At 35.7% G+C, this 57,671-nt stretch carries 52 protein-coding genes and 1 tRNA gene (1 of these 53 running past the window's edge); 49 read left to right on the top strand and 4 right to left on the bottom strand.

The features are described from left to right. On the bottom strand, positions 1 to 201 hold a 201-nt coding region (locus tag UGRO018_RS08915; RefSeq protein WP_416326136.1), incomplete at its 3' end, for a hypothetical protein. A 341-nt stretch (positions 202 to 542) separates the two neighbouring features. Here UGRO018_RS08915 and UGRO018_RS08920 point away from each other — a divergent pair. The 16 genes from UGRO018_RS08920 (at position 543) to UGRO018_RS08995 (ending at position 15,454) form a co-directional block, all read left to right on the top strand. Continuing rightward, positions 543 to 1,040 (top strand): phage tail tube protein, encoded by a 498-nt coding sequence (locus UGRO018_RS08920; RefSeq protein ID WP_416326137.1) that lies wholly within the window; start codon positions 543 to 545, stop codon positions 1,038 to 1,040. A gap of 18 nt (positions 1,041 to 1,058) precedes the next feature. Beyond that, positions 1,059 to 1,424 carry a hypothetical protein gene (locus tag UGRO018_RS08925; RefSeq protein ID WP_416326138.1) on the top strand — a complete coding sequence of 122 codons (366 nt, stop codon included), beginning with the start codon at positions 1,059 to 1,061 and terminating at the stop codon, positions 1,422 to 1,424. After that, entirely contained in the window at positions 1,417 to 1,998 is a 582-nt protein-coding gene (locus tag UGRO018_RS08930; RefSeq protein ID WP_416326139.1) for a Gp15 family bacteriophage protein, read from the top strand. Before UGRO018_RS08925 ends, UGRO018_RS08930 begins: the two co-directional genes overlap by 8 nt. 42 nt (positions 1,999 to 2,040) lie before the next feature. Next, a complete protein-coding gene (locus tag UGRO018_RS08935; protein ID WP_416326140.1) occupies positions 2,041 to 4,188 on the top strand; it encodes a hypothetical protein in 2,148 nt (715 codons plus the stop codon). A gap of 4 nt (positions 4,189 to 4,192) precedes the next feature. After that, complete coding sequence (locus tag UGRO018_RS08940; protein ID WP_416326141.1) at positions 4,193 to 4,852, top strand: hypothetical protein; 660 nt, start codon at positions 4,193 to 4,195, stop codon at positions 4,850 to 4,852. A gap of 11 nt (positions 4,853 to 4,863) precedes the next feature. Further along, a complete protein-coding gene (locus tag UGRO018_RS08945; RefSeq protein WP_416326142.1) occupies positions 4,864 to 9,510 on the top strand; it encodes a hypothetical protein in 4,647 nt (1,548 codons plus the stop codon). 10 nt (positions 9,511 to 9,520) lie between these two features. Then, positions 9,521 to 10,432: a DUF859 family phage minor structural protein gene (locus UGRO018_RS08950; protein ID WP_416326143.1), complete on the top strand. Its 912-nt coding sequence runs from the start codon at positions 9,521 to 9,523 to the stop codon at positions 10,430 to 10,432. 37 nt (positions 10,433 to 10,469) lie between these two features. After that, entirely contained in the window at positions 10,470 to 11,639 is a 1,170-nt protein-coding gene (locus UGRO018_RS08955) for a pyocin knob domain-containing protein (protein WP_416326144.1), read from the top strand. Positions 11,640 to 11,704: 65 nt separating this feature from the next. Beyond that, on the top strand, positions 11,705 to 12,103 hold the full coding sequence (locus UGRO018_RS08960) for a hypothetical protein (protein WP_416326145.1): 399 nt from the start codon (positions 11,705 to 11,707) through the stop codon (positions 12,101 to 12,103). A gap of 3 nt (positions 12,104 to 12,106) precedes the next feature. Beyond that, positions 12,107 to 12,334 carry a hypothetical protein gene (locus UGRO018_RS08965; RefSeq protein ID WP_416326146.1) on the top strand — a complete coding sequence of 76 codons (228 nt, stop codon included), beginning with the start codon at positions 12,107 to 12,109 and terminating at the stop codon, positions 12,332 to 12,334. 17 nt (positions 12,335 to 12,351) lie between these two features. Next, positions 12,352 to 13,152 (top strand): M23 family metallopeptidase, encoded by an 801-nt coding sequence (locus UGRO018_RS08970; protein WP_416326147.1) that lies wholly within the window; start codon positions 12,352 to 12,354, stop codon positions 13,150 to 13,152. A gap of 140 nt (positions 13,153 to 13,292) precedes the next feature. Further along, entirely contained in the window at positions 13,293 to 13,655 is a 363-nt protein-coding gene (locus UGRO018_RS08975; protein ID WP_416326148.1) for a sporulation initiation factor Spo0A C-terminal domain-containing protein, read from the top strand. A 620-nt stretch (positions 13,656 to 14,275) separates the two neighbouring features. Next, on the top strand, positions 14,276 to 14,473 hold the full coding sequence (locus tag UGRO018_RS08980; RefSeq protein ID WP_416326149.1) for a hypothetical protein: 198 nt from the start codon (positions 14,276 to 14,278) through the stop codon (positions 14,471 to 14,473). Between the two features lie 212 nt (positions 14,474 to 14,685). After that, positions 14,686 to 14,761: transfer RNA gene (locus UGRO018_RS08985), tRNA-Thr, on the top strand. A gap of 167 nt (positions 14,762 to 14,928) precedes the next feature. Beyond that, positions 14,929 to 15,198 (top strand): hypothetical protein, encoded by a 270-nt coding sequence (locus tag UGRO018_RS08990; RefSeq protein ID WP_416326150.1) that lies wholly within the window; start codon positions 14,929 to 14,931, stop codon positions 15,196 to 15,198. 16 nt (positions 15,199 to 15,214) lie between these two features. Further along, positions 15,215 to 15,454 carry a hypothetical protein gene (locus tag UGRO018_RS08995; RefSeq protein WP_416326151.1) on the top strand — a complete coding sequence of 80 codons (240 nt, stop codon included), beginning with the start codon at positions 15,215 to 15,217 and terminating at the stop codon, positions 15,452 to 15,454. 25 nt (positions 15,455 to 15,479) lie between these two features. On the opposite strand, the gene UGRO018_RS09000 is transcribed toward UGRO018_RS08995, so the two are convergent. Both UGRO018_RS09000 and UGRO018_RS09005 read right to left on the bottom strand, forming a co-directional pair. Then, the gene (locus tag UGRO018_RS09000; protein WP_416326152.1) at positions 15,480 to 15,809 is read right to left on the bottom strand and encodes a TfoX/Sxy family protein; all 330 of its coding nucleotides are present in this window, start codon (positions 15,807 to 15,809) and stop codon (positions 15,480 to 15,482) included. A 28-nt stretch (positions 15,810 to 15,837) separates the two neighbouring features. Continuing rightward, positions 15,838 to 16,638 (bottom strand): helix-turn-helix domain-containing protein, encoded by an 801-nt coding sequence (locus tag UGRO018_RS09005; protein ID WP_416326153.1) that lies wholly within the window; start codon positions 16,636 to 16,638, stop codon positions 15,838 to 15,840. Between the two features lie 107 nt (positions 16,639 to 16,745). Between UGRO018_RS09005 and UGRO018_RS09010 the strand changes: the two genes are divergently transcribed. After that, positions 16,746 to 17,567: an SDR family NAD(P)-dependent oxidoreductase gene (locus UGRO018_RS09010; protein ID WP_416326154.1), complete on the top strand. Its 822-nt coding sequence runs from the start codon at positions 16,746 to 16,748 to the stop codon at positions 17,565 to 17,567. Between the two features lie 63 nt (positions 17,568 to 17,630). Here the strand turns inward: UGRO018_RS09010 and pta are convergent, their stop codons facing one another. After that, a complete protein-coding gene (gene pta, locus UGRO018_RS09015; RefSeq protein WP_416326155.1) occupies positions 17,631 to 18,623 on the bottom strand; it encodes a phosphate acetyltransferase in 993 nt (330 codons plus the stop codon). A gap of 130 nt (positions 18,624 to 18,753) precedes the next feature. On the opposite strand from pta, the gene UGRO018_RS09020 reads away from it, so the two are divergent. The 32 genes from UGRO018_RS09020 to UGRO018_RS09175 all read left to right on the top strand — a co-directional run. Continuing rightward, the gene (locus tag UGRO018_RS09020) at positions 18,754 to 18,951 is read left to right on the top strand and encodes a DUF378 domain-containing protein (protein ID WP_416326156.1); all 198 of its coding nucleotides are present in this window, start codon (positions 18,754 to 18,756) and stop codon (positions 18,949 to 18,951) included. A 94-nt stretch (positions 18,952 to 19,045) separates the two neighbouring features. Further along, positions 19,046 to 19,513: a PTS sugar transporter subunit IIA gene (locus UGRO018_RS09025; RefSeq protein ID WP_416326157.1), complete on the top strand. Its 468-nt coding sequence runs from the start codon at positions 19,046 to 19,048 to the stop codon at positions 19,511 to 19,513. A 113-nt stretch (positions 19,514 to 19,626) separates the two neighbouring features. Then, a complete protein-coding gene (treR, locus tag UGRO018_RS09030) occupies positions 19,627 to 20,343 on the top strand; it encodes a trehalose operon repressor (protein ID WP_416326158.1) in 717 nt (238 codons plus the stop codon). Positions 20,344 to 20,638: 295 nt separating this feature from the next. Then, positions 20,639 to 21,238 (top strand): KpsF/GutQ family sugar-phosphate isomerase, encoded by a 600-nt coding sequence (locus tag UGRO018_RS09035; RefSeq protein WP_416326159.1) that lies wholly within the window; start codon positions 20,639 to 20,641, stop codon positions 21,236 to 21,238. Next, positions 21,231 to 22,163: a ribokinase gene (rbsK, locus tag UGRO018_RS09040; RefSeq protein WP_416326160.1), complete on the top strand. Its 933-nt coding sequence runs from the start codon at positions 21,231 to 21,233 to the stop codon at positions 22,161 to 22,163. Before UGRO018_RS09035 ends, rbsK begins: the two co-directional genes overlap by 8 nt. Position 22,164: 1 nt before the next feature. After that, on the top strand, positions 22,165 to 23,256 hold the full coding sequence (locus UGRO018_RS09045; RefSeq protein ID WP_416326161.1) for an ABC transporter ATP-binding protein: 1,092 nt from the start codon (positions 22,165 to 22,167) through the stop codon (positions 23,254 to 23,256). Positions 23,257 to 23,506: 250 nt separating this feature from the next. After that, positions 23,507 to 24,382, top strand: a complete 876-nt coding sequence (locus tag UGRO018_RS09050) for a helix-turn-helix transcriptional regulator (RefSeq protein ID WP_416326162.1) — start codon at positions 23,507 to 23,509, stop codon at positions 24,380 to 24,382. 212 nt (positions 24,383 to 24,594) lie between these two features. Continuing rightward, positions 24,595 to 25,542 (top strand): ABC transporter permease, encoded by a 948-nt coding sequence (locus tag UGRO018_RS09055; RefSeq protein ID WP_416326163.1) that lies wholly within the window; start codon positions 24,595 to 24,597, stop codon positions 25,540 to 25,542. Positions 25,543 to 25,557: 15 nt separating this feature from the next. Next, positions 25,558 to 26,469: a carbohydrate ABC transporter permease gene (locus UGRO018_RS09060; RefSeq protein ID WP_416326164.1), complete on the top strand. Its 912-nt coding sequence runs from the start codon at positions 25,558 to 25,560 to the stop codon at positions 26,467 to 26,469. A gap of 19 nt (positions 26,470 to 26,488) precedes the next feature. Further along, the gene (locus UGRO018_RS09065; protein ID WP_416326165.1) at positions 26,489 to 28,024 is read left to right on the top strand and encodes a type 2 periplasmic-binding domain-containing protein; all 1,536 of its coding nucleotides are present in this window, start codon (positions 26,489 to 26,491) and stop codon (positions 28,022 to 28,024) included. Between the two features lie 53 nt (positions 28,025 to 28,077). Next, the gene (locus tag UGRO018_RS09070) at positions 28,078 to 31,350 is read left to right on the top strand and encodes a NosD domain-containing protein (RefSeq protein ID WP_416326166.1); all 3,273 of its coding nucleotides are present in this window, start codon (positions 28,078 to 28,080) and stop codon (positions 31,348 to 31,350) included. Further along, the gene (locus tag UGRO018_RS09075) at positions 31,337 to 33,247 is read left to right on the top strand and encodes a beta-L-arabinofuranosidase domain-containing protein (RefSeq protein ID WP_416326167.1); all 1,911 of its coding nucleotides are present in this window, start codon (positions 31,337 to 31,339) and stop codon (positions 33,245 to 33,247) included. Before UGRO018_RS09070 ends, UGRO018_RS09075 begins: the two co-directional genes overlap by 14 nt. Before the next feature lie 60 nt (positions 33,248 to 33,307). Continuing rightward, the gene (locus UGRO018_RS09080; RefSeq protein ID WP_416326168.1) at positions 33,308 to 34,849 is read left to right on the top strand and encodes a type 2 periplasmic-binding domain-containing protein; all 1,542 of its coding nucleotides are present in this window, start codon (positions 33,308 to 33,310) and stop codon (positions 34,847 to 34,849) included. 1 nt (position 34,850) lies between these two features. Next, complete coding sequence (locus tag UGRO018_RS09085; RefSeq protein ID WP_416326169.1) at positions 34,851 to 37,466, top strand: glycosyl hydrolase 2 galactose-binding domain-containing protein; 2,616 nt, start codon at positions 34,851 to 34,853, stop codon at positions 37,464 to 37,466. Further along, positions 37,463 to 39,583: a glycosyl hydrolase family 65 domain-containing protein gene (locus tag UGRO018_RS09090; protein ID WP_416326170.1), complete on the top strand. Its 2,121-nt coding sequence runs from the start codon at positions 37,463 to 37,465 to the stop codon at positions 39,581 to 39,583. The genes UGRO018_RS09085 and UGRO018_RS09090 overlap by 4 nt, the downstream gene beginning before the upstream one ends. Continuing rightward, on the top strand, positions 39,576 to 40,619 hold the full coding sequence (locus UGRO018_RS09095) for a glycoside hydrolase family 172 protein (protein ID WP_416326171.1): 1,044 nt from the start codon (positions 39,576 to 39,578) through the stop codon (positions 40,617 to 40,619). The genes UGRO018_RS09090 and UGRO018_RS09095 overlap by 8 nt, the downstream gene beginning before the upstream one ends. 8 nt (positions 40,620 to 40,627) lie before the next feature. Further along, a complete protein-coding gene (locus UGRO018_RS09100) occupies positions 40,628 to 41,128 on the top strand; it encodes a hypothetical protein (protein WP_416326172.1) in 501 nt (166 codons plus the stop codon). Next, entirely contained in the window at positions 41,121 to 41,789 is a 669-nt protein-coding gene (gene pgmB / locus UGRO018_RS09105) for a beta-phosphoglucomutase (protein ID WP_416326173.1), read from the top strand. The genes UGRO018_RS09100 and pgmB overlap by 8 nt, the downstream gene beginning before the upstream one ends. Beyond that, positions 41,786 to 42,145, top strand: coding sequence for a hypothetical protein (locus UGRO018_RS09110; protein ID WP_416326174.1), 360 nt, complete (start codon positions 41,786 to 41,788; stop codon positions 42,143 to 42,145). The genes pgmB and UGRO018_RS09110 overlap by 4 nt, the downstream gene beginning before the upstream one ends. Continuing rightward, positions 42,142 to 44,178: a beta-galactosidase gene (locus UGRO018_RS09115; RefSeq protein WP_416326175.1), complete on the top strand. Its 2,037-nt coding sequence runs from the start codon at positions 42,142 to 42,144 to the stop codon at positions 44,176 to 44,178. Before UGRO018_RS09110 ends, UGRO018_RS09115 begins: the two co-directional genes overlap by 4 nt. Then, entirely contained in the window at positions 44,175 to 44,567 is a 393-nt protein-coding gene (rbsD, locus tag UGRO018_RS09120; protein ID WP_416326176.1) for a D-ribose pyranase, read from the top strand. Before UGRO018_RS09115 ends, rbsD begins: the two co-directional genes overlap by 4 nt. An 8-nt stretch (positions 44,568 to 44,575) precedes the next feature. Continuing rightward, positions 44,576 to 46,933: a glycoside hydrolase family 38 N-terminal domain-containing protein gene (locus tag UGRO018_RS09125; RefSeq protein ID WP_416326177.1), complete on the top strand. Its 2,358-nt coding sequence runs from the start codon at positions 44,576 to 44,578 to the stop codon at positions 46,931 to 46,933. Continuing rightward, positions 46,926 to 47,471 carry a hypothetical protein gene (locus UGRO018_RS09130; protein ID WP_416326178.1) on the top strand — a complete coding sequence of 182 codons (546 nt, stop codon included), beginning with the start codon at positions 46,926 to 46,928 and terminating at the stop codon, positions 47,469 to 47,471. The genes UGRO018_RS09125 and UGRO018_RS09130 overlap by 8 nt, the downstream gene beginning before the upstream one ends. 56 nt (positions 47,472 to 47,527) lie before the next feature. After that, a complete protein-coding gene (locus tag UGRO018_RS09135; protein ID WP_416326179.1) occupies positions 47,528 to 47,926 on the top strand; it encodes a hypothetical protein in 399 nt (132 codons plus the stop codon). Then, on the top strand, positions 47,913 to 49,109 hold the full coding sequence (locus UGRO018_RS09140) for an MFS transporter (protein ID WP_416326180.1): 1,197 nt from the start codon (positions 47,913 to 47,915) through the stop codon (positions 49,107 to 49,109). Before UGRO018_RS09135 ends, UGRO018_RS09140 begins: the two co-directional genes overlap by 14 nt. 16 nt (positions 49,110 to 49,125) lie before the next feature. Then, positions 49,126 to 50,163 carry a LacI family DNA-binding transcriptional regulator gene (locus UGRO018_RS09145; RefSeq protein ID WP_416326181.1) on the top strand — a complete coding sequence of 346 codons (1,038 nt, stop codon included), beginning with the start codon at positions 49,126 to 49,128 and terminating at the stop codon, positions 50,161 to 50,163. A 169-nt stretch (positions 50,164 to 50,332) separates the two neighbouring features. Next, positions 50,333 to 52,225 (top strand): PTS system trehalose-specific EIIBC component, encoded by a 1,893-nt coding sequence (gene treP, locus UGRO018_RS09150; RefSeq protein ID WP_416326182.1) that lies wholly within the window; start codon positions 50,333 to 50,335, stop codon positions 52,223 to 52,225. Positions 52,226 to 52,245: 20 nt separating this feature from the next. After that, complete coding sequence (treC, locus tag UGRO018_RS09155; RefSeq protein WP_416326183.1) at positions 52,246 to 53,880, top strand: alpha,alpha-phosphotrehalase; 1,635 nt, start codon at positions 52,246 to 52,248, stop codon at positions 53,878 to 53,880. Positions 53,881 to 54,029: 149 nt separating this feature from the next. Then, positions 54,030 to 55,748 carry a diguanylate cyclase domain-containing protein gene (locus UGRO018_RS09160; RefSeq protein ID WP_416326184.1) on the top strand — a complete coding sequence of 573 codons (1,719 nt, stop codon included), beginning with the start codon at positions 54,030 to 54,032 and terminating at the stop codon, positions 55,746 to 55,748. A gap of 139 nt (positions 55,749 to 55,887) precedes the next feature. Further along, positions 55,888 to 56,412 carry a nitroreductase gene (locus tag UGRO018_RS09165; RefSeq protein ID WP_416326185.1) on the top strand — a complete coding sequence of 175 codons (525 nt, stop codon included), beginning with the start codon at positions 55,888 to 55,890 and terminating at the stop codon, positions 56,410 to 56,412. Between the two features lie 150 nt (positions 56,413 to 56,562). Continuing rightward, the gene (locus UGRO018_RS09170) at positions 56,563 to 56,994 is read left to right on the top strand and encodes a hypothetical protein (RefSeq protein ID WP_416326186.1); all 432 of its coding nucleotides are present in this window, start codon (positions 56,563 to 56,565) and stop codon (positions 56,992 to 56,994) included. Between the two features lie 97 nt (positions 56,995 to 57,091). Then, a protein-coding gene (locus UGRO018_RS09175) for a helix-turn-helix domain-containing protein (RefSeq protein ID WP_416326187.1) crosses the window boundary here: on the top strand, positions 57,092 to 57,671 show its 5' portion. The gene runs 68 nt beyond the window's last position; 580 of the gene's 648 nt are visible here — the first part of the coding sequence; its start codon is at positions 57,092 to 57,094; the stop codon falls past the right edge of the window.

A 57,671-nucleotide genomic window follows, 5' to 3' on the forward strand; every position in this document is an offset into this window, starting at 1 on the left:
TGTACCACAAGATATCATCTTTTCGACTTCCTGAATAACAATAGGGCGTAAGCCTCTGCGAATAACTTCAGGGTCACGTAAAAAGCTATCCCAGTGATCAAGAAATACTTTTTGAATCGTAATCTTTTTGGGATGATACATTTTAGAAAATGATTTTGAAGCAACTTTAGAAAGTTGCTTAGCAAGATTATCAGATATCAAAAAAGATCAGCCCACTTAATTATAACGTGAACTGATTGTGTTTATATATATTCAGTTTTTAAATGATGAAGTGTTTTTCTTCATCACTTTTTTATGAAAAATAAAATGGACACTATTTGCATAAAGAAAAAGATTAATATATAGATGTGGTCAAGAAGGAGCACTTACCACTAATTAAACCTAATAAGGTTAGGTATGCCTTAAGGATACTCTGCAGAGATCTATACAAATGCTCAAATGATAATATTATAAGTTAAACAAAGTAAGCTGAGACTTAAAAAGATAGGTATTTAAACCTTTAGCTTAATATTATTAAAACCAAATTTTAAGGAGGAAAAATTATGTCAACTACAATTGGTATTGCTACACGTGAAGAATTATTATCTTATTTAAATACTGGAACAGAAGCAGAACCAGTATGGAGCCTTATAGGCGCAGGATTTAGTGATTTAACAGAAGCTCTTAATGCTACAACAAAGGATAGTCACTATATCCATCAAAAAACTGGAACATCTTCAGTTATTGGATATGCTCCAACATTTACCTTTGCAGCAGAATTAGATAAAGGAGATCCGGCAGCTACATTTATTGCTAATATTGGTCGTGAACGCAAAATCGGAGCGGATTGTGAAACTGATATCGTTAATGTATATTCTTGGATGAAAGGGACTACAGAGGATTCAGTAGTTGCTTATAAACAGCATGTCGCTATCAAAGTAGATAATAGTGGCTCAGGTGTTGGAGGTGATGTTCTTTCATTGGCTGGTGCCTTTATGTATAAGGGTGATGCAGTTAAAGGAGAATGGGATACAAAAACAAATACTTTTAAAGAAATTTAATAGGGAGATAATTATAAAATGAATAAATTTACGTTTGACAAGAAAGAGCAAAAGCTATTACAGATTCAGATTAACAATAAACTATTCACTTTGAATCCATATACATTAGCAGTGAAAAAAGCTACTGAAAAATTCGTAAAATGTCAACAACCACTTATCGAAAAAATGAGTGCAAAGCCAACAGCAGCAGAATTAGATCGTATACTTATTCAATCTTGTTCTTTAATTAAAGAGACTATTAACCAAATTCTGGGTAAGGGGGCTTATGAAAAAATATTTTCAGGAAGAACTTTAGACTTCAGTGAGCATCAGAAATTGATTGAATTTCTATTTCATGAAATTACAGAATTCTGTCAAAATAATCCTATCTTGAAAAATGATTAATCTACTGCTTGATGGGGTGCCTGATCACATTATCATATGTGATCAGGCATATGATATAAAAACAGATTTTCGTGAATGGATTCAATTTGAAAATATCATGATCAAAGAAAAAAATGATTATATAAAATTAAAGAAGATAGTTAGTCTTTTTATTGATGAAATACCTGAAGATATAGCTTTTGTGGAAAAAATTTTATGGTTTTATCGTTGTGGTTCTAATATGAAAGATTCTAATATGAAATCAACATCAATGAGTTCACGTGTATATGATTTTGAATATGATCAATATTTAATTTATACAGCTTTTAGGCAATATTACGGAATTGATCTAATGAAAGAAAATATGCATTGGTGGATTTTTAAACAAATGTTTATAGAGCTTCCAGAAGAATCCAAAATGAAAAAAGTAATGTCATATAGAGCAATTAAATTAAACTCCAATATGACAAAAGAACAAAGACAATTTTATGCAGAAATGAAGCATCTATATGCTTTGCCTGACAATCGAACGAATTCAGAAAAAGCAAAGTGTTTTGGTGCAATATTAGCAAATGGTATGCATATTAAGGAATAAGAACACGGTATAATTCATCAGAAAAATAAGGAAGGTGAATATATGTCAAATAATAATGAAGTGATAAGAGTCAAGACAGAATTAGATGATACTGCATTTATAAAAAGTCTACAAGAAATGAAGGATTATGCATCGAATATGGTAACTTCCATTAATACAACATTAAAATCTATTAATTCTTTGAGTACAGATTTAAGTAAATCTTTAGCTGATACTGTACAACAATCGAACCTATTGACGTCAGCATTTGAAAGCTTAAAAATAGGATCTTCAGTATTCCAATTTGCAAACGAGAGTATTGTACCTTTTGTAAAGAGTTTTGAAACTGCTAAATTACAGGTGTCATTATTCTCTATGGAAAATGATATGGCAATAATGACAGGGGAGCAATTAAGTAAATCATTATCATTAGGAGAACTTGCTGTTAGCTTATTAACTGGTAAAGTAGAACTAGCTACTGCAGCTCATGCAGCATGGAATGTTGTCAAATCAATAGATCCAATTATGTTAGTAGTTGCCGGTGTAAGTGCATTAGCAGCAGGGTTAGCTTTCTTATGTTCAAATATGGATGCTTCTATCGATGAACATAAAGAGCTTATGAATAAAATTGAAGATGAAAAGCAAGCTTATGCTGAGTTAAATGAAAAGCAACAAGCTCAAATGAATACAAATCTTTCTGAAATAGGTAATATTCAATCTCTTAATAATGAATTAAGCGTATTAGTAGATGTCAATGGAAAAGTAAAAGAAGGTTATGAGGATCGAGCTGCCTTCATCGTCGGAGAATTAAATAAAACATGCGATTTAAACCTAGAAATAATAGATGGAGAAATCCAAGGTTACTCAGATGTATCTTCTAGTATTGATGACATGATCGAGAAAAAAAGAGCAGAAATAATTTTGGAAGCAGAATTACCGCTTTACAAAGAAGCAGTTTTAAAATCTACTGAGGCTCAAATTGAGGCTAATAGATTGCAAAGTGAATTATCTGATTTAAATCAAGAGAAAATGAAAGCAGAAGCTGAATTAGTTGCACAGTATGGTGAGAACTGGATGAATGAAAAAGAAAAGATTTCTTTTTCAAGATTGCAAGAGTGGACACAATTATCATATGATACTAAGCTAAAAGAAGAAGAATTTAGTGCACAAAATGAGATTGTGAAAAACTATTATGATGATATTAATAAGTATGAAACAGATGCAGCTCTTGTAGCCAGTGGAAATGCAGAAAATTATAAAAAGGTTCAAACAGAATCATTAGCATGTGCTCAAGAGACTATGAGTGGTAAAATTGGTGCTATATCTGAAGAAATAGATGCCGAAAAAAGCAAGCTTCAATATCTTAAAGAAGAGTATGCTACGGAGATGGATGAATTTCATAAAGGGCAATTAGAAGCAAAAATCAAAGGGGTAGAAAACTCTATTAAGTTAAAAGAAGAAGAGATGGATGGACTAAGCTCTGTTATTCGAAATAAGGGTCCTGAATATGATGCTGAAGTTAGACAGATGTCATTGAATGCATTAAATGAATTAAAGGGAGATAGTGAAAAATATTTCGGTGTAGCAAAAGAAAATGTATTGAATATGGTTGAAGGCCTTAATAGTAACGATGATAAAGTAAAGAAAGCTGCTACAGAAAAAGCAAACACTATGTTAAAAAAGCTGAGAGAAAAAGATGATGAGTTTTCTCAACAAGGTGCCAACATCATAGATGGAATTCTAAATGGTGCAGATTCAAGGCAAAATAATTTGATTGATGCTATGTCTAATCTTGGTTTTAATATGTTGAGAAGTTTTAAAAACTCTCTTGATATAGCATCTCCATCAAAGAAATTCAAAAAGCTTGCAAAGTTTATTCCAGAAGGAATACAAGCTGGTATTTTAGAAGGAAAAGATAAGGCAATAAATGAAATTCATGGTCTATCTAATGAATTGATCTCAGCATTTGATGATAATTTAGCTGATAAAATTAACATGTCTATCTTTTCTGAACAATTAAAAATGGCTTCAGTAGTACAAAGTGAAGCTAAAGTTGAACTATTAAAAATGAATGTAATAAAAGCCGAAAATCAAGAAATTCAAGGGAAATTAGATGCAGTTATTGAAAATCATATAGATCTTGATGGTAGGGAATTAGCTGTTACACTAGCTCCTATGATCAGTGAAGAATTAGCATTTCAATGGAGGTAAAATTTTGAAAATAAATAATAAAAATATAAATAATTTTAATGCATCAATCAAAAGTTTTGATATGAGTACTTTAGGTATTGACAATAATATAATGTTACTTGATTCGGGCTATCTTCCTATCTTAAGAGAGCAAAAATTGTCTGCACAAGAAAGAACATTGATTTTAGATTTTACTCATGAAGATGATATCAGTAATTTCACTGCAGAATGCAGTCGTGAAAGTATTTTAAATTTAGACGATGGATATGAATATTTATGTTATCTGAAAGCTACACCTACTATACAGACTGAAGGTATAGCTGCGTATACTGTAGAATATCCTATGTATGTTATAAAGCGAAAGCCAATGATAATGACACAAATAAGAGAATTCATTTTTATTGAAGGAAATGTAAACACTTCTTGTATTTTTGAAATTACAGCGGCTACTGATTTAAAAACATATCAAATTAATAATTTCACTATAAATAATTTAAAAGCAAATGAAACCTTTTATTTAGATGGTATTCATAAATTGATTTATCGATCATCAACGCCTGATCAATCAGCATTTGATGATGTAACATTGTCTTCATTTCCAATGTTGAAGCCAGGGAATCAATATTTTAATACATCTGATGATACTGTTAAGGTAATATTAAAATATTATCCAACTTATATGTAAGGAGTGATTTAATGCTTTATATGAAAACAGATAAGGGTTATATCCTTTTAGATAATGTTGAGAATTTATCTATTGTATATGATTATGAAGGGGAGCAAGAATTATCATTTGATATATCACCATTCGATAAGCAGTATCAAATACTAGAGGAACGTTCGAAGTTTATTTATAAGGATAATCGCTTTCGAGTAATTAAAATTAATAAAAGAAGAGAAGTCGCTACAATTACAGCTATACTTGATTTAAATGAATGGAAAAATGTGATTTATCAAAATTATCATGTGGAAAGTAAATCACTTTCCATGGTGATGAATGAGATATGTCCAGAAGGGTGGACTATTGTAAATGCTTTTGTCAGTGACATAAAGTGTTCTTTTGATTTGGTAGGGTGTACAGCTTATGATATTTTACAAAAATGTAAGGAACTATATAATATAGTTTATGAATATCATATCTTGGATAAATATATTAAGGTGATCAATCCTTTGAGTGTCCAACAACGTGGACTTTATATGAGTGATGAGTTAAATCTTGATAGCGTAGAATATAAAAGTGAATATTCAAAACATGCAAATCGCTTGTATGCATATGGTAAAAAAACAGAAATTGAGAATGAAGATGGTACTAAAACTATTTCCTATGTTTCCTTCGCTTCTATTCATGATGGTAAAGATTATGTCGATTGTCTTGATTATGTTTCTGATGAGATTGTTTGTGCATACTGGCAAGATGATAAGTATGAGGATGCAGAGAAATTACTTTCAGATGCTATTGAAAAGGTGAGTGTATTAGCATATCCTGAACAAAGCTGGAGTTGTAACTTATATGATTTATCTCGCATAAATGAAAAATACAAAATGTTAGATTTTAAATTATATGACAAACCTACTTTGTTAATTAATGGTTCAAAAATTGTTCATCAAATTGTTCAATATACTGATTTTCCAAATAGTCCTAGTAAAAATAAAGTTATTTTGAGTACAGCTTTTAAAAAAATACAAGGAGAAATTCAATCAGTAAAAACAGAAATTGATAAGATTGATACAGATCTTAAAATAACAGAGAATTTAATCAATAAGATACAAAGAGAAGTGGATAAAAACACTCTTTTAATCAAAGATACATATCAAAAGGCAGATATTGATGTTTTTAAAGAAACATTGATACAACAAACAAAAGATCAAGTTCAATTATCTGTTAGTGAAACGAATAAGAGAATAGAAACTATCGAAAAAGCAAAAAGGTATAGGATAGAATTAAACTCATCTAATGGTACTGCATTTCGTAATTCTGACATCGAAACGACTTTATCTGTGAAAATCTATTCTTGGGATGATGATATCAGTGCAGTAGTATCGGATAGCGCAGTAACGTGGTCAAGAGTTTCTTCTGATGTAAATGGTGATAAGGCATGGAATCGGATAGGAAAGAACATCAACATTACATCCGCTGATCTATCTGATTGTGCAACTTTTATCGTGAAATGGAATATTTTTGAAGAAAGGATCTCTTTGGTCAATGTTTATGATGGGGAAAGCGGATTACCTGGCAAGGATGGAAAAGATGGCACAGATGGAAAGACAACCTATTTCCATGTGAAGTATGCGCCAGTATCTAATCCAACAGATGCCCAGATGACTGAAACACCTGACAAATACATTGGTACCTATGTGGACTATATCTCAACAGACAGTACTTTGACAGAATCTTATACTTGGTCTAAATTTATGGGTGATGATGGTACGGATGGAATACCAGGCAAAAATGGAACCAATGGACAGACATCTTATCTGCATATCAGATACTCCAACGATGGTGGAAAGACGTTTACGGGAAACAGTGGGAAGACACCAGGTGACTATTTGGGCCAGTATACAGACTTTATACAAGTTGATAGTACGGAGATTGCAAAGTATGTCTGGACGAGAGTCAAGGGTGAAAAAGGTGAACAAGGGATACCTGGAACGAAGGGTGAAGACGGTAAACAACTGTTTACATGGTTGAAATATGCGGATACTCCAACATCAGGTATGTCTGATTTACCTACAAATAAGGCTTATATTGGATTAGCCTATAATAAAGAGTCTGCAACGGAAAGCTCCAATTACGCTGACTATACATGGTCTTTGGTGAAAGGCGAAAAAGGCGATCAAGGTGTAGCTGGTGCTAAGGGCGCTGATGGTAAGCAATTGTATACTTGGGTGAAATATGCTACAGATGACAAGGGTACAGGAATGTCAGATGATCCAATAGGAAAGCTTTATATTGGATTGGCATATAATAAAGCTACTCAAGCAGAAAGTACAGTAGCAAGCGATTACACATGGGCTTTGATCAAGGGTGATAAAGGCGAAAAAGGTGAAACTGGTCCTCGTGGTCTTCAGGGCGTGCAAGGCCCTAAAGGTGAACAAGGTATCAAAGGTGATCCTGGATCTGATGGAAAAAGCTCATATTTTCATATTAAGTATAGTACTGTTTCAAATCCAACGGCCGCTCAAATGACAGAAATACCAAGCACTTATATTGGAACATATGTGGATTATATTGTGACAGACTCTATTGATCCTGCTAAGTATACATGGGCGAGGTTCCAAGGTCTTCAAGGCGCACAAGGAACACAAGGAATACCTGGAACGAATGGAGCAAATGGCAAGACTTCTTACTTGCACATCAAATACTCAAATGATGGAGGAAAAACCTTTACAGGTAACAGTGGTGAAGACGTTGGGAGTTATATCGGTACTTGTGTAGATTATACATCTGCTGATCCCACAACTGTTTCATCCTATACATGGGCCTTGATCAAAGGCGAAAAGGGTGATAAAGGTGATACCGGATCTACAGGAAAAGGTATCAAATCTATTACAAATTATTATCTTGCTACAGCAAGTGACAGTGGTATAACTATATCGACATCAGGATGGACAACGACTGTACAATCTGTATCGGTATCTAAAAAGTATCTTTGGAATTATGAAGTATTGACCTATACAGATAACAGCACATCATCTACAGCCCCATGCATTATCGGAGTTTATGGCGATAAAGGAGCAACAGGGAATACTGGAGCTATTGGAAATGGGATAGCTGCCATCGTTGAACATTATGCCGTATCTTCATCTGGAACTACTGCACCGACGACTTGGTTAGACACCGTACAGACCATGACAGCCACTAATAAATATCTTTGGAACTATGAAACGATTACCTATACAAATGGATCAACTAAAGATACGCAAAAGCGTGTCATAGGTGTCTATGGAGACAAAGGACAAACTGGTGCTACAGGAGCTACAGGTGTCAGCATAACTAAGGTTGAGGTGTATTATTATCTCTCTACATCTAATACAACGCAGGCAGGAGGTAGCTGGGACACAACAGTACCGACTTGGTCAGAAGGTAAATATATGTGGTCTAAGACAAAAACTACATTGTCTAATGGAACTGCTACTGAAACTTCCCCAGTGTGTATTACAGGAGCAAAAGGAAACACTGGAGCAACAGGAGTAGGTATCAAAACAACAGAAATCACTTATCAAGCAAGTACATCTGGAACAACGGTGCCAACAGGAACATGGACTACGGAAATACCAAGTGTTGCAGCTAATCAATATCTTTGGACACGTACAGTAATTACCTATACAAACAATACATCTAGTACAGCTTATTCTATAGGTAAGATAGGTGCACAAGGTGCACAAGGACCTCAAGGAGCTACTGGATCAGCCGGAAAGGGAATCAAGGGTACTACAGTTACTTATCAAGCATCAGCAAGTGGAACGACAACACCTACAGGAACATGGGCTACAACGATACCAACAGTAGCAGCTAACCAGTATCTGTGGACAAAGACGACCATTACATATACTGATAATACAACGACAACAAGCTATAGTATAGGAAAGATGGGAGCAAATGGAGCAACAGGGCCTCAAGGAGCAACAGGAGCTACTGGTAAAGGTGTGTCTAGCATTACAGCAGAGTATTATCTATCAACATCCAAAACAGCACAAGAAGGAGGAAGTTGGGCAACAACAGCACCAGCATGGTCAACTGGTAAATATATGTGGACGAGATCAAAGATCGTTTACACCAATCCTGCAAGTACATCTTATACGGCTCCTCTATGTGATAGTAGTTGGGAAGCAGTTAATGATTTAGAGGATAAGGTCAATGGTCAGATTGATAATGTGGTCACTGAAATCACAGAAAACCATAACTCGTCTATTGAAGCAACAAAAGAAGCCATTTTAAATACTGTGTCATCTGACTACACAATGAAGTCTGAAACAGAATCATTAGTGCAACACTTTGATACACAAATTGAACAAACATCAAAAGATGTGGAAATAAGATTCAAAAATACCCAAGAATTAATTAGTACTTTGGATGGAAAGGTAGATATCAATAAACAGGAGATTCAAAAATTTATTAGGTTCATAGATGGGCTAATTGAATTGGGACAAAGTGATTCAAAATTTACATTGACGATTACAAATGAACGTATTTCTTTCAAGGATAACGGTTCTGAAGTTGCATATATTTCTAATTCTACGCTTTATATTACAGATGCAAATATAACTAACAGCTTGAGAATAGGTAAATTTGCTTTTGTACCAAGAGCAAATGGTAATTTATCTATGAAATGGATAGGATAAGGAGGTTTATATGAGTACATTATTGAAGGAAATTAGTGTAGGATCAGCATCTGGTGTAACATGGTATCTAAGACTTTATGAAGATTCTGTTTCACAATCCGTAGCAAATAATCAAAGCAAAATTACATTAAGACTAACTTTAAGGGCATCAAATAGTAATTATAGTATATCTTTTGATACAAGAGATGCATGGATTGGTAGCACGCATTTTACGATGGCATATACACAAAGTGGATCAGAGCATAATCTAGGTTCTACCACAATCACAGTTAATCATGGATCAGATGGAACAGGATCTTATAGCTATAGCTTTGGTATCAAAACATCATTTGCTCTTAATGGAAGTGGAACTGGAAGTAAATCCTTAACCACAATACCAAGAGCATCATCTATAGGAACAATAAGTGGATCAACACTAGGTGGTGCTGTAACAGTAAATATAGATAGAAAAAGCGCATCATTTACACATACCGTAACTTATAAGTTTGGGTCAATCACAAGGTCATATACAGGACAAGGGGCATCATGTAGCTTTACACCGCCTTTATCTGATGCATCAGCAATACCAAATGCAACAAGTGGTACTGCAACTGTTACGGTACAGACATATTCTGGTAGCACGGCTATTGGCTCAGCCGTATCAAAGTCTTTTACATTAAACTTGCCTGCATCTGCAGTACCGAGTATTTCAGGACCATCAATATCTAGAGTGGACAATGGAGTGCCAGCTTCATGGGGTATCTATGTTAGGTATTTTTCAAAGGCGAACGTTAGCATAAGCGGAGGAGGTGTTTATGGTTCCAGTGTATCTGCTTATTCAATTAGCGGTGGAGGTTATTCTTCAAACTCTTCATCTCTTACCACAGACACATTAAATACTCCTGGTACAATGACTTTCACTGGTACAGTAAGGGATAGGTAGAGGACGTACTAAATCAGCAAGCGCATCCATCACTGTTGTGGATTACTGGTTTCCTACTGCAAGTATCATAGCAGAGAGATGTAATTCAGATGGAACAGCCAATCCTGATGGGGTATATGTCAAGGTTACAGGAAAATATAACACAGCATCAGTAAATGGAAAAAACAACACTGCAACTAAGAAAATTGAAATTATAGGAACTTCTTATACAAATTCTACTTTTGGAAATGGTGTAGCTGTAGTTATGGGTGGGGCCGTATCTATAGATAAAAGCTTTACTATCAAAATTACGGTTACTGATAACCTAGGGCAAAGTGCTTCAGCGCAGACAACAATACCAACTGGACAAGTAACATTCGATTATAAATCTGGAGGTAAAGGTGTCGCATTCGGAAAAGTAGCCGAAACGGATTATCTGTTAGAAAGTGCATGGACAGCTAGAGCCCCAAGATTTGAAGGTATAAAGAATGGAGTGACAAACTCAATCAGTAGTGACAATGCGTCATACACACACTATCGTACAAGTGCGCCACAGAATTGGTTTGATAAAGATATTTGTGTTCAAGGTAACTTGTATGGTGGTGCATCATATAACAAGAGACTTGCTTATATTGATGAAACTGTTGTGGATCGGGGAAGTATTCCTGCATCTGCAAACTTAAATAATTACACTACTACGGGATTTTATCATCAAGCAGCAAATGCAAATGCACAAAGCGGAAGTAATTATCCAATAGCACAAGCTGGATTATTATTAGTTTACAATTATGGTTATGTCTACCAAATGTATTATCATTATTATGGTTATGGTGCTTGGTATAGAACATGTTATGATGGAACATGGACACCTTGGAGATCAATTCATTCAGAAAGTGGATGGGTAAATTGTGGATATGGTAACGGTATTGTTACTTATGGTAATGATCCAGTACAAGTACGTAAAGTTGGAAATTGGGTAGAAATGAGCGGTGTTGTAAAGAATAACACGACATGGACAGAACACAATAGTTTCCTAAGCGTTCCAGTCGGTTTTAGACCATCGAAAAATATTTACACTGTATGCCAAGGTAGTATATCAAATAGGTATCTTTTGACAGTATATCCAAGTGGAGAAGTACATGCAGAGAGATATAGTAATAATACATCCATGAATAATTCTGTTCCAATAGGATCATGGCTTACAGTTCATGCTGTTTGGCTTATTTAAATGAATGGTGGAAACAATCCACCTTTTATTGAATATAAACATAAACAGTTAGGAAAGGAAAACATATGGAAACAATAAGATTAGACTTACTCAATATAGGCTATGCCTACATCGTATTTTTACTGGCTTATGTAGCCAATATCTTATTTAGTCTTTATTATAACGTCAAGATTAATGGTGAGGACTTTAATAAATATACTCTATTTACATCCCTGAAAAAGGCGGTAGTCTTTTTTGTTGCAACGCTTGCTTTAGTCATTGCTGTTGATATAGCAATCCTATATTTTTCCATATATGTGCCAGAGCTAAGCGAAACCATAAAGGATACTTTGACTGTATTCATGGTAACTAGTACAATCGGTAGAGCTGCGATCAAATACATTTTTGAAGCTTATAATACCTTTGTACATGTATTAAGTGAAAAGACTTTGGAAATTACTAATGCAATGGATAAAAAGGGTTAAGCTATGTCTGAAGCTATTATCGTTGCATTAATTGGAGGCATTTGCACAGCGATACCATCATTAATCGCAACGGTGGTGATCAACAATAAATCAATAGCTGTTATGCAATATAAAATCGAGGATCTTACCAAAAAGGTAGAGAATCACAATAATGTTGTTGAACGTATGGCAGTAGCAGAAAATAGTATTAAATCAGCACATCGTCGGATTGATGATTTAGTTGATAAATAAGAAAGAGGGAATTTAAAATGAATATAGGTCAAACAAGTATCAGAGGTGGAATCGAGGATTTTTTGTGCCCATTTACATCAATGTTTATTACTCAAGGCGCAGGAGGTAATTACTCTCATGCTGGCACGATGGCTAATGATGTAAACGACCATAATGGTAATACCGAACGTGTACCGTATTATGCACCATGTACATGTAAGTGTTTTGGCATTTATTCGGAAAGTGGCCAGACAATGTGGCAAAGTTTAAATAAAGTACGCTTTGCAAATGGTCGTATTGATTACGCAACATTTGTGATTTGCCACGATGAATCAGTTGATAGTTGGATTGGACAGGTAGTGAAACAAGGACAACAAATCGGAAATATGGGAATGAAAGGTAATGCTACGGGTGTTCACTGCCATATTGAAATTAGCCAAAGTATTGATAAGACGTGGAAGCTTAACAGATACAACATCTGGTGCTTTAACAATGAGTACGATACCACTGATTGCTACTTTATGGATGGCACCACCATTTTAAACTACAAAAATGCAGGTTGGAAATATTTAAAGGATGTGGCTGTAAATACATGTCCTTACAAGTCTAAAGGCGCAATTAAGGCATTATATGACGGTATTAGAGTACGAACAGCACCAAGTACGTCTAAAGGCGATACAGGTGTTAAATACGATACAAACAGTAGTGTTTTGTATTATGATCGTATTGTAGATGCAGATGGCTGGTATTGGGCTGAATACAGGCGAGCTAAAGGCGATAAAGGATACGTTGCTTTATGTAAATTAGATGGATCTGATAAGTACTGGAAACAAGTATAAGATAAAAACTCCCTATTTCTCATTTGACAAGAGATGGGGAGCTTTTTTCGTGTAAAATCGTGTTTATTTGCGGTTGAAACGTATATGTGATTGTATTATCATTATATAGTGGCGCTTTGCAGTGGAGGAGAAAGCGGAAAATGACAAAAGATAACAAGCAATTATATTTAGATATAACTATGGTGATGCGAAAAATCGGTATACCCGTGCACTTAAAAGGGCATGATTATGTAAGAGGAGCTATCGCCAAAGTATATACGGACAAGAGCTATTTAGAAAATCTAGTAGACAGACTCTATATTGAACTTGCCGAAGAATACGGTACCTCTAGATTTGCAATCGAGAGAGGTATAAGGTCAGTAATAGAGTCTGCCTGGTTGCATGGCAACTATGATGCAATAAATAGCATATTTGGATACACAGTTGATTGCGTTAAGGCTAAACCAACCAACAAGGCTTTTATTGCGACTATAGTAGACGTACTTAGATTAAATAATCTGTAAATAGATATAGCAAAGCGCCACACTATTTAAAATTCTAAAACATCCCATGCAATTTTAAAATATATCATATTTGACAAAATTTTTGTAGATATTTGTCGATGAGTTGATGATTTTTTTGTAAATTTCTTATTTTTGCACATAAATGAGAATAATATAATTATAGTGCTTAATAATTTAGCCAAACATCAATAAATTATATGATTATATAATGATGCATAGAAAACTGCGAATATACGCAAAAATAGCATTTTCCGTTAAATTGAAGTGTTAAAAGTGATGTGTTGAAAAGATCTATTAAATAAAGGATTATTAAATTTTCATTATGAATATCATTCAGAACTGTACCTATTTGGATAGTACCTCTAAGTCATGGAAAATTAAGGAGATTAAAAGAATATAGAGGTGATTAATGAATTAGATAGCTTATATAAATGAACGTGATTTGTAAAGATAGACTGTTTAACCATAAAGAGTTATAAAGAAGATAAGAATAAGTGGTAAGATCGTGGAAATACTTGTGTATGGAGGTGCTTAATCTTAATCAAGCATATCGATCAATTTTTTATAGAGAAAAATTAAAAACCATGGAAATGAAATAGAAAAAAGAAAGACTTTTATTTGTGTTATGCCAAAATAGTCTATTTGATGACACATATATAACATTAGATGGATTAGTAGTAGTTCTTGAGATAAGCAGTACTTTGATACGTGAGATGATCAAAGAGTTAGATGAAGAAGGATTTATCAAAAAAACAAAATATGGAAAGAAAATTGGATATTCTGCAAATCTTGCAAGCATTGATGAGTTTCAGAATTAATTGCTACTTATCGTAAGTAGCTTTTTTTGAGGATGTTATGTTCTTCTTATTTTTATCATATAAGATCCCATATGGGTAATCATCAAGCAAACGCTGATCATGATTCCTATCATGTAAAAAATAGTACATTTATATTAAAAATTATGCATAATTTCATGGAAAACTATTGCGCTTTTTACAGAAAATATGGTATTATATTAAAGCTTTCAACTGCCGACTTAGCTCAATTGGTAGAGCAACTGACTTGTAATCAGTAGGTTGAGGGTTCAATTCCTTTAGTCGGCACCATGAAAACATTTAGGTATATTTACATTTGAAAGAAAGGCTTAATAAAGATCTTACATAAAGACTTTCCTATGTATCTATACTTTTTTTATATGTTCAGCTATTCAGAAAAAAAGATATATCATACAGAAAGTAAGCGAACATGACCATGATATCAAGGAGGAATGCTGATGGAAAAAATAGAAGATGTAGCATTGGCGGAAGCCTATTTGAAAGAAGGACGAGTCCTTTGCTTTGTTTCCGGAAAGTTATTGACAAGATTCTTGATAAAAAAAGAAAAAATACATGTATACAACGATGCTTTGCATTATATATTGTCATGGAATGATTTTAAACATCTTTTTGAAAATGAAGTATTTTATTTGTATGAATCTGAGTCTGAACAGGTAGAGATATCAAAAGAAAAAGATGAAGAATACTATGGGTGGTATCATAAATAAGTGAGGAGGTGGGTCTATGTTACATCTAAAAAGAACCGCAGAAAAATTATTCGTTTTGATCAATACCAATCTAGATCCCAAATATGATAGTGAATGCAATATGATCATGGATGTTTTTTTAGAAGAGGACTTCACATTGGATGAATTAAAGCGTTTATTAAGCTATCTTTTGGAAAAGGTAAAGGAAGATAGAAAAGAAGAGGTTCAAATGAAAATCGAGCGAGAAGTTGGCTTACTTGAAGATGCACAAAAATAAAACCTAAGGATAGATACAGCTCGTATCATTTCTTAGGTTTTTTTGTACTCTTTTTTTGCTTTTGTAATGCTTCTTTACTGATGCGCAATAGATGTACTACTTGCTCTTTATCCTGTAAATTTTCAATTAGAAAGGATGGTTTTGCGCCTGGATACATTTCTCCATAAATACAATCTTTCCATACTGCTTTGCCCTCTTTTGTTTCTTTCACAAAAAACTGATTATCACAGATAGCTCCACAATATATTCCATCTACATAAATACCATATTCACCGAACATTCGCTTCCAAGTAATTTCTCCGGCTTCTTGTATTTGATCACATACATATTGAACAAACGCTAAACTACTACTCATGATATCACCTCATCAACAATATTTTATCTCAAAATTTAAATGCCTCATTGTAAAAAGCAGACATCTGTTTTCGATAAGCGCCAGGAGTAACACCGCATATTTGCTTGAATTCATGAATAAAATGTGCTTGATCATAGTAGCCGGACTGATAAGCAACTTCGGTAAGGCTAAGTTGTAGATCCTGTATATCTGACATTGCTTTATTGATACGAGCTAAGCGCTCATATTGCTTGATACTTGTCCCAATCGTTTGATGAAAGATACGATTAATATGTCTGGAAGAAAAGCTACAAATGTCTTGAATATCCTTCCCTAAAGTTATTTGAGACAATGCATCCTGTAGAAAAGCATGAGACTCTTGAAACTGAATCTGAGATATCAGAAAAGCCTCTAACAGTTCTAAAAAATCGTCGATATCGATTGTTTGAAACCAAGCCTCTTCAAAAAGCTGTTGCCATTTTGGTAATAGTGAAGATAGAGGGATTTGCTCATTTAATAAGGTACTTTGAGGAATACCGGTCAAACAAAAAGATCCTCCGGGGCGAAACTCAATAAAAAAACGAAGCGGTGGATCGATATTATCAACGACAACGGTCTTAGTGGTCGCTCCCCAAAACTTCATATGGACATGATGTTGATCTGGCGTAAATACGATACACCCGGCAATATCCGGAATCAATGTCAATGTTTCCGCAGTTTCACCAACACTGCTAATACTGAGTGTATAGTGGGAAATATATGGTTTTAACATAGGGTGAGGATATAAATAAATATGAGAGGGTGTAGATAGAAATACCTTCTTTGATACTATGGATGGGTGAATAATCATAATGAACTCCTTTTGTTAATATTTTAACATACTTTTGGCAAATAAGTAGAAAAAGTAATTTGTAAGCGTTATAATAAAACTATCAAAAAGAAAGTGAGGGTTTCAAAATGTTTAAAGATCGTTTTAAAGACAAGGTCATGGTGGTAACAGGAGGCACTAGTGGCATTGGAAAAGCTGTTTGTGTTCGAGCAGGTGCAGAAGGTGCTATTGTTGTCATAGCAGGAAGAAATGAGCAACGAGGACAAGCCATTGAAAAGCAAATTACAGATGCGAATGGTAAAGCATTATTTATTCAATGTGATGTAACCAAGAAAGAAGATATCATAGCTCTATATGCTAAAACAATGGAAGTTTATGGAAGAATCGATGTTGCAATCAATAATGCAGGAATTGTAGGAGATTCTAAGAAAATTGAAGATTTAACTGATGAGGATTGGTTTAGTGTTGTCAATGCGAATCTAAATGCAATGTTTTATTGTATTCGTGAAGAGGTTAAATACATGATGAAAAACGAACAAGGTGGAGCAATCGTAAATACAGCAAGTGTGGCTGGTATTCGTGCGACTCCAGCAGGTCCGGCTTATGTAGCAAGCAAACATGGTGTTGTCGGTTTAACGAAATCAACAGCTATGGATTATGCGAAAGAAAAAATCACATGTAATGCAATTTGTCCGGCTGGAACAGATACGCCATTGACAGAAGCTGCAAAAGAAAAAATCTATGCAAAGATTGCGGAATTAAAGGCACAGGGAATCGATCCTACAGAATTTATGAAAAATAGTATGATCGCAGGGAAAACAGAAACACTACAAAAGAGAAATGCAACTCCGGAAGAGCAAGCTGCAACAATTCTTTATTTTGCAAGTGATGAGGCCAAACATATTACAGGCTCTATTGTCGCAAGTGATGGAGGATTTACTGTTTATTAATCAAAAAGAGAAGCTGAGATCGTATGATGATTTCAGCTTTTCATATGCTTTGATTTATGATAACTAAGGTTGAGATGAAGTACATGTGGGTTTCATGTTCAATTTCTGAGAAGCTGTGATTAGTGCCATTGTATAGATTTCTTCAACATTAGCACTTCTGGATAAATCATTCATGGGAAGTCGTACACCTTGAAGAATAGGTCCATATGCTTGATAACCACCAAGATTTGCTACAAGTTTATATCCGATGTTAGCTGCATTTAAATCAGGAAATACCAATACGTTAGCCTGTCCGCCCACTTTACTTTGTGGCGCTTTTAACTTAGCCACTTCAGGATTCAATGCACAATCTACCTGAAGTTCTCCATCTACAAGATAATCTAATGGAAGACGTTGTAAGCGAGTAGCTGCTTCTTTCACCAAATCAACATCCTCACCTGATCCAGAGCCGTATGTAGAATAGGATAATAAGGCAACACATGGGGTAATACCTAGACTTTTTGCACTGTTAGCGGATTGTAAAGCAATCTCGACCAATTGATCTACATTAGGATTACGATTTAAGGAACAATCTGCGAAGATGTAATGTTCTTGTTCTTTACACATCAGAAAACAGCTGGATACAATAGAATTACCGGGACTTGTTTTTATTAGTTGCATGATCGGTCTAAGCGTATCAGCAGTAGAATTTGTTGATCCACCAAGTAGACCATCCGCAAATCCCATCTCTACATACATTGTGCAAAAATAGGAATCTTTTTGATACCAAGCTTCAACCATGTCTCTATCTGCTTTGCCTTTTCTAAGTTCCAACATTCGATGTAACATAGCTTCCTTATCTTGAAACTCTTTTACATCAAGTAGAGGTATATCACTAAGATCAAGCCCATGTCGATCAGCAAGATCAAGTAATTCCTTACGATCACCATATAAAATCGGTATCAATAATCCCTTTTGTTGTAAAAGTACAGCAGCTTTCATCATGCGCAAATCTTTTCCTTCTGTAAATACGATACGAATCTCTTTTCCTTTCACTTTCGATTCCAAATCTATCATGTTATCAACTCCTGTTATCATTATACCTTATCTAGTGAAATCTTGCTATGCAAATATGAAACCGTATACAAATTCAACTAAATGTATAGTGAGTATCAATTAGCACATACTATGTTCAGGAGGTATGGATATGAAAGTATGGAACTATATTGCCTTGATCATTACGATCATTGGCGCAATCAACTGGGGACTAATCGGTGTATTTGATTTTAATCTAGTAACCTTCTTATTCCAAACAGGTTCATGGATTACAAGAATTGTTTATATACTGGTTGGTATCAGTGGTATCTATTTATTATCTTTTTTCTCCAAATTGAATGAAGATTAAGTAAGAATTTGAGAACTTCCTGAAAAAGGAAGTTTTCTTTATAAAAAAATGTTATAATGATTTCAAAGAAGAAAAAGTAAAGGAGTTAAAGATGATGGGATTATTCAGTAGAAAAAAAGAAGCATTTGTATGTCCTTTGGCAGGTACATTGTTAACTTTAGAAAATGTGCCTGATGAAGTTTTTGCGAAAAAAATGATGGGAGATGGATTTGCAGTAGATCCTAGTGATGGTAAGGTCTATGCACCAGTTAGCGGTGTCATTAAAGCGGCTTTTCCAACGAAGCATGCCATTGGTATTGAAGCAAAAGATGGTACCGAGATATTGATTCATATCGGCATGGATACAGTGGAATTGAATGGTGAAGGTTTCACAAGTCATATCAGTGAAGGTATGAAGATCAAACAGGGTGATTTGATGATGGAAGTTGATCTTGCGTTTGTAAAAAGCAAAGGGAAACCTGTAATTACACCTGTGGTATTTACCGGTGGACAAAAGATTACTGTAAATAAAGCAAATCATACAGTAAAAGCATTAGAGGAAGATATTATTGATATAAAATAAGAACAGAACGCATTAGGCGTTCTGTTTTATAATGAAGTCTTTAGAGAAGATTCCATGAAATCCCTTTTATTATTTGTACGTACATGTTATAATCCTGATTAAGGAGTGATGGTATGGCAAAATATGAAGAAATCTATCAATCTTTGTTGAGTAGGATAGAAACCGGAGAATTTCAGGCAGGAGAAACAATTCCTAAAGAATTTGATTTAATGGAAGAGTATTCGTGTTCACGAGATACCATACGGAAATCATTATTGATGCTATCACAGAATGGATATATTCAAAAGACCAAGCGAAAAGGTTCTATTGTTTTGGATCGTAAACGTTATGAGTTTCCGGTAAGCGGAGTTGTTAGTTTTAAGGAACTTGCACAAACAATGGGTGGAAAAATAGAAACGATCGTAACTTGTTGTGAATGTATCGAACCGGATGCTAAGATGAAAGCAATGATGAACTTAACAGAAAAAGATAAGGTCTGGATGATAGAGCGAGTAAGAAAGATCGATGGGGAAAGCATCATTTTAGATTTAGACTTTTTTCATGCCGGTATCGTGAGCGGACTTACCAAAGAGATAGCACAGAATTCTTTATATGAATACATTGAACATACTTTGAATTTGAAAATCGGCTATGCTAATAAGGAAATCACCTGTCAAAAGGTAACAGAAAATGATAGGCATCTTTTAGATCTTAAGGGCTATGATATGGTAGTGAATGTTGATTCTTATACATATTTAGCGGATACAAGGGTCTTTCAATTTACCAGATCAAGACATCGCCCGGATAAATTCAGATTTCATGATTTTGCGAGAAGAAGTAATACCGTTTGAATTTGATTGATGACTATCATTAATCAAACAATAATGTATTGAATTGCTTATAGAATGTCAAAAAAAGGTATTGACTTTGATGAATGTATGCGTTATCATAAAATCGTGGATGAGAAATGATCGTTTTCTTTATAGAACATATGAGTGTTTACTATGAAGAGAACAGGTTTTTTGTTTTAGAAAATAACATCTGAACTTCATAGGCATATTGCGTATGTTTTGTTCAGATGTTTTTATTTGATTTACTCATATGTTGTATAAAGCAACATAAAGCTAGGTTACGTAAGGAGAAATCATGAATGATTTATATGTTGTAAAAAATGTTATGATAAAGGAAATGAACGCAATCAATCAAATGAGTAATCTATTATCTGATGAATTACAATCATGTATTGAAGCACTATATGAATGTGAAGGAAGGATCATATTCAGTGGTGTTGGTAAATCAGGTCATATTGGTGAAAAGTTGGCTGCAACCTTTGCCAGTACGGGGACTCCGGCGTTCTTTGTACATGCTTGTGAAGCAGTTCATGGTGATTTGGGAATGATCAAAAAAGAAGATATCGTAATACTACTGTCTCATAGTGGAAAAACAATGGAAATTATGAATCTTCTACATGCATTGAAAGGAATTGGTTGTGGTTGCATAGCGATGTGTTCAGATGAGGATTCTCCTCTTGCACAAGGCTGTGATCGAAGTATCATTTATCCTTCGTTACAGGAAGCAGATCGGTTAAATCTCGCACCAACTGTATCGAGTACTTTGATGTTGGTATTAGGTGATGCCATCGCCTGTGCTTTAATGGAACGAAAGGAATTTGAAGAGAGTGATTTTTATAGATACCATCCAGGTGGTAATCTAGGAAAGCGTTTGGAGGAAAAGCATCATGAGTGATATTTGTGTCATTGGTTCTTTCGTTATGGATACCTGTGTTGATGTAGATAAGTTTCCATTACCGGGACAAACGGTAATTGCGAAAGGTGTACATGTTTCCGCAGGTGGAAAAGGTTGTAATCAATGTGTTGCGGCAGCACGTCTTGGCGCAGATTGCGAAATGATAGGAATGCTGGGGAAGGATGCTGCCGGCGAAAGCTTTTTAGAACTTTTGAAAGAGGAAGGCATCCAGCATGATCATGTAGAGCTATGTGATCATGTACCTACAGGTTTTTCACAAATACAGATTGATGCATGCGCAGAAAATAAAATCGTGGTAGTTCCAGGGGCTAATTATCAGGTCATGCCAGATATCATTGATCGTATAGCGAAGCGTATTTTGCATAGTCGTTTGATCGTATTACAAATGGAATTGCCTTGGGATACGTTAGTTTCCATTTTATCTTTTTGTAAAAACCATCAAAAACCTGTGTTATTAAATCCTGCCCCAGCTAAGCCTATGACCTTTGAGATGTTAGATGGTATCGATTATATCACACCAAATGAAACAGAGTTAAGTATTTTGAGCGCAATGCCTTGTGAAACAAAGGAAGAGGTGCAACAGGCTGCTATTTCCTTGTTACAACAAGGGGTAAAGCATGTAGTGGCGACCTTAGGTTCTAAGGGATGTGTGATAGCTGATGCAGATGGGGTTCGCTTTGTGAACGGCTATTTTGTAGAAGTAAAGGATACCGTAGCTGCTGGAGATGCGTTTAATGGGGCTTTGGCAAAAGGAATTGTTGAAGGTGTCCCATTGGATGAGTGTGCTCTTTTTGCGAATGCGGTAGGTGCATTGACTGTTACTAGACAAGGAGCAATCACTTCTCTTCCATCACAAACAGAAGTAGAAGAATTTATAAGAGATCAGAAACAGGAGGTGGCTTGATATGGCCAATCTAGTATTAAAAAATATAGATAAAGTATACGATAATCATGTACAGGCTGTATTTGATTTTAATTTAGATATCAAAGATAAAGAATTTATTGTATTTGTAGGACCATCTGGATGTGGAAAATCTACAACACTACGTATGATTGCAGGTTTAGAGGATATCACTGCAGGAGAGTTTTATATCGATGGTAAATTGATGAATGATATAGAGCCCAAAAATCGAGATATTGCAATGGTTTTCCAGTCCTATGCATTATATCCTCATATGACCGTTTTCGAGAATATGGCATTTGGCTTGAAGTTGAAAAAGATACCAAAAGATGAAATTGAACAGCGTGTTCATGAAGCCGCAAAAATATTAGAAATTGAGGATTATCTAGATCGAAAGCCAAAGGCTTTATCCGGAGGACAGCGTCAGCGTGTTGCATTAGGTAGGGCAATCGTTCGTAATGCAAAGGTCTTTTTGATGGATGAACCTTTGAGTAATCTAGACGCAAAGCTTCGTGTACAGATGAGAAGTGAAATTATTAAATTGCATGAGCGAATCGGTTGTACCACTGTTTATGTAACGCATGATCAAACTGAGGCAATGACTATGGCGACTAGAATCGTAGTCATGAAGGCTGGCTATATCCAACAAGTAGGTGAACCAAAGGAAATATACGATAATCCTAAAAATATGTTTGTCGCAAGTTTTATAGGTGCGCCAGCCATGAATTTCTTAAAGGGTACCTATCAAAATCACTCCTTCTTATTTGAAGGTCATTGTTTTGAAATGCCTGAAATGTTTCATGAGGCAATGGCTGCATATCAAGGGAAAGAGGTTGTATTTGGAATACGTCCGGAAAATATTTTTGTAGAGGAAATCGTTGGGACAGCCTTTCCTACATCTAAATTCATCCTTCATGTGGATGTAAGTGAATTATTGGGACATGAATATATTCTTCATGGAAAAATAGGAACACAATCTATTCAAGCAAAAATAGATTCCAGAAGTGATATTCGCCACCATGAAGATATAGAAATGGCGATGGATCTGAGTAAGGTTCATTTCTTTGATCCAGAGACAGAAGAAGTTATCATTTAAAGAAAGTACACCTCCAAAGCATGGAATCATCAGCGTTTGGGAGGTGTTATTTTTCCATAAATAGGAAAAAAAGAACCTAGTCATAGATATCATAGGTTCATATAAAAGTGATACGATGAACAAGGCTATAAAAGCTTAAGGTTCATAATAGAATAATGATATAATATGACATATCTGTATTATGATTGAAGTAGAAGACCGGATGATGTAAAAAGCTTAGATTAGATCATGAAACTATGGAGGATTTACGATGAGATTAATGGTAGCTCAGGATTATGGGGGCGTTACATATGTTTCAGGTGGGTTGTTTGTATCAAATGGAAAATGGAAGCATCCAAAATATAATCTGGATGATTATGAATTGATTATTTGCCTTCAGGGGAAATTTACGATGAATATCAATGATACTATCGTGGAAATTCAAAAGGGAGAGGGATTGTTCATTTTACCTAAGGAACAGCATTATGGCCTTGGGGAAAGTGAGAATGTCTCTTTTTTATGGCTTCATTTTTTAACGTCTTTACAAGAGATAAAACAGGAGCGAGATGCGCATTGGATCATTGAAAATATTTTACAAGGCAATAGCTTTGATGGATTTTTATTAGAGGAACATTTCCTATGTGCAGATATAGAAGAGCTGACTTTACTTGCACGTCAACTACTACATTATCATGAAGGCGGAGCATTGACACAGAAAATATGCAATTTAATGATGGAGTTGATTTTACAAAAGCTGAGCATCACAAATATTCAAAAGCGGCTTAGAGTCGAAAATCAAAAAGGGCAATCAGGTGTAATCGAAAAGATATGCGATTATATCAGAGCCAATTTATATAAAAACCTTACAGTACAGATGGTAGCTGAATTTTTTGGATATAATTGTGAATATTTTATCCGCATGTTTAAGCAACATACGGGTATGACCCCAAAACAATACATCAGTGAGATGCAAATGGATCGAGCAAAATTTCTTTTAACTACGACCAATGATAAGATCAAAGAGATAGCCCATCAAATAGGAATCGATGATGAAAAGGTGTTTTTAAAACGATTCAAAAAGCAAGAGGGAATCTCTCCGACACAATTTAGGAAAACGTTTACAAAAATCCATTATAATTCAAGATGAATTTTAAGATAAAGCTGGAGATGGTGTCAGAAAATGACACCTTTTGTATGCTTTGGTGCGTTTTTTATGCAAGATTCATAGGATATACTTTAAGTGTAAAGAAAACGGTTACACATCCACAAATGAAAACCGATCCTGTGCAAAACAATCGAAAGGGATATGATGAAAATTGGTTATCTTGCGCCTTCTCATCATACTAGGGTTGTATAAAAATGGTATTAAAAAGACAAGAAAAAGCAGTGAAAAAATCAAGCTTTAAAGTATCAATGAAAAAGTATCGAGGGTTGTATTTGATGTTGATTCTTCCATTGCTATGGTATGTAATTTTCTGTTATCTGCCAATGTTCGGTATCGTGATAGGGTTTCAAAACTATCATCCTGGTGATCCATATCTTATCGGAGCCAATTGGGTTGGATTTAAACATCTACAAGTATTCATGGCTAGCCCATATTTCTTTAGATTGATAAGAAATACGTTTGTTTTGGCATTCTATGGATTATTGTTTGGATTTCCGGCACCTATCGCTTTGGCATTGATATTGAATGAGGTCAGAGTAGAACGATTTAAGAAAACAGTACAAACCATCACCTATCTTCCGCATTTTATATCTATGATCGTTATTTGCGGTATTGTCATAGATCTTACTTCTACAGATGGAGCATTTAACGGATTAAGAGAAATGCTATTTGGTTCTGATCCTATTAATTTCTTAAATGAAACGCAATATTACCGAGCCATTTATGTGATATCGGATATTTGGACCAGAATTGGTTGGGAAAGCATCATTTATCTATCAGCCTTGACTGCAGTAGATCCTACCTTATATGAGGTTGCGGATCTGGATGGTGCTAGTAGGCTTCAAAAAATGTGGTACATCGCCTTACCAACCATACGACCTACCATTACCATTATGTTTATCTTAGCGGTTGGAGGTATCATGGCCAGTAATCTAGATAAAACCATGAACTTGGCAAGGCCGATCACTTATGAGGTCAGTGATAATATATCCTATTATGTTTATCGTAAAGGTGTAGAAGAGTCGCAATTCTCATTCTCAACAGCTGTAGGATTATTTAGTTCTGTGGTTAACTTTGTCTTCTTGGTATCTGCCAACAGCATATCTAAGAAGCTCAGTGATGATGAAAATAGTCTGTTTTAAGGAAGGGAGGCTATTATGTTACCATTCAAAAAGAAAAAAAAGAAAAGAACGACAGAGGATAAGATATTGGACAGTGTCATTGTCATTATTCTGATATTGTTATGTATCGTGACAATTTATCCATTCTGGTATGTCATTGTCATTTCCTTATCCAGCGCTGAGGCAATCGCTAAATCTGGTGGTTTCATGTTATGGCCACAGGGCTTTAATTTAGATGCCTATAAAGCAGTGCTGGCGACTCCAGATGTTTGGATCGGTTTCCGTAATTCTCTGTTTTATGTCACAGTAGGAACAGCGATTTCTGTTACGATGACGATCCTATTAGCATATCCATTATCTAAACATGATTTATGGGGTAGAAAATGGATCATGATCCTCATTACCATTACGATGTTTTTCGGTGGTGGTCTGATACCCAGTTATATCTTAATTTCAAAGATTTTGGATATTGATGGAACAGTTTGGTCCATGTTGATACCTGGTGCTATTTCTACTTATAATATGTTGTTAATGAGAACGTATTTCCAAGGAATACCAAAGGAATTAGAGGAATCGGCTAAGATGGATGGAGCTTCTACCATGAGAATTTTGATTAAAATCATCTTACCATTATCCATACCTTCCATAGCTGTCATTGCATTGTTCTATGCTGTTGATATATGGAATGCTTGGTTTAATGCCAACCTATATCTTTCTCAAAGTAGAGAGTTATGGCCTATGGCACTTTATATGAGAGAAGTTTTGATTCAGGGAAATGTCAATACCGTACAAGCACAAATGACCGGTGCAGCTGGTGGTGCAGTACAGATTGCAAAATCTCTGAAAATGGCAACCACTGTGGTTTCTACAGTACCGATCCTTGTTGTATACCCATTCGTTCAGAAATACTTTACAAAAGGGGTCATGTTAGGTGCTGTCAAGGAATAAAAAAGAAAGGATGAAGAAAATGAATCGATTTATGAAAGTCGCAACTGCATCCGTACTGGCTATGACAATGTTAGCCGGCTGCGGCGGGTCAAAGGACAAAGAAGGCTCTGAGGATGCAACCATCAAGATGTGGACATGGCGTGGTACTGAGGAATTAATGAAAATGGACACCAAAGATATCATGGCGGTACAAAAGCTGTCTGAGGTGACTGGTGTTAAAACAGACTGGTTGAATCCAAGTGATCCTGATACAGAGTTCCAAATGTTGATGACTTCTGGGGAAAACATGCCTGATGCCATGTTCTATAAATACACCCCTCAGGATGTAGTAAACTATGCGGCAAATGGAAACATCATTGATTTATCTCCGTATTTAGACGATATGCCAAACCTGAAAAAGCTATTAGATAATAATCCGAAATTAAAAGCACAGGTAACAAGTGAAGATGGTAAGATCTATTATTTACCATGGATCACAGAAGAAAAATACTATTTCGAAGGTATGATGATGCGTAAAGATTGGTTAGAGGCTGTCAATATGGAAGTACCAACCAATAATGAAGAATTGTATCAAGTATTAAAGGCTCAAAAGGCATTATTCGATGAAGGAAAGCTACCAAACGCAGGGGATAAATTCTATGGTTTAGGTGGATATCCTACTCAGTTAATTAAATTGGCTTATGGTTTTGACACAACCAATGAATTTATGATCGAAGATGGAAAAATTATATATGGACCAACAAGTAATGGTTATCGTGACGCAATGAAATGGTTCTATAAATTAAGCAAGGAAGGCTTGATCGATCCTGATGTATTATCTATGGAACGTGATGTTTATATGCAACACCACACAACAAATACAACTTCAGCATTTGTAGATGGCTATAGTACTTTCCAAGAGGTTGAGGCTACTACAGATATCGAATATGTTCCTGTCGGTTATATGAAAAATGCCGATGGAAAGATCATGGAATACAATTCTACCGCAAAACGTATCGCACAGCCTTATGGATGGGCAATTACCAAAACAGGAGAAAAGAATATCGAGGATATCTGTAAACTGTTTGATTATGCTTACTCTGAAGAAGGACAGACGTTAATGAGTTGGGGTATTGAAGGTGATACTTATGAAGTGAAGGATGGCAAAAAAGTTTATACAGATAAGATCATGAAGGATGCAGAATATTCTGCAGGTATTGCAGTCGCAAAATATGTTAAACCGGATTTCGGATTGACTGATGTCGCAACACAATATGCATTGATTGATGATCGTGGTATGAAGACTTACGATATGTGGGCAAATACTGATGTAACCGGTGCTATGGAACCTACCTTATGGACAACAGATGAGGAAAGTACATTGATTTCTGAAATCTTCACAGACCTAAAAACAGGAGCTGAAGAATATAAAGAAAAATTCATGACAGGAGCAGCTGATCCTAACGATGATAAAGTATGGAAGGAATTCCAATCAAAATTAGAAAGTCTGCGTGTAAAAGAGATTACAGATACCTACAATGCAGCATACCAACGTTTTGCTGAGCGCATTAAATAAAAGAAATAGGCCTCGACAATGAGGCCTGTTTCCATATTAAAGAGGGAACTTATATGAGGAAAGAAAAGATGATCAGACCCTATCCGGGAATGAAAATATATGAAGATGTCAGTTTTCTACCAGGTGTTTATAACTTTTACGGGCAAAAGGGCATTACCATCTGTGCCAGTAATATTACGATTTCAGGCAATGGTTGTGTATTCATTGGTGGAAAAGATAAGTCATGTTCCAGTGATGATTCTCATAAAACAGAATTTTCTTATGGATATGGTGCTATGCTGGATGAGGGCTTAGGTTATCATGGTATTGGAATTTATATGGAGCATGTTCATGATGTCAAAATTGAACATTTGCAGGTACGAGGTTTTGTACAAGGTTTATATATGAAGGATTGTAACTCTTGTGTCATTACAGAGAATGATTTTTCTTATAACTATCATAATCCTGATTGGGGTTGGGAGGAACATATCGATGCAGGTGGTATCGTATTATACAACTCCCATCATAACAAGCTATTTCAGAATAAGGCAGTTCAAGTATGGTCTGCCCTGATATTAAGAAACGCTGATCATAATGAAATAAAAAGAAATGATTTCTCTCATACCTCTAATGTTGGTTTACGTTGCTGGATGGCTTCCTATAATCTGTTTGAAGACAATGATTTTAGCTGGGGCATTCGTAAAGAAGCTAATGAAGTACACGCAAGGGACTCCTCTTGTGTGTTGATAGAATCAGCATCAAATTATAATATCTTTCGACGTAATGATATGCGATATGGTGGAGATGGGTTGTTTATTCGCTCATTAAATAATCTGATGTCTATGTACAATCTATTTGAAGAAAACGATGCTTCTTTTGCGAATAACAATGCAATAGAGGCGTGGGATGCACACAATACGTATCTTCGCAATAAAGCAAATTACTCTTCTTATGGATTCTGGCTTGGTTGTTCAGATCATACGAAACTCATTGAAAATGAAGTGATTGGCAATGGTGTTGTTTTTCAAAATGCTCCTGAGTCTTTTGGGAATGCTGGTATTGCGGTAGTAAATGGCAGCGGTAATGATTTTTACCTAAAGAGTAATTTGATCAAAGACAATCATGGTCCGGGTATCGCTATTCGATATACAAAGCAAACACCAAGTAGGAATTGGATATTAGAAAAGAACACGATCGTGGATAACCAAAATGATGAAAGAGGCTTTTTAGGGTATGGCATTTATATGAAAAATGCAATGAATATCCATCTGATCGATAATATCATACAAAATGAAGCAGAAGCAATTTATCGTGATGAGCATGTCACGATGATTCATGAGCATAGTACAGATACAACGATAAACAAGATTGCTCTTACAAAAAACTGTGTATATACGGAAGTAGGAAAGATGGAGGAATATCAGGCTGAAGGCTTTGATACCTATGCTTATTATTTCGATGATGGTTATATGAGCAAACAAAAAGGATTTCAAAGAACCTTTGATGAACCAGGGCGTTATCGTATGTTTGTAAATGCACAAAGTGTAGGAAGCATAGGGTTATTAGAGGAAAATATTTATGTTAGGGATCAAGGGTTCCTAAGCAAGGAATGGTTAGATCCTGAAGCATGGATCGTCAAAGAAAGAAATCAAAATATCCAACGTATAGAGCATTGTGGAATGCAAGGGTTGGCACTTTGTATGAGAAATCAAAAAAAGAGTAGTTTTACTTGTCAGTTACCTTTGATACATTTAGCGGACTTTGAAGAGCTATCCTTCTTCTACTGTTATCAAAATGACTTCATTGATTGGAATCAAGAGGTACGACTTCATGTTACTCTCTTGGATGAAACAGGAGGACATTTGAGCATTACCAGTAAGGATGCATTGTTTCAAAAACATGCACAAGCAAACAATGAGGCAAAGTATGAATGGGAATATTTAACGATTCCATTACGCTCACATGAGGACTTTCTATTTGAATATAGTGATGATTTTATTGGTGAAGTATATGCAGTATGTATAACGTTTGAGACACCTCAGCCATCAACTGGGCAGTTTTTGTTGGCGGATGCTGTGTGGAAAAAGAAGCGTTCTCCTTCTTATCAGAAGCTGTTGAATGCCAAAGCGCATCAAGTGCCTGTATTAGAAAAACGGATACGGTTTTCTTCTAACTCACAAGACCAATTCGAAATATGGAAAGAACATCCATATCAATATGATTTAAGCAAACGATGGATTTCCGCTTATGATACCACAGAGGAATCCATAACGATAGATGTTTGTGCAGCTTTGCCTGTGGATGGAGTTGATATTGCATTCTATGCGGATGAAGTCACGACCCTCCTCCCTGAAAATATTCATTTTCTCTGTGATGATCAGCTTATTGCGACGCTTCAGCCACAGGCAAATCATGTCAAATTAAGATTTCCACGAAAAAAAGGAAAACGATTCCTTTTAAAAATGGAAAAGCGTATTCATACAGCGATCAGCATATATGATATGCAATTGTTATTGTTAGATGGCGGTCGACCTGTTGAAATCAAGCAAACTCATGAGGAACTGTTTGATCTAGAAAAGGCTATGGTAAAACTAAACAAAGAAACATGGGGAAAGGATGCAAAGGCTCAGCCTTTACATTATCAACTCTATGATATGTCACATGCATCCATTCAAACAGCTACTTGTATTTATGAAAATACATGTCTACCTGAACAAATTCGTTCCGGAAAGGAAACAGAATTATCTTTTCAACAAGTCACATTGAAAAAAGGTACACCTTATGCCTTGTTGTTATATCAGGATGAATTGGCAAATGGTGTACAAGGTGGTAGTTATTATCGTTGGGTAGGAAATGGTATAGCGCCTTTGAACGGGACTTATGGCTATTGGAATGGGGATGAGGTCATTTCAAAAGATATGAATGGATGGGGAGAGTGTTATCTTAAGCTTTATGATGACAAGGATATTTACGATCATTCAACCGAACAAGAAGGTCTGGGGAATCGATTAGGTGTCAAAGGGATGGAGAAGTTATATCAATGCTTTACCATACCAAATACAGCAACATTGTTACAACAAGTTGATTATTTAAGGGATACAGGGCTTCGTATTCATGGAACATTAGAGCTTTCTATCAAATGGAAACAGCCTGAAACATCGCTTCTTCTTTATTTTAAGACCAAGGAGTTTGTGGAGGCGATATTAGATGGAAAACACGTTTCATCAAAGGATGGATTTATGGTGTTGACAAGTGCGACCAGTGGATGGTGTCATGTGACATTGAATGCCATAGAAAACGAGCTATTAATGATTAAGGAATTGGAGGATTATGATGACGGTATATAAATCAAATAAAGTGACTTCATTGGATATTGAATCAATCAGACCTCTTGGATGGTTGAAGGATCAATTGAAGCTACAATTAGAAGGTATTACTTTACATCTGGATGAGAATTGGGGATCGGTCGGTCCATTCTCTGATTGGATCGGAGGAAGTGATAATAGTTGGGAACGTCCCCCTTATTGGCTGGATGGATTGGTTCCTCTCGTTTATCTTTTAGAACATGAAGAAGGTATCGAAAAGGCGAAAAAATGGATCACATGGAGTTTAGATTCACAAAGAGAGAACGGTGACTTTGGACCTACTTATCGTAAGACAGAGTTTGATGATACCTTGTTTTGGCCGAAGTTTGTGATGTTGAAGGCGATGATCAGCTATTATGAGGCTGAAAAGGATGAACGTATCCTTACCTTTATGCTTCGTTATTTCAAGTTTTGTACAACCTTATTGGATCATTATGAGATGGATGGTTGGGCCCAAGCAAGAGCAGGTGATTTTGCTTATACCATTTATTGGTTGTATGAGCATACAAAGGAAGCATTCTTATTAGAGCTTGTGGATAAAGTAAATCGTCAAGCATTAGATTGGACAACATTCTTTGAAAATCTGCCTTTTACACATCCGACCAAATATTATTATGATTGGCATTTGGTAGATGAGAATGTTTCTCGCTGGCATCTGTATGATGTCATGAAATATCATGCGACGCATATCGTTAATGTGACGATGGGATTAAAGCAACCTTTAATGGAATATAAACGTAGCAAGGATACTCGTTATTTAGATGCGATTTATACAGGAATCAAATCTTTACAGAAGTATCATGGACAAGTCAGCGGCATCTTTTCAGGTGATGAACATTTAAGTGGATTAAAACCTACCCAAGGAAGTGAATTATGTTCTGTCGTAGAGCTGTTGTTCTCTTTACAACTCATTTACGAAGTTAGCAAAGATGTTAGATTTTTAGATTTATTAGAGCGTGTCGCATATAACGCCTTACCGGCAACCATTAGTGAGGATTTTAAGGCACATCAATATGATCAACAAGCAAATCAGATTTTGGTATCTCAGGCAAAGAGAGAATGGTATAACAATGGAGATCGTGCCAACTTATTCGGATTTGAACCGAATTTTGGATGTTGTTTGGCAAATATGCATCAAGGATGGCCAAAACTTGTGAAAACTGCGATTTTCTTAGATCAAGATACAGTGGTGGCAGGAGCTTATATGCCAATGCAAGCAACCCTACAGTTACATGATACAAAGGTAGTCATAGAAGAGGAAACGTGTTATCCATTCCATGAGGATATATTCTTCCATTTGCATAGTGATAAACCGATAACCCTTCCTATACAGTTTAGAATACCTGCATGGTGTAAACAGCCAAAACTATATATGGATGATGAAGTGTTATCTGTTCAACAAGAGGATGGTTATTTGTGTGTCAGTCTAACCTTAGACACAGATATGGATCTACGACTTCATCTGCCTATGGAAGTGACGCTTTGTACAGAGTGGTATCATCATGGTTTGACAATAGAACGAGGACCAATTGTATTTGCATTGAATATCAAAGAAGAGTATCAGGCGTTAGCACATGGTAATCCTGCGTATCCGGATTATGAAATATATCCGAAAAGTCCTTGGAATTATGCAATCGATGCATCAAAGGACATACGAGTTCAGATCGAAGAAAATAGAATGCCACAGATTTTCAGTAAGCAGTATCCATTGGTAAAATTGTATGCAAAGGCGATTCGATTACCAATGTGGCAGATGGAACAGAATTCTGCCGGAGATTTACCGATATCCCCTGTAAAGGAACAGGGTGATCTTGAGGAGATTGAGTTGATTCCCTATGGCTGTAGTAAGCTAAGAATCTCTTTATTTCCTTGGAAGTAATTACAGGCATGTGCAGATTTTAAATCTGCACGTTGCCTATCATAAAGGAGCAATACGATGATGAAAAAAATCATAGCGATCATAAGTGTTCTTCTGATCATCTGTGCAATCTCCATGTATTTCACAGACGATCAGACACAAGAACCATCACAAAATGATTTACGAATCTGGTTTCCAAGCGGATACGAAATCATGAAAAAGGTAGATATGAACGATATTGAGATTATTTCCGAATTGGAAAAAAGACTTGATATACCTTTGTATTATAAAAGTGTCAGCGGTGACATCGCAAGCTTATTTCAAACACAAATGAGTGATCTATCAGATGTAGATTTATTGTATTACACCTTTGATCAAGCGCAAATTACATCCGCATTATATAATGATTTATTCATGGATTATACTGCATATCTTGATAAACTACCACATCTAGTGGAACAGTTTGAAAAGCATCCAGAGTTATACCAAAAAGCATGTCCTAACAATCAATGTGTGGTATTTCCTGCCACCAAGGAACATGCCTTCTCTAACTTGGTCATTGCGTATCGAAGTGATTGGGCGAAACAAGTAGGCTATGAGCAAATCACAAACTTAACCGAGCTTCAGGATATGTTAACCAAAGAAAGAAGCTTATTTGAAAAGAAAGAGCTGAAACAGCAAGGAACCTATTTCCTTGGCTTATCCTCTTATCGTTCCTATATTAACAGTTTTATGCGTTTATTTGAAACAAGTGACGTAACGTATAAGGAAAAAGATGAGTTGGTATATGGACCTATTACAGAAGGATATCGAGAGTATTTAAGCTATCTGAAAGGCTTATATCAACAGGAACTACTAGATCCTAGATTGTATGAAACATCAGAAACAGACATGGAAAAATTCTTTCTGAATTCACAATGTAGTGCTATTTTAACAACCTATGATCATGCGAAGCAACTTCAAGCGTTTAGCGTGGTCAATGGTGATGATATTCCCTTATCTTATGTGAGCATGGAACAGCTTTATCAACAAAAAGATAGTTATCGTAAAGAAGATCGCCGTTACCAAGTTCTTGATTTTGGTTATGTCATCAAAGCCGGGTTAAGTGAAGAAAAGCGAAATCAAGCGTTAGCTTATATCGATTATTTGTATAGTGAGGAAGGTATGGAGCTGACAAATTTTGGGATCAAGGATGTTCACTATGAGGAAACTGCATATGGAAAACGTTATTTATCGAAAATAACAGAGGGAAATACTTATTATCCGATTGCGATTTCTTCCTATGTCAAACAAGATTTATTACGTATCGATGCATCAAGTGATTTCACCATGTTGGATGAAGAAATACAACAGCAAATTGATATGGATCACGCTTTTATTGACCATAGTGTGGAAAACCCAGATGGCTATATTTCAGAAGACAAGCAAGAGCTTATGAGCAACATACAAGTGAGTTTAGAAACATTTGTACAAGAAACCAGTATGAAGTTTATCTTTCGAGATGTTGATCCTAACGATGATGAGGATTGGAAAGACTATGTAAATGGTTTGTATCATATGGGCTTAAAGGAATATATGGAAATTCAAGAAAGTGCAATGCAAAAAAGGAATGGAGCAAAGTGAAATGAGAAAAATCATGTTGAATGGGGAATGGGAGGTTTGTTTTGAGGATCAAAAGCTTAAGGTACAAGTACCTGGAGTGTTAGAAAAATATCTGGAAAAAAAAGATATATGCACAAGCTTTCATTATCATAAAGAATTTGAGTTAGAAAAAGATACGCATAAGTATTATATACTTGGAATGGATGGAATCAGTTGTGCGGCAAAAGTGATATTGAATGGTCAAGAAATCAAAAAAGTAGAAGGAATATGGACGCCTCATCATATGGATATCAATGATGTGTTGAAACATGGGAAAAATCATTTAGAAATCATTGTGGAAAAACCAAGTTTTGATAAAGCAGATCCTTATTATTATCGTAGTGTTCTTTTTGGTTTTATTCCTGATGTTTTATATCCTTTCAGTGGCATTTATAAAGATATTTATATTATGGAGAAAGCACCACTTCATTTTGAAGAGCTACAGCTAAATTTTGATTATGATAATGAGATATTGGTTGTAAAGAGTAGGGTGAATCTTGCTGATTGTGTCATCAAAATCCAAATAGGTCAAGATCCTATCATGGTATTTCCATATACATCTGAGTTATATATTCCATTGCATGATATTCATGTTTGGAGCTTAAAAGATCCATTCTTATATGAAATAGGTGTCAGTCTTTGGAAAGAGGATGTGTGCTATGAAACACAACGTAAAACATTAGGCTTTCGTACCATAAAAAAATGTGGAGATAAAATTTTATTAAATGGTGAACCGGCTTATTTCAGAGGAATCTTGCATTGGGGATATTATCCTGAGCATCATCAAGTGATTCCTGATATACAAACCGTAAAAAAAGAGCTGTTGGCGATACGAGAACAGGGATTCAATGCGGTGAAATTCTGTTTATTCCTGCCACCTCAATATTACTATGATCTTTGTGATGAACTTGGTATTCTTGTATGGCAAGAGCTTCCATTATGGCTACCATATGATAATGGATATCTCTTTCCACGAATTGCTAAACAATATCCACAAATGATGAATAGTATCGCCCACCATCCTTCGTTGTTTATGATAAGTATCGGTTGTGAATTAGACGCAACCATTCCTAAAGAAACTTTAGATGGCTTATATGAGCAGATCACAAAGACCAATACCCAAGCAATTGTTTGTGACAATTCAGGTAGTGGAGAATGCTATGAGGGAGCGCTACATTCAGAAAGTGATATTTATGATTATCATTTTTACGGAGAAATTCATCATATGCAACAACTGATTCATGAATTCAAGCACGCAAGTCGTAAGCCGAAACCATGGTTTTTTGGGGAATTCAATGATATGGATACTTTCCGTAATTTACGTTTTGTAAAATCTAAAAGTGATGAAGAGTTATATTGGGCAAGTCCTGATCCTAGTGTGAATCTATTACGATATGTACATGCCAATGCAGTCAGTGATATGCCAATCTATCATTATGAAAAGATCGTAAAGGAAAATGATATAGAAAAAGATATGGAACAGCTTATCGTATGTGCAAATCAAAAGGCATATGATGTAAGAAAATATAACCTAGAAACAACAAGAAGAAATGATGTTATGGGATATAGTATTACTGCAATACGTGATGTTCCTATTACAAGTTGTGGGATTTTCGATGATTTTAATCAAAAGAAATGGAGCGATGCATCCATGACAGCAATCAATGGGGATGTTGTCATTTCCATGGCTGCGCCATTGAAACGAAAATGGCATCATGGTGCTGATGTGTTTGAAACCTTAGATGAATATAACTTTTATGAGGATAGCAAACTTACCAATCGGATCTTTGTGTCAAATCATACTGCCCAAAGTGGTAAGGGTTGCTTGAGCATTAGCTTAATTGGGGCAGAATATTCTTATCAAAAGGAAGAAATCATTCAGCTATCCGCATATCAAAGTCAAGAAGTTGCGTCATTAGACATATTGCTTCCTAAGGTGAAGCATGCACTCAGAATGAGCTTAGTTATGAAACTTGAATATGATGCTGAACTTATCAGTAGCAACCATTGGGATATTTGGGTTTATCCAAAGAAAGATGTTCAAGTACAGCTCTTTGATCCTACCAATTGCTTAGATGGTATTGATGATGTTATGCAGGTAAAAAGGATTCATGAGCTAGATGAAATCAATCAACCTGTTTTGGTTACGACCGTATTGACGAACGCTATGATAACACAGCTTCCTAAGCGATGCTCCATCGTATATTTACAAAGCGGTGAGGGTTATTTTCCAATTCAAAGAGAGCCGTTTTGGAGAGAATGTGTACGTCTGATTTCACCTAATAGCTTCCTTGATTCTCTTGCCGGCAAAGGCTATGATTCTTTACAATTTGTATCATTAGCATCAGATGTGAATATTGCTCCTTGTGACATTCTTAAAAAAACAACGGATTATGAGCGGATCATGTCGAGAATAGATAATCGAAGATTTCATCGAAGTGAATGTATTTTTCGTTTTAAACAATGTCAGCATTCCATTCTCGTATGTACATTGAACTTTCAAAAATCTTCCGGAACTCAAGCAAGAAGTTTTGCGGAAAATATTGTTGCACAGAATCTTTTAAAAGCAATGGTGCAAGAACAGGAGAAGCAAATATGATAATGACAAAAGAAAGCTTTTGTAAAGAAGAACTCAAACAACAAGAAGGAGCATATACCATAGGAAATGGATATATGCATATCAGAGGATCACTTGACTTTGATCTTCCCTTTGCGCCTCAAAACGATACCTTTTGGCGGTTACCTGCAAATGTAACCATTGAAGAAGCGGCGCACCCATATTCAAAATGGGGCGTTTATATACCCGGAATTGTTGGCAAACATCCACTATTGAATGAAGAAATGGTCAATTTACCTTATTTATGTGGTATATCACTTTCGATAAATGGGATGGCTTACAGCTTTAGTGAAGAAACGATAACTGAATTTAAGCAGATATTTCATATGGATACTTCTAGTTATGAATATGAATTTACCATTCAACATGAATCAGGTGATATTCACCTTCATGTTACACGTTGTTGTGATTGGAATGATCCTCATGCGATGATTCAGAATATCACGATCAAGGCGGATCCGTCTATACGATTGAAAGTTTCTTGTTTTATTGATATGGATGTTACTACAAATGGCTATCATCATTTGATGCATCGTCAATCAAATGTCCATGATAATACGATGGAAGTGATGGTAACAACTGATTTACAAAATGTGGTAGCAATAGCACAACAACTTCATACCAATGCAAGAGTGGTAGGAAACATACAAAAGGAACAACGAATCGCAATCATAGTAGAAGGTAATCGTGAATTAAACATAGAAAGAGTAAGTAGTGTATGGACCAGTCTAGATGATGAACATCCTGATATCATTGCACGGAAGCATTTAAACACCATTGCAACATATCCATATTCTCTTGATGCTCACTTGAATCTTTTGCAAAAACAATGGAAGCTTCATCGAGTGGTCATTGAAGGTGATGATCAAGCACAACTTGCAATGGATTTTTCGCTGTATCACTTGATGCGTAGCAAGTCCATATATGATACGGTGGCCATAGATGCTAAGGGAGCTGCGGGAGAAGCTTATTTTGGACATTATTTTTGGGATACGGAAATCTATCTTTTACCCTTCTTCTTATATACAGAGCCCAAAAAGGCAAAGGATCTTTTGATGTTTCGTGTACATACCTTACATTCGGCGATGGAAAATGCAAAGGCTTATGGTTATCAAGGAGCAAAATATCCATGGGAATCCAGTATTAGTGGGAAGGAACAATGCCCTAATTGGCAATATAAAGATCATGAAATTCATGTATCCTTTGATATCGTTTATGCTATGCAAGAATATTATGCCATTACACAAGATGAAGAAACTTGTAAAACATCCTTTTTTCCTGTCGTAGAACAGGTCGCAAAATTTGCTTTATCTCGCTGTTATCAAGACGTAGATGGAAGTGTTCACTACCATGGTGTCATGGGGCCGGATGAATATATCATGTTTTGTCATGACAACTATTATACCAATTATATGGCTGCCTATAGCATGCAAGTATATTTGGATTGGTGTCATGCGTTTGATAAGCCTTGTGAGGATAAACGGTATCAATATGTAATAGAGCATATCCATTTACCACAAAAAAAGGGTATCTTCCAACAATGTGAAGACTTTGATACCTTTGAAGATATCGATTTTGATAAAGTGTGGAAAGATCGTTCTAAACCCTTTGGTGCACAAATATCCCAAGAACATAACTATCGTTGTAAGGCCTTAAAACAAGCAGATACCTTAGCGTTATTTTACTTGTTTGATGGGTTTGATCAAACAAAGCTGAAAGCGAATATGGACTATTATCTACCGATAACAACACATGATTCCTCTCTTAGCTATGTCATCCATGCCATTTTATTCACTCGAATACATGAGATAGATAAAGCTTATGCTATGTTTGAAAAAGCGTGTGCGATTGATTTTTCAAATATGGGGGCGAGTGAAGGAATTCATATCGCAAATGCCGGTGGACTATGGCAAGCTGTCATTTTCGGTTTTGCGGGTTTACAAAACCTTATGTGGCATCGTGATATCAGTGTAAAACCAAAATTACCTAAACATTGGAAAAGCATTCAATTTCAACTTGTCATCAAGGAACAAGTCTATGAAATTAAGGTAACAAAAGAACAGGTTCATATAACTAGGAAGGAGCATTCTTATGCTTAGTCAAAAAAGAAAGCGAGTCACTCGCTCCATAAGTGCAGAAAATCCTACTGGCGCCAAAAATGAAGGAGCAAAAGCAATCCATGGACCAGGTGAAGCGTGTGCCAAACGATTGGGGCCGGGATGGAAAATCAGCCCTTGTTTGAAAATTGCCGGGAAACAGACGGTTGAGATTGCGAATATCGATGGACCCGGTGTTATCAAAAGTATTTGGATGACACATTCTCATATAGCACGCTTTTTGATCATTCGAATGTATTGGGAGCGAGAAGATATTCCTGCAGTAGAAGTGCCACTGGGAGATTTCTTTGCGAATGCCTGGGGCAAATATTATCAAAATGCATCTTTGATGATGCAAGTGAATCCTGGATATGGTTTATGCAGTTATTTTGCGATGCCCTTTTATGAACATTGTAAGATCACCATTGAAAACTTACAAGAGGAAGAGGTTACCTTCTTTTATCAAATAAATTATGAATGTGGAGAACTAGAAGAAGATCAATACTATTTTCATGCATATTATCATCGCTCGCATCCCTTGGAATATAAAAAGACACATATGCTATTGCCTAAGATATCAGGTAGCGGACATTATGTAGGAACAAGCATGTTTTGGCAACTCAACAGCAATCAATGGTGGGGAGAAGGTGAAATCAAATTTTATATCGATGGTGATAGTTACCCTAGCATTTGCGGAACTGGCACGGAGGATTACTTTTTAGGTGCATGGAACTTTGAACATCCTGATACAAGAAGATATGAAAATTTTACCTCTCCTTATGCGGGAATTCATGTGTTTGAACCTGATGGTGTATATCAAGCAAATACAAGATTTCAACTATATCGTTGGCATGTACAAGATCCTATTCGATTTGATCAAGATCTATGGGTAGAGATTCAAGCACTTGGTTGGCGAAATGGTTTTAAAGAATATCTTCCATTACAGGATGATATTGCCAGTGTAACCTATTGGTATCAAGCAGAAGCAAAAGGTACCTTACGTTTAGAGGATGATCAGGAAAGGCTGGAAATCGTATGATGCATAAAATGAGTTTTAAAAATGAAAAAATATTTGTGTTAAGCATCGATTTATTGATACTTACCGTTTTTCTCAGTATCACATATGTATTATTTGAATATCCTCATGTCTTTCCTTATTTCAAGGAACTGGAAACAGCTAAAGAAATCATCGATCCACAAAAATATATGGTCGCAATGGATGCCCTAAATCAAAAATTCGATTATGTCGTATTTGAGGTTGCGCTGGCTTATTTCTTATATGAATCGCTGTCTTTGATCTTATTCAGACAAACTGTTGGAAGAAGGTTATTTCATCAAAAGGTATATTTAGATTTTGATTCTAAGTATGATGTATTGTTACGTATAGCAATTCTTCCGGTACGAACATTGGTTAAGATCCTCAGTGTGTTATGGGTTCTTCCAGTCATCATCATCGGTGCTTTGTTTCTACTTGGAAAAAAAGACAGAACCTTATTGGATACCATATTCTTAACAGAAACAAGAAGAGAGGTGAAGGAACATGGATGAATGGAAGCTTGCTGTATTTGATTTGGATGGAGTATTAACGGATACCGCAAACTATCATTTTCTAGCATGGAAACAGACAATGGAGATGCGGGGAATACCAGTAGATGATGAAGTTAATGAACTTGTGAAGGGAATCAGTAGGGCAGATAGTTTATCTCTCATCTTAAAGCGTGCTCATATCCCCTTACAACATGAGGTATTTGAAGAGCTGCTTATCAAAAAGAATGAAACGTATCAAACAATGATCAAACAGCTTACGCAAAAAGATGTTTTGCCAGGCATCCTTGATTTTCTCGAAGAATTAAGAAAACAGGAGATTTGCTGCGTGGTAGCAAGTGCATCTAAAAGTGCTGAGATGATACTACAACAATTAGGAATACGCTCTTATTTCAAGGGAGTGGTAGATCCTGCAAGTATAAACAAAGGTAAACCTGCTCCCGATATCTTCATAAGGGCATGTGAAATGGTACAGATACCGATAAAAAATGCAATCGGCTTTGAAGATGCAAGAGCTGGTATACAAGCGATACGCCAAGCAGGAATGAAGGCTGTAGGCATCGGACAAGCTTATCTGAAAGAAGAACATCCGGATTGTTATTATCCATCCACTGCTTGTTTGCATATGGAGGATATCATACATACGATAAGGGAGGGACAATGATGATATTGATATTTGTGATTCTATTTCTACCAGCAATCTTATCCCTAGTACTTTATTTTTATATCAATCGTGATATACAACGCTATCGAAGGATTCCCGGCTTTTCATCATCATGTTTTCAAATACCCGAACAAGAGCTAAGGGAAGGGTTTGGTAAACCTGTCATGATGGATATCGTGAAATTGTCCTTATTTGCGTCAATTTTCTTATTTCTATTCCTTTTATATACGAATATATTTTTGTTTTTGATTGAAATCGTGATATTGATCTTACTTGGAAGCTATTTTCAAAATCGAGCAAATGAACGTTTGAATGAGCTGTGTGAGAGATATCATGTAGAAAGAGGTATGACATGATAACAATACAACCCGATCACATCATGAAAGATGGTGTCCAACAACCATTATTTTCTAGTGAACTTCATTATTTTAGAATACCGAAAAAGAATTGGGAAGCGCTCATAGATGCTACATTGGAAATGGGAAATCATTGCATCGCCTTTTATGTTCCTTGGTATGTTCATGAAGTGGAAGATGGTGTTTTCGATTTTGATGGAAGCTATGGAGAAGAATGTGATCTAATAAGTTGGTTAGAACTTTTACATAAAAAAAAGGTTGAAGTTATACTTAGACCAGGTCCTTATATTTATGCAGAAATGAAAAATTTAGGTTTACCGCAATGGCTAATAGAAAAACACCCAGAGGCAAGGATCATGGAGTATCGCAATCATGAGCTAGTATATCTTCCTCATGGCTTTGCGTTCGCACATAATAATCCACTGTTTCTTCATTATGTGAAAAGGTGGTTGAAGAAGGTTATTGAAGTATGCCGTCCTTACATAGGCAAACAACAAATGATTTCTATGATTCAGTTATGTAATGAAATTCCCGGTGTAGATATTGATGACATGAATCCAATGACCTTACAACTACAGAATAAAGAGAGTCCATTTTTCCAGTTCTATGAAAAACGATATCAAACCATCGCTTGTTTTAATGAAACCTATCATACCACCTATCAAAGCTTTCAAGAAATCAGACCATGGGAAATGAAAAAGGAAGCTCTTCGTTATCAAAAGGATCATCTTGCTTATTATTATGAGGATTATTATGTTCGCTATTTCCAAACCTTAAAACAAATTTACGAAGAAGCGGGGATCAAAGATGTAACCTATCTTCATAATGCCTATAATCCAAGGGCAATCAGTTTACATTTGGGAATTAAAAAACAATTACCTGATTTATATTATGGCATTGATAACTATTTTTCATTACGTAGTATATTTGATGAACGCAGTGCAGCTTATTATTGTGAATTTGCGCCAGGTTTTGCGAAGGCTGCATTTCATCATGCTCCTTTTGTTTTGGAACATGAATCAGGTTATTGGTTAGATACACCTAAGGTTTATGGCAAAGATTTGTATCTATTTACGATTTGGTCATTTTTAGGTGGGTTCAAAGGATGTAACCTATATTTAGGGCATGAGGGCATGAATAAGCCTAAAATGGGAATGCTAGCGACAACTCATGAATGGCAGGCTCCTATTCGTATGGATGGATCAAAAAAGAAAAGCTTTTATGACCTAAAAGCTGCGTATACATGTATTGAACAGGATGATATGATCCAACTTGGAGAAACCTGTTATGATATAGCCTATTCCTTTCCATTTCGAAGTGGTCTGATTTGGGAAAAAGTTAGTGAACAAAGTGAACAAATGTTTTATTATCTTTATAAGTGTTGTCTTCATCCAAGGATCATTGACTTTGATCATGAAGGTTGTACACAGGATACTTTATTGTATTTAAGTGATTCTTGTATGGAAGAACAGGTACAGGAGAACTTACTTCAATATGTGGCAAATGGGAATACTTTGATCCTATGTGGAGAACTTCCAAAACGCAATCAAAGGTTACAGCCATGTAGTAAATTGATGGAAGAGTTGAACATACAAGAGGAGCACCATGAAGAATATGATTGTTGGGGACAGAAGATTCGATTAAAGACAAGTGGTGAGGAAATTTTACAGGATGCTTATTCGATTGCGGACTTTAAAGTTGGTCGAGAGCATCAGATTCTTGCGGATTGTGAGAATGGAACATCAGCATTGGTAAAAATTCCTTATGGAAAAGGATGTTGTTATTTATTATCAGGAGCAATCCGTTATCAGATGAAGTCACAGACACATTTAATGGATGTCATCTTGAAAGATATGGGAAAATCAAAACAATATGAAAGTGATGCTTTTCGTGTCATAAGTAAGAAATACCAAGGACGAACAAAGACCTATGTGTTGAATCCACATCCTTTTGAAATGGAGGAAACCATCCTATTACATGGAAGGAAATTACAAATGAAGTTGTCTGCTTATGAATATAAGGTGATACTATGAAAAAGAATGGAATATTACATAGTGAGATCTCTTGTGTCATCTCAAAAATGGGACATTATGATGAAATAGCAATCGCAGATTGTGGATTGCCGATCCCCGATGGTGTAAAGCGAATTGATCTGGCATTGGCATATCAAAAACCTGGTTTCCTTGAAACTCTGGATGTCTTTCTTCAAGATTTTCATTATGAGTATGTGATATTAGCCGAAGAAATCAAAGAAAATGGTGAATTTCTACAGGCGATTGAAACAAGAATTGGTAAAGAAAATATCAAATATGTATCACATGATGCATTGAAAAAAGAGACAGCTTCCTGTAAGGCAGTCATACGAACCGGGGAAATCATACCTTATGCCAATATGATTTTAGTTTCCGGGGTCATCTTTTAGGGTGTATGATGAAACATTCGATATATTATTGTCTGTGTAATCATTGGACAGAAAGTGGCATAGGTTATGCATTTCCAAAAGGATGGTATCAAAAGCATTGGTATGATCAATGTTTCTCTAGTATTTATACGATAGAAACCACTCTGGATGCGGCAGATAAGTATCCGGGATTAAAGGTATGTATGGAGTTAGATAGCTACACTTATGAAGCAGTAAAGAAAGTAGCACCGGCTACCATACAACGATTAAAGAACTATATCAAAGAAGGCAAGGCAGCCGTTGAAGGTGGAACCTATGGTCAGCCTTTAGGACAGGACTATAGTGGGGAAAGTAATATCGCACACTTAGTGTATGGGCGAAGCATCATTCATGATCTACTTGACTATGATCTCAAGACTTTCTTAGTGGAAGAACAATGGTTTCATCCTCAGCTTCCTCAGTTGTTAAAACAAAGTGGCTTTGCTTATGCTTCCTTACAATGTCAAAACTCCGGGCAGGTGTTTCCTATGGAAGAAACAAAGTTTTTATGGAAAGGAATCGATGGTACGACAATAGAAAGTCTTCCTGCTAATCGTAATATGGTTAGTTGTGTAAAACAATATGGTGGTTATGAATATCTATGGGAACATTTAAAGAAACAAGAAGCCCCATTGTTATTTCAATGGGTAGAAGTTTGGGTACCGGGTATGGATTGGGGAGCGAGCATCAAACCATTTGAAGCGGCAATTCAAGATGTCTTTCAACATGGAGCAAAAAGCGTATCTTTACAGGAATATTTTGAATATACCAAAAACCTTCCAATGAAAACAGTATTCCTTCCATTAGAAGAAAGTCATTATGGTAATGATTGGTATCAAGATGGAGGATGGGGCTTTGATGGTGATCGTATCATTTATGAGAATAAGCAGTGTGAAAATTTACTCTTGGCATATGAGGCTAAACGCTACTATGAACATGTTATGGAGGATGATACAAGAGATTCCTATTGGAAACAATTGATGATTCTTCAAAATCATGATGTCTCGGTTGCACGAGGCTATCGTGCTGTAGATCAAGATGGTGTAGTGAGTGATGCGAATTCGCTTTTTCTTAAAGCGTTACGAAAAATGAAAAAAGAATTACAAGCAAGTTGTTTTCAACAGGACACTTCGTTAAAGTTGATGTCTTATCTTGGAGTTGAAGGTGGTAAAACATATGCATTGCCATTGATATCGAAAACACTTCATGTATATGATGAAACACACCAAGAGCTTATGGTTTCTATGGATGAGGCACATCAAATCATGTATGTTCATGTTATGATGTTACCATATCAAGCAACAACCTTGTTATTTGAAAACAAAGAGGAACACAAACAACGTTATCATGAAGGACATCATATTAGATTTGAGCATATCAGTATGACCTATGAACAAGGTTGGTGCATTCATATAAAAGATCATCGTAGTGATATCGGGATTCGTTATAAAGCATTCAGTGGAAGCATTGGTAAGCGTAACGAACATGATGATCATTTTCATGCCTTATCTAGCGCACATCGTCAATTCACTTTTGCTTTTGATGGGTATAAGCATTGTGCAGATCAATGTAGCGAAATGCATGTAAAGTTAAAGCATATCATAGAGGATGATTTATTTATAACAATGACCTTATCGTGTGATCTTTTGACATTACATACTACGGATGTTCCGGTGGCTTTTGCGATTAGTGAAGTGAAATTAAACAAGGCTAGCAAAGAGATTACAGCACGATCTTATTTATATTGTGGTGTGTATCTAAATATGGATGCTTATGCATCCTTCACCTATGATATGAAGGAAAGTGAGATTTATCGTAATTATCCTTTTGGCGAGGAATTAACTAAATTAAAGGCATTTTATGCATTGGATTATGTTCGTGTCAATCATAAAACAGTAGGTTTCACCATTATGAATCATGGCAATCAAAGAGTCTTTCATGAAGGACAAGAACTACGTTTTAAACTGTCAAAAGGTAAAATGTTGTATGATTATGAATTCTGTTTTAGTATCAGCTTTGAAACAAAAAATGCATTAGAATCCATGCGATTTATCAGAAAACAACAACAAATGCCTCTTTGTGTGACAGATGAGAAAAGAATCAAAATCGAAGCGGCTGAACTATTGACCTCTTCTATATTTCGAACACAACAAGCGGATCATTATCGTTTTGTAAATTATAGTGATCATGAGGTTGTAAGCAATATCACGTTGCCACAATACTATTCTTCCATCGCTATTTGTGATTTCTTAGATCATCCATTACGTTTTATTGTACAACAACAAGATCGATCTATCCGTTTACATGTTCAGCCAATGGAAATCATAACGGTGGTATGCCATGAGTGAGCGAATGCATTTATGGATACCAACAGAAGCATCTTTACCATTGTATGAAAAATTGATGAGAATCTTTTGTCAACGGTATGATGTTATTGTGGAAATCACAGATATCCCTTACACATATTATTGGAAAACACTGACAACGGCTTTGGCTAGAGGCGAAGGTCCAGACTTATTCTTTATGCATAATGAGCACATGGAAGAATTAAAACCTTATCGTGCACCATACGAATTTACTTATTTACAAGAAAAACATCTAAAAGCATGTTATCCGATATCCAGTGATCAAAGGTATCATTATGATTTTGCGTATCTGACCTCCTTATTGTATTTACAAAAAGAGGTTTGCATACAGGCGACAAACTGGAAGGATGGGATACAACAACTGAAGCAACAAAGTACTAGTAGCTTTGATTTTGGTTGTTCCATCAATTTAGATGCGGCAGCAGCATTTTATACGATGGTAGCTTTACAACATCAAGAATATGAAGCCAAAGAAAAAAAGTATCTAAAGCATGGCTTCAACATTTGTTTCAAGAGCTAAAGGTATATGATCCCAATCAAGATTGTAAAAGGGCATTCCTATCAAAGGAAATCACCATGGTATATAGTTGGGGCTGGTTTGCGGGATATTTAGATGATGCACAGATAACATATCAGGTCTTACCATTACTCCACGAGGAAGATAGTATCTACTATGATCGAAGAAATACCAAAAGTTCTTGTAGCATCAATATGGCATCTAAACATAAAGCGTTGGCAAATCGATTTGTGTTTGAATTTTTAAGCGATTTAGAAATGCAAAAGCTATTTTGTCTTACCAGAAAGGTAGTTCCTTTACATCGAGAATTACAAAAGGATATAGACCTACTTCAGGATCCTGTACTTAGGGCACAAAAGATGATACTTTCTCATACATTGTTTCCTCAGAAGCCACAAAGTGAAGCTGAAATCAAGATAGCGCAACAACAGCTTCGTAAAATTTATGAAGTTAAGTAAGAAGGAATATCTATTGTTGGTGGCATCTGCAATCTTTGCATGTGCCATCACGATTGCGAATGTATTTTCAAATGTATATTTATTCAGCTATTGTAATTCCCTACAGATAATGGCGTTATATTCTGCCTGTAAGTGTTTATTCATGTTCTTTGCATTTTTCCTTTTTTCCAAGATCAGATTCAATGCTTTAAGAAGCATGAAGGTGGGGCTATGCTTTTTGATCGTTACCTTTTGTATCATTTTACTGTTACATGATACTTTTGTACATATTGCCATGTTGTACTTGGTTGGATGTTTATGGGGATTTGGTGAAGGTGGTTTTTATCTCTCCATGAATACGATGAATCAACTTGTGACAAAAAAAGAAACCAGGATGAAATATGTTGGCTTTAATGGGGCAATCAATGCCTTTGTTGCAGTACTTTCACCTTTATTGGCAAGTCTTTGTGTAATTGTGATGAAGGATGATTTGAAAGGCTACTTATTATCCTTTCAATTTGTTGTGGTACTCTTTTTATTGTTGCTATATGTGCTTCGATATTTAAATATCGAAGATCTGAATCCTGAGAAACAAAGCTATTTGAAAATCTATCGAGAAAGCAAAAAGGAAACATCATGGCGATTTATATCCATGATCAATTTTCTTCAAGGATTTCGAGAATCTTTATCCTTATGTGTAACAGGGCTTCTAGTTTTTCAAATGATGAGTGATCATAGTACATGGTATGCTCTTGTATTAGCAGGTTTTTCTGTCGTAGCGATCTTATCCAATATGGTCCTTTCAAAATGGATGAATACGGAAAAAAGAAGGAAGCTGTTTTTTATCGGAAATCTCGGTATGTTGTTTTCCGGTATGATTTTGGTTTTATCCAGTAGTTTTGAAAATGCAATATTACACGGGATCACACATAATTTGTTTGTACCTTTTGTCAGTATGCCCATCATGTTTGATACGATGAATGTACTTCAAGACAGTATCGCAAAACATCAATTTGAAGTACGTATGGTTTTACGAGAATTTTACCTTGAGGCAGGACGTATTTTAGGTCTGATCGTTTATGCCACATGTAACTTATTTGGAAAACAGGATGATCTATTATCCTTCATGATCATTTATGGAAGCAGTATCGTACTCTTGTGGTACGTCAAACATAAACAAGGAATTATGAATCAATATCAATAAGAAAGAGGGTGGTATCATGAAGGTAACGATCCATGATGTGGCACTGAAGGCAAAGGTCAGTATCGCAACTGTATCAAGGGTGGTGTCCAACAATGATCACGTAAGAAAGGATACTCGTTTGAGAGTAGAAAAAGCCATTGAGGAATTGCAATATATCCCCAATGCTGCTGCTAGAGAATTAAATAAAAAAGAAAGCAGTACGATAGGTGTCATTGTACCATCAATCGGAAATATGTTTTTTACAGATGTCATCAGTGGTATTGAAAATGATTGTAAGCATCATGGCTATTCTTTATTTTTATGTGTATGTGATCATGACGCAGCATTAGAAAGAAAACAAATTTATGATATGATGTCACGTAATGTTGCAGGAATTATTGTCGTAGATGCCAATCTACAAAACATCAAAGAGAATTTCTATGCGGAAATCGCCAATATGGTACCGATGACCTTTATCAATGGTATGATCGATTTGCCAAATGTGTCATGCATCTCAAATGATGAAATGATGGGAACCATTACTGCATTACATTATCTTGTGGAAAAGCAACATCAAAATATACTATTTGTACGTGGCGCATATTCTCGTTCCTATGATATTAAAGAAGAAGCCTATACGCTATTTATGAAGCAAAGAGGATGGTATCGAGAAGATTATATCATGAATATCGGAGAAGGAAATTCTTTGGAAACGGTACAATATACTATGAATAAAATGATAGCGATGTTACAAAAGGAACATGATGTTACCGCCGTACTGGCATGTAATGATCTGATGGCACTTGGGGTCATGAATGCTTGTAAAAAGCTTGGATTAAGAGTAAAAAAAGATCTATCGGTGATTGGATTTGACAACATTGAATTGTGTCAAATGATAGAACCTAATTTAACAACTATGGATCAAAATATGTATCTACTAGGTAGCAATGCGTCCATGCTTCTACAAGACATCATTCAAAATAATCATTTTAAGAAATTATTGATGAACAATATTTTGGTAGAAAGAGATACGGTGGGAGAAAATCAGATTCTTATTTATCCAACTGTATCATAATGAAAAAAGAAAAGTAAGAATGCATCCCTACAGTAAGAAAAGGTTGCGTTCTTTTTTTATATTAAGAAGTGAAAATAAAAAAGTTTTATTTTACTATTGACATTTATGTACGTACATATTATATTATAGGTGTAATGATTATGTACGTACATAAGTAAGGAGAGAAATTATGGCAAAGTTCACAAAGGATGCGAGTGATTTATTAACATATGTTGGCGGAAGAGAAAATATCTCAGCAGTCACTCACTGTATGACACGTATGCGTTTTGTATTGATCGATGAGAAAAAAGCAGATATCGCAAAGATAGAAGCGATTCCCAGTGCAAAGGGAACCTTTACGCAATCAGGACAGTTTCAGATCATCATAGGCAATGAAGTAAGTGACTTTTACAATGAATTTGTATCCATTGCAGGGATGGAAGGGGGAAGTAAAGAAGCTGTAAAAGATGCGGCTAAATCAAATCAGACATTACCTCAACGAGTCATGGGGGCATTGGGCGAAATCTTTGCGCCATTGATTCCTGCTTTGATTTGTGGTGGTTTGATTCTAGGCTTTCGAAACATCATAGGGGAAATCGCATTCATAGATGGAAAGACACTTGCGCAATCCTTTCCATTTTGGCAAGGCGTATATGATTTTCTATGGCTGATTGGAGAAGCAGTATTCCATTTATTACCGGTCGGTATTGTCTGGTCCATCACGAAGAAAATGCAAACAACGCAGATCTTAGGTATCATTCTTGGATTAACCTTGGTATCTCCACAATTATTAAATGGCTTTGCGGTTGCGTCAACGGCAAGCTCAGATATTCCTGTCTGGAACTTTGGCTTTGCGAGCGTTCAAATGATTGGTTATCAAGGACAGGTCATTGCGGCGATGATGGCAGGCTTTGTATTAGTTTATCTAGAAAAATTCTTCCATAAGCATTGTCCGGCAGTGATTCGTATGATCGTGGTACCATTCTGTTCTTTGGTTTTGGCAGTAATCATTGCACATACGATTGTAGGACCGATTGGTTGGATGCTAGGAGATGCAATCGCTAATGTTGTTTATAGTGGCTTAACAAGTAACCTTGGTTGGTTGTTTGCCGGTGTATTTGGCTTATTATATGCGCCGATTGTCATGACCGGATTACATCACATGACCAATGCTATCGATACTCAACTTGTGACCTTATATGGTGGAACCATTTTATGGCCAATGATCGCTTTAAGTAATATTGCACAAGGTTCTAGTGTACTGGCTATGTCTTTCTTACAGAGAAAGGATGAAACAGCACAACAAGTGAATATTCCAGCTTGTATCTCATGTTATCTTGGTGTAACCGAGCCGGCTTTATTCGGTGTCAATATGAAATATGGTTTCCCACTTGTTTGTGGAATGATCGGTTCGGCGATTGCGGCAATGGTATCGGTAGGATTTGGTGTAAAGGCCTTTAGTATCGGTGTTGGTGGGTTACCCGGTATCATTTCCATTCAACCGAAATTTTATCTGATATTTCTATTGGCGATGGCGATCGCAATTGTTGTACCGTTTTTATTGACCTATATCGTAGGAAAAAAGAAACTGATAACGTCTAATCAAAAGAATGAAGATACAGACACTGCATCATCATTAAAACCTTCCTTTATTTCTCCGATGAGCGGAACCATTCTGCCTTTAGAAGAGGTCCAAGATCAAGCATTTGCCAGTAAGGCAATGGGGGATGGCTTTGCGATAGAGTTAAGTGATTCTAACGTTTGTTCACCGGTGGATGGAGAAGTGATGGTTAGTTTTCCAACAGGGCATGCCTATGGAATCAAATCCAGTGATGGAAAAGAAATTCTGATTCATATCGGAATGGATACTGTAGAATTAGAAGGAAAAGGCTTTACTCCTCATGTGAAAGCAGGAGATGTCATAAAACAGGGAGATTGTTTAGTGGAGGTAGATATTGCATATATAAAGAAGCAAGGAAAGCCATTGGTATCTCCTATCATCTTTACAAGTGGTGAATCCATTCAATTGAAAAAGAAAGGTAACGTCAAACAAGGCGATATCGGTCTTATTTCATTTCAATAAAGAAAGGCAAGGTCTAAGTTATGAATTTTCAACAAAAGGTCGTTTATCAAATTTATCCGAAAAGCTTTTATGACAGTAATCAAGATGGCTTAGGGGATTTACAAGGAATCATTGAAAAGCTAGATTATCTACAATATCTAGGTATTGATGTCATTTGGATGACCCCTTTCTTTCCATCTCCACAAAAGGATAATGGCTATGATGTCGCTGATTATTGTGCCATTGATCCAAGATATGGCACAATGGAAATCTTTGAACGATTGATCAAAGAAGCCAAAAAAAGAAAGATAGACATTATGTTGGATATGGTATTCAATCATACTTCTACCCAACATGCATGGTTTCAAAAAGCTTTAGCGGGAGATGAAAAGTACAAAGCGTATTATATTTTCAAAAAAGGGAACCCGGATGGAAGTGCACCTACCAATTGGGAAAGCAAGTTTGGAGGGAATGCATGGGAATATGTAGAATCATTTGATGAATATTACTTACATCTATTTGATAAGACACAAGCAGATCTAAACTGGAGTAATCCACAAGTCAGAGATGAAATCGTAAACATTTTAAACTTCTGGATCAAAAAGGGAGTCTATGGATTTCGCTTTGATGTCGTAAATCTAATCAGTAAGCCCGATGTTTTTGAGGATGATCTCATCGGAGATGGAAGAAGATTTTATACCGATGGCAAACATGTACATGAGTATTTAAGAGAAATCAATGAACGAACCTTTGGGAAAGATGATCGTATCCTTACAGTAGGCGAAATGAGCTCTACTACATTAGAAAATTGTGTATTGTATGCCGGAGAAGATTGTCACGAATTAAACATGGTTTTTAATTTCCATCATTTAAAAGTAGACTATAAGAACAAGCAAAAATGGGAGCTACAAGCATTTGATTTTGAAGAGTTAAAACATTTATTTCATACATGGCAAACAGGTATGGAAGCACATCATGCATGGAATGCATTATTCTGGTGCAATCATGATCAACCTCGTGTACTATCTCGTTTCGGTGATGATAAAAACTATCCCAAAGAAAGTGCGAAGATGTTGGCAACTACCATTCATATGATGAGAGGTACGCCTTATATATATCAAGGGGAAGAGATTGGTATGACCAATGCGTACTTTACCGATATTCACCAATACCGTGATGTAGAAAGTATCAATTATTTTGAAATCTTGAAACAAGCAGGAAAAAAGGAAAGTGAAATTTATCATATCCTTCAAGAAAGAAGTCGTGATAATGCTCGTACACCTATGCAATGGAATGATTCCAAACATGCAGGTTTTACTGCCAAAGAACCATGGATTTCAGTAGTGGAAGGCTATCAAGAAATCAATGTGGAAAAAAACATCCAAGATCAAGATTCTATCTTGGCATACTATCGCCAATTGATTCAGTTGAGAAAGCAATATGAAATCATCGCAAAAGGAAGCTATACACCACTTTTAAAAGATCATCCATCGGTATTTGCTTATCGAAGAGACTATCAAAAGGAATCTTTGATCGTGCTAAGTAATTTTTATGGAAGGGAAACAGAATTCGATATCGATACAACAGGTTATAAGGTACTATTAAGCAATTATGAAGGAGTAGAAGAGAGTGCCACTCTTCGCCCTTATGAAACCAGAGTATATTATTATTCATGAGCTGTTAAACAGCTCTTTTCTTTTATAATAAATATATACTAAGTAAAAGGATCATCTTTTAACACTTTACATCAATTATCGTCTAACTATGGTTGGATTGCCCTATCAAAAGAGGTATAATAGAAGCAAGAGAATAAGGAGTGGATTTTGTGGATCATAATTTTACACCGGCTGAATTGGCAGCTTTTGTTTTTAAAACATATTATGTGGATCGTGAAATAGATGAGGTCTTAAGCTATTTTACAGAAGATATTACCTGGATCGGTCCATGTGATCATGAATATCTTATTGGTCATAAAGCAATCAAAGAATATTTTCAAGCAGGACTTCACGATATCCCTTCCTGTCATCTTCAATTTACTGATCTAAGAACCGTACAGGATAATGGGCATACTGCTGTTGTCATGGGACGTTTTCTTGTGAATACTGACATGGATGCCGGAATGATCCTTGAAGTGAAACAACGATGTAGCTTTTTCATGGAACGCATAGCAGGAAAATGGATGGTACGTCATTTACATAATTCTAATATCTATGAAGATATGCATGAAGATGAATATTTTCCTCAGACTGTCGGACATCAAACTGTGGAATATATGAATCGTTTATTGAAAGAAAAATCTGAAGTCATTGATATGATCAATGATAATATCAATGGGGGATTAAAGGGTAGTAATGATGATGATACTTACTCTTATTATTATGTAAACGAAGGTCTTTGTCGCATGCTTGGTTATACTTATGATGAGTTCATGGAAATGAGTCATGGTTGTGCTGTTGGCGCAGTCTATCCACCTGATTTACCTGCCGCACTTCAGTCTTGCGAAGATTGCTTTGCGAAAGGCCCGACATATCGAGCAGAATATCGTATCCAGAAAAAAGATGGATCTTTGTTGTGGGTATTGGATTCCGGAAAGAAATGTATGGGTGAGGATGGAAAGGTCAAAATCAATAGTATGATTACGGATATCACCGATATCAAAGAAGCTCAATTGAAATTACAATTGGAACGTGAACGATATCGCATCGCTTTAGATAATATCACAGATGTTATGTTTGAATATGATATTTTAAAGGATAGTCTCATAAAATATGAGCGTGAAAATTATGATCGAAAAAATCCAATACAAAAGATCAAGATCGATCATTACTTTACCACATTAGAGAGAGAAGATTATATTCATTTGGATGATATCGGAATATTAAAAGCCTATATGGTAGGTAAATATGAGGCACCCTTTATTGAAATTCGTATGTATATGGAGCCTGATACATGGCGTTGGATTCGTGTGACATGTAGCTATTTGTATGATGAATCACACCATCCGATTCGTTGTATCGGAATTTGGTCAGATATCACAGAAGAAAAAATGCGTATTGATTCTTTGATTGATTTAAGTAAGCGTGATGCCTTGACACATTTATATAATACCAAAAGCAGTGAAATGATGATCAAAGAACAAATGAAGAATCATACATCAGGGGCAATGATGATTTTGGATATTGATTACTTCAAACATGTGAATGATACCTTTGGTCATTTAAAAGGAAACGATATATTATTGGAAGTTACGAAAGTTTTGAATCGTTTTACGAATCAAGAGGATATTGTCAGTCGAATCGGTGGTGATGAGTTTTTAATTTATATGTCAGATGATAGAAGTTCTATGATGATGGAAATCGCTCAAAGCATTCTTTGTGAAGTACATCAAATTATGTTACCGAATGATATAAAAGTTACGCTTAGTATGGGGATCGCTTATCAAAAGCAACAAGAGGATTATGCGCAATTATTTAAAAAAGCAGATGATGCGATGTATCAAGCAAAGAAACTAGGTAGAAATCAAATATATTGTGATCGATCATGATCATGTATCATAGCTTTCATAATAGATTGGTATGGTATACACACTAGAGTGTATAGGATAGATAAAAAGAGAATAATTCATTTTTACGTTTGCTTTTAGGTGTCAAGAATCTTTCGAATCAATAAAGGAGGAAAAAATAATGGAAAATCAGGTATTAGAGGCATTGAAGACAAGAAGAAGTGTGAGAAAGTACAATGATCGTATGGTGGAGCAGGAAAAGCTTGATGCGATCATGGAAGCAGCGACTTATGCGCCAACCGGGATGGGGCAACAATCACCGGTAATCGTGTTGGTAAAAAACAAGAAAGTCAGAGATCAAATATCGAAACTGAATGCGAAAGTAATGGGGAGAGATATGGATCCATTTTATGGAGCACCTGTGGTTGCTATTGTTTTCGGACATAAGAATTCAGTTCCTACTTGGTTGGAAGATGCAAATCTTGTCGCAGGGAATTTGTTGAATGCTGCGCATGCTGTTGGTGTAGATTCTTGTTATATCTATCGAGCAAAAGAAGTATTCGAATCTGAAGAAGGGCTTGCACTTCTTCAAGAATGGGGACTTGACGCAAGCTATGTTGGTGTAGCGAATTGTATTTTGGGATATGGAGAAGGTGAAAAGCCTGTCGCAAAAGAGCGAAAAGAACATTATGTAATTGAAGTGTAGAGGCTTTTCATAGGAACTTAGTAATTGTTTTACTTAAATTGAAATATTTAGAAAATAACCGATTTTATGAAGATATCATCGGTTGTTTTTTCTTGTTGATGTAAGCGAAATATGATACGATACATTTATAAATAGAGGTGATCAAGTATCATGCTAACCAAGAAAGCGTCAATCAAACAGATAGAAGAATGGAAAAAGGTATATGAACAATATCATTTATCAATGCTACCGAATAGAAAATCAGGTAGTGAAGTAAATGATTACTTTAAGAGTAAGTATCCTTATCATGTATATGATAATGAAGATTTCAAAAATGTGGTTGCATTCAATATCATACATAATGAGCATACAAGGCGTAAGCTACAAAATGAAAGGAAGCCGAATATTAAATGCTATCGTGTGGATGACATTCTGATTGGAATTGATATCGTCAGCGGAGAGTTTCATATAGAAAGTGAAGAGATTGAAAACATCGTGCCTATTTATGATGATTTATTTGTATATCGTGGTCTTGATAAAGAAGATTTGAAAAATTATTTTTTGGTCGCAGAATATATCAGACTCAAAAAAGCTAACATTTGATTGATGGTTACGATGAGTAACAAGATTGTTGTGTTTCGTATATGGACATCCTTGATTCTTTTATATAAAATGTTAGTAAAGAAAAGAGGCTATACTTATGACATTAGGTGAGAAAATAAAATTGTTAAGAATCAATCATGGAATGACACAAGAAGCATTATCAGAATATTTGAATGTTTCACGTTCTACCATAGCGAAATGGGAAACAAATGGTGGTATGCCTGATATAAGCAATCTAAAAGCGTTAGCTGAAGTTCTTGATGTGAGCATTGATGATTTGCTAAATGATACAAAAGGTATCAATGATAAGATAAATGAAGCAGAACACCCATCTTCATTGGTAAATGATGGTCATTATTATGATATCGATTTAGAAGGATGGAATACCGGAATCTTTCATGCTCTGATTGTCGGGGAAGATAACGATTTTCTTTTTTATCAAATAGAAGGGAAAAAAGAAAATAAATATGGTTTTATTACTAAACAATATATTACCAATGTCCATATGTTAGAAAAGTCTTCTGATTTTCAATCAAATGGTATGAAGATAGATAGAACCTATTTTCATCATAAACATGTTATGATAGAATGTGCTTATAAAAAAGGAATCCTAAAAGGCTTTTTTGACTTTCATAATGATGACTATCTTGATGTCGTGATCCATTCTTTTTCTGAAT

The organism is Hoskinsella mucinilytica (assembly GCF_045223415.1).
GTDB classification, from domain to species: Bacteria; Bacillota_I; Bacilli_A; order Erysipelotrichales; family Erysipelotrichaceae; genus Hoskinsella; species Hoskinsella mucinilytica.

Coding starts and splice junctions, on each gene's coding strand:
- UGRO018_RS08920 (WP_416326137.1), top strand. CDS start 543: ATGTCAACTACAATTGGTATTGCTACACGTGAAGAATTATTATCTTAT.
- UGRO018_RS08925 (WP_416326138.1), top strand. CDS start 1,059: ATGAATAAATTTACGTTTGACAAGAAAGAGCAAAAGCTATTACAGATT.
- UGRO018_RS08930 (WP_416326139.1), top strand. CDS start 1,417: ATGATTAATCTACTGCTTGATGGGGTGCCTGATCACATTATCATATGT.
- UGRO018_RS08935 (WP_416326140.1), top strand. CDS start 2,041: ATGTCAAATAATAATGAAGTGATAAGAGTCAAGACAGAATTAGATGAT.
- UGRO018_RS08945 (WP_416326142.1), top strand. CDS start 4,864: ATGCTTTATATGAAAACAGATAAGGGTTATATCCTTTTAGATAATGTT.
- UGRO018_RS08950 (WP_416326143.1), top strand. CDS start 9,521: ATGAGTACATTATTGAAGGAAATTAGTGTAGGATCAGCATCTGGTGTA.
- UGRO018_RS08960 (WP_416326145.1), top strand. CDS start 11,705: ATGGAAACAATAAGATTAGACTTACTCAATATAGGCTATGCCTACATC.
- UGRO018_RS08965 (WP_416326146.1), top strand. CDS start 12,107: ATGTCTGAAGCTATTATCGTTGCATTAATTGGAGGCATTTGCACAGCG.
- UGRO018_RS08970 (WP_416326147.1), top strand. CDS start 12,352: ATGAATATAGGTCAAACAAGTATCAGAGGTGGAATCGAGGATTTTTTG.
- UGRO018_RS08975 (WP_416326148.1), top strand. CDS start 13,293: ATGACAAAAGATAACAAGCAATTATATTTAGATATAACTATGGTGATG.
- UGRO018_RS08990 (WP_416326150.1), top strand. CDS start 14,929: ATGGAAAAAATAGAAGATGTAGCATTGGCGGAAGCCTATTTGAAAGAA.
- UGRO018_RS08995 (WP_416326151.1), top strand. CDS start 15,215: ATGTTACATCTAAAAAGAACCGCAGAAAAATTATTCGTTTTGATCAAT.
- UGRO018_RS09000 (WP_416326152.1), bottom strand. CDS start 15,809: ATGAGTAGTAGTTTAGCGTTTGTTCAATATGTATGTGATCAAATACAA.
- UGRO018_RS09005 (WP_416326153.1), bottom strand. CDS start 16,638: ATGATTATTCACCCATCCATAGTATCAAAGAAGGTATTTCTATCTACA.
- UGRO018_RS09010 (WP_416326154.1), top strand. CDS start 16,746: ATGTTTAAAGATCGTTTTAAAGACAAGGTCATGGTGGTAACAGGAGGC.
- pta (WP_416326155.1), bottom strand. CDS start 18,623: ATGATAGATTTGGAATCGAAAGTGAAAGGAAAAGAGATTCGTATCGTA.
- UGRO018_RS09020 (WP_416326156.1), top strand. CDS start 18,754: ATGAAAGTATGGAACTATATTGCCTTGATCATTACGATCATTGGCGCA.
- UGRO018_RS09025 (WP_416326157.1), top strand. CDS start 19,046: ATGGGATTATTCAGTAGAAAAAAAGAAGCATTTGTATGTCCTTTGGCA.
- treR (WP_416326158.1), top strand. CDS start 19,627: ATGGCAAAATATGAAGAAATCTATCAATCTTTGTTGAGTAGGATAGAA.
- UGRO018_RS09035 (WP_416326159.1), top strand. CDS start 20,639: ATGAATGATTTATATGTTGTAAAAAATGTTATGATAAAGGAAATGAAC.
- rbsK (WP_416326160.1), top strand. CDS start 21,231: ATGAGTGATATTTGTGTCATTGGTTCTTTCGTTATGGATACCTGTGTT.
- UGRO018_RS09045 (WP_416326161.1), top strand. CDS start 22,165: ATGGCCAATCTAGTATTAAAAAATATAGATAAAGTATACGATAATCAT.
- UGRO018_RS09050 (WP_416326162.1), top strand. CDS start 23,507: ATGAGATTAATGGTAGCTCAGGATTATGGGGGCGTTACATATGTTTCA.
- UGRO018_RS09055 (WP_416326163.1), top strand. CDS start 24,595: ATGGTATTAAAAAGACAAGAAAAAGCAGTGAAAAAATCAAGCTTTAAA.
- UGRO018_RS09060 (WP_416326164.1), top strand. CDS start 25,558: ATGTTACCATTCAAAAAGAAAAAAAAGAAAAGAACGACAGAGGATAAG.
- UGRO018_RS09065 (WP_416326165.1), top strand. CDS start 26,489: ATGAATCGATTTATGAAAGTCGCAACTGCATCCGTACTGGCTATGACA.
- UGRO018_RS09070 (WP_416326166.1), top strand. CDS start 28,078: ATGAGGAAAGAAAAGATGATCAGACCCTATCCGGGAATGAAAATATAT.
- UGRO018_RS09075 (WP_416326167.1), top strand. CDS start 31,337: ATGACGGTATATAAATCAAATAAAGTGACTTCATTGGATATTGAATCA.
- UGRO018_RS09080 (WP_416326168.1), top strand. CDS start 33,308: ATGAAAAAAATCATAGCGATCATAAGTGTTCTTCTGATCATCTGTGCA.
- UGRO018_RS09085 (WP_416326169.1), top strand. CDS start 34,851: ATGAGAAAAATCATGTTGAATGGGGAATGGGAGGTTTGTTTTGAGGAT.
- UGRO018_RS09090 (WP_416326170.1), top strand. CDS start 37,463: ATGATAATGACAAAAGAAAGCTTTTGTAAAGAAGAACTCAAACAACAA.
- UGRO018_RS09095 (WP_416326171.1), top strand. CDS start 39,576: ATGCTTAGTCAAAAAAGAAAGCGAGTCACTCGCTCCATAAGTGCAGAA.
- UGRO018_RS09100 (WP_416326172.1), top strand. CDS start 40,628: ATGAGTTTTAAAAATGAAAAAATATTTGTGTTAAGCATCGATTTATTG.
- pgmB (WP_416326173.1), top strand. CDS start 41,121: ATGGATGAATGGAAGCTTGCTGTATTTGATTTGGATGGAGTATTAACG.
- UGRO018_RS09110 (WP_416326174.1), top strand. CDS start 41,786: ATGATGATATTGATATTTGTGATTCTATTTCTACCAGCAATCTTATCC.
- UGRO018_RS09115 (WP_416326175.1), top strand. CDS start 42,142: ATGATAACAATACAACCCGATCACATCATGAAAGATGGTGTCCAACAA.
- rbsD (WP_416326176.1), top strand. CDS start 44,175: ATGAAAAAGAATGGAATATTACATAGTGAGATCTCTTGTGTCATCTCA.
- UGRO018_RS09125 (WP_416326177.1), top strand. CDS start 44,576: ATGAAACATTCGATATATTATTGTCTGTGTAATCATTGGACAGAAAGT.
- UGRO018_RS09130 (WP_416326178.1), top strand. CDS start 46,926: ATGAGTGAGCGAATGCATTTATGGATACCAACAGAAGCATCTTTACCA.
- UGRO018_RS09135 (WP_416326179.1), top strand. CDS start 47,528: ATGGTATATAGTTGGGGCTGGTTTGCGGGATATTTAGATGATGCACAG.
- UGRO018_RS09140 (WP_416326180.1), top strand. CDS start 47,913: ATGAAGTTAAGTAAGAAGGAATATCTATTGTTGGTGGCATCTGCAATC.
- UGRO018_RS09145 (WP_416326181.1), top strand. CDS start 49,126: ATGAAGGTAACGATCCATGATGTGGCACTGAAGGCAAAGGTCAGTATC.
- treP (WP_416326182.1), top strand. CDS start 50,333: ATGGCAAAGTTCACAAAGGATGCGAGTGATTTATTAACATATGTTGGC.
- treC (WP_416326183.1), top strand. CDS start 52,246: ATGAATTTTCAACAAAAGGTCGTTTATCAAATTTATCCGAAAAGCTTT.
- UGRO018_RS09165 (WP_416326185.1), top strand. CDS start 55,888: ATGGAAAATCAGGTATTAGAGGCATTGAAGACAAGAAGAAGTGTGAGA.
- UGRO018_RS09170 (WP_416326186.1), top strand. CDS start 56,563: ATGCTAACCAAGAAAGCGTCAATCAAACAGATAGAAGAATGGAAAAAG.